General features: G+C 61.0%; 52 protein-coding genes and 1 pseudogene (1 of these 53 cut by a window edge). 38 read left to right on the forward strand and 15 right to left on the reverse strand.

The window, feature by feature from the left end:
* Positions 1-167: 167 nt before the first annotated feature.
* The 3 genes from AAFX91_RS03430 to AAFX91_RS03440 all read left to right on the forward strand — a co-directional run bounded on the left by AAFX91_RS03430 (position 168) and on the right by AAFX91_RS03440 (position 2095).
* Positions 168-623, forward strand: coding sequence for a nitrous oxide reductase accessory protein NosL (locus tag AAFX91_RS03430; RefSeq protein WP_394565543.1), 456 nt, complete (start codon positions 168-170; stop codon positions 621-623).
* Positions 624-633: 10 nt separating this feature from the next.
* Positions 634-1629 carry an FAD:protein FMN transferase gene (locus tag AAFX91_RS03435; RefSeq protein WP_394565544.1) on the forward strand — a complete coding sequence of 332 codons (996 nt, stop codon included), beginning with the start codon at positions 634-636 and terminating at the stop codon, positions 1627-1629.
* Positions 1630-1738: 109 nt separating this feature from the next.
* Positions 1739-2095 (forward strand): YbaN family protein, encoded by a 357-nt coding sequence (locus tag AAFX91_RS03440; protein ID WP_394565545.1) that lies wholly within the window; start codon positions 1739-1741, stop codon positions 2093-2095.
* A gap of 46 nt (positions 2096-2141) precedes the next feature.
* Here the strand turns inward: AAFX91_RS03440 and AAFX91_RS03445 are convergent, their stop codons facing one another.
* Together AAFX91_RS03445 and ggt are read right to left on the reverse strand one after the other, a co-directional pair.
* Positions 2142-3317 carry an ABC transporter substrate-binding protein gene (locus tag AAFX91_RS03445; RefSeq protein ID WP_394565575.1) on the reverse strand — a complete coding sequence of 392 codons (1176 nt, stop codon included), beginning with the start codon at positions 3315-3317 and terminating at the stop codon, positions 2142-2144.
* A 76-nt stretch (positions 3318-3393) separates the two neighbouring features.
* On the reverse strand, positions 3394-5007 hold the full coding sequence (ggt, locus tag AAFX91_RS03450; protein WP_394565546.1) for a gamma-glutamyltransferase: 1614 nt from the start codon (positions 5005-5007) through the stop codon (positions 3394-3396).
* Positions 5008-5163: 156 nt separating this feature from the next.
* On the opposite strand from ggt, the gene AAFX91_RS03455 reads away from it, so the two are divergent.
* Complete coding sequence (locus tag AAFX91_RS03455) at positions 5164-6069, forward strand: LysR family transcriptional regulator (RefSeq protein ID WP_394565547.1); 906 nt, start codon at positions 5164-5166, stop codon at positions 6067-6069.
* Positions 6070-6148: 79 nt separating this feature from the next.
* Here the strand turns inward: AAFX91_RS03455 and AAFX91_RS03460 are convergent, their stop codons facing one another.
* Positions 6149-6532 (reverse strand): carboxymuconolactone decarboxylase family protein, encoded by a 384-nt coding sequence (locus tag AAFX91_RS03460; RefSeq protein ID WP_282527870.1) that lies wholly within the window; start codon positions 6530-6532, stop codon positions 6149-6151.
* Entirely contained in the window at positions 6529-7890 is a 1362-nt protein-coding gene (locus tag AAFX91_RS03465) for an MmgE/PrpD family protein (protein ID WP_394565548.1), read from the reverse strand. Before AAFX91_RS03465 ends, AAFX91_RS03460 begins: the two co-directional genes overlap by 4 nt.
* A 198-nt stretch (positions 7891-8088) precedes the next feature.
* Here AAFX91_RS03465 and AAFX91_RS03470 point away from each other — a divergent pair, with 198 nt between their 5' ends.
* The 10 genes from AAFX91_RS03470 (at position 8089) to AAFX91_RS03515 (ending at position 19096) form a co-directional block, all read left to right on the forward strand.
* Positions 8089-8982, forward strand: coding sequence for an NAD(P)-dependent oxidoreductase (locus AAFX91_RS03470; RefSeq protein ID WP_394565549.1), 894 nt, complete (start codon positions 8089-8091; stop codon positions 8980-8982).
* Between the two features lie 30 nt (positions 8983-9012).
* A complete protein-coding gene (locus AAFX91_RS03475; RefSeq protein WP_394565550.1) occupies positions 9013-10410 on the forward strand; it encodes an MmgE/PrpD family protein in 1398 nt (465 codons plus the stop codon).
* 115 nt (positions 10411-10525) lie between these two features.
* Complete coding sequence (locus AAFX91_RS03480) at positions 10526-11461, forward strand: branched-chain amino acid ABC transporter permease (protein ID WP_130576554.1); 936 nt, start codon at positions 10526-10528, stop codon at positions 11459-11461.
* Entirely contained in the window at positions 11458-13236 is a 1779-nt protein-coding gene (locus AAFX91_RS03485) for an ATP-binding cassette domain-containing protein (protein WP_394565551.1), read from the forward strand. Before AAFX91_RS03480 ends, AAFX91_RS03485 begins: the two co-directional genes overlap by 4 nt.
* Positions 13223-13930, forward strand: coding sequence for an ABC transporter ATP-binding protein (locus AAFX91_RS03490; RefSeq protein WP_130576550.1), 708 nt, complete (start codon positions 13223-13225; stop codon positions 13928-13930). Before AAFX91_RS03485 ends, AAFX91_RS03490 begins: the two co-directional genes overlap by 14 nt.
* A gap of 32 nt (positions 13931-13962) precedes the next feature.
* Positions 13963-15198: an ABC transporter substrate-binding protein gene (locus AAFX91_RS03495; RefSeq protein WP_394565552.1), complete on the forward strand. Its 1236-nt coding sequence runs from the start codon at positions 13963-13965 to the stop codon at positions 15196-15198.
* A gap of 36 nt (positions 15199-15234) precedes the next feature.
* Positions 15235-16470 carry an ABC transporter substrate-binding protein gene (locus AAFX91_RS03500; RefSeq protein ID WP_394565553.1) on the forward strand — a complete coding sequence of 412 codons (1236 nt, stop codon included), beginning with the start codon at positions 15235-15237 and terminating at the stop codon, positions 16468-16470.
* A gap of 54 nt (positions 16471-16524) precedes the next feature.
* Positions 16525-17295, forward strand: coding sequence for an SDR family oxidoreductase (locus AAFX91_RS03505; RefSeq protein WP_394565554.1), 771 nt, complete (start codon positions 16525-16527; stop codon positions 17293-17295).
* 85 nt (positions 17296-17380) lie between these two features.
* Entirely contained in the window at positions 17381-18094 is a 714-nt protein-coding gene (locus tag AAFX91_RS03510) for a GntR family transcriptional regulator (protein WP_130576541.1), read from the forward strand.
* 27 nt (positions 18095-18121) lie between these two features.
* Entirely contained in the window at positions 18122-19096 is a 975-nt protein-coding gene (locus tag AAFX91_RS03515) for a tripartite tricarboxylate transporter substrate-binding protein (protein ID WP_394565555.1), read from the forward strand.
* An 11-nt stretch (positions 19097-19107) separates the two neighbouring features.
* Here AAFX91_RS03515 and AAFX91_RS03520 read toward each other — a convergent pair whose 3' ends face one another.
* Entirely contained in the window at positions 19108-19740 is a 633-nt protein-coding gene (locus AAFX91_RS03520) for a GntR family transcriptional regulator (protein WP_130576537.1), read from the reverse strand.
* Between the two features lie 124 nt (positions 19741-19864).
* On the opposite strand from AAFX91_RS03520, the gene bioB reads away from it, so the two are divergent.
* From bioB to AAFX91_RS03540, 4 genes are read left to right on the forward strand one after another with little or no spacing between them, the layout of a single operon-like run.
* Positions 19865-20875 (forward strand): biotin synthase BioB, encoded by a 1011-nt coding sequence (gene bioB / locus AAFX91_RS03525; protein ID WP_394565556.1) that lies wholly within the window; start codon positions 19865-19867, stop codon positions 20873-20875.
* Positions 20876-20922: 47 nt separating this feature from the next.
* Positions 20923-22077 (forward strand): 8-amino-7-oxononanoate synthase, encoded by a 1155-nt coding sequence (locus tag AAFX91_RS03530; RefSeq protein WP_130576533.1) that lies wholly within the window; start codon positions 20923-20925, stop codon positions 22075-22077.
* Positions 22074-22706 carry a dethiobiotin synthase gene (gene bioD / locus AAFX91_RS03535; RefSeq protein WP_130576531.1) on the forward strand — a complete coding sequence of 211 codons (633 nt, stop codon included), beginning with the start codon at positions 22074-22076 and terminating at the stop codon, positions 22704-22706. The genes AAFX91_RS03530 and bioD overlap by 4 nt, the downstream gene beginning before the upstream one ends.
* Positions 22703-23992, forward strand: a complete 1290-nt coding sequence (locus AAFX91_RS03540; protein ID WP_394565557.1) for an adenosylmethionine--8-amino-7-oxononanoate transaminase — start codon at positions 22703-22705, stop codon at positions 23990-23992. Before bioD ends, AAFX91_RS03540 begins: the two co-directional genes overlap by 4 nt.
* A gap of 39 nt (positions 23993-24031) precedes the next feature.
* On the opposite strand, the gene AAFX91_RS03545 is transcribed toward AAFX91_RS03540, so the two are convergent.
* Entirely contained in the window at positions 24032-25534 is a 1503-nt protein-coding gene (locus tag AAFX91_RS03545) for a UbiD family decarboxylase (protein ID WP_394565558.1), read from the reverse strand.
* A gap of 117 nt (positions 25535-25651) precedes the next feature.
* Between AAFX91_RS03545 and AAFX91_RS03550 the strand changes: the two genes are divergently transcribed.
* From AAFX91_RS03550 to AAFX91_RS03565, 4 genes are read left to right on the forward strand one after another with little or no spacing between them, the layout of a single operon-like run.
* A complete protein-coding gene (locus AAFX91_RS03550) occupies positions 25652-26188 on the forward strand; it encodes an SCP2 domain-containing protein (RefSeq protein ID WP_394565559.1) in 537 nt (178 codons plus the stop codon).
* Between the two features lie 2 nt (positions 26189-26190).
* Positions 26191-27168 (forward strand): peptidase U32 family protein, encoded by a 978-nt coding sequence (locus tag AAFX91_RS03555; protein WP_130576527.1) that lies wholly within the window; start codon positions 26191-26193, stop codon positions 27166-27168.
* Positions 27169-27224: 56 nt separating this feature from the next.
* The gene (locus AAFX91_RS03560; RefSeq protein ID WP_130576526.1) at positions 27225-28172 is read left to right on the forward strand and encodes a U32 family peptidase; all 948 of its coding nucleotides are present in this window, start codon (positions 27225-27227) and stop codon (positions 28170-28172) included.
* A 33-nt stretch (positions 28173-28205) separates the two neighbouring features.
* Positions 28206-28559, forward strand: a complete 354-nt coding sequence (locus AAFX91_RS03565) for a hypothetical protein (RefSeq protein WP_130576525.1) — start codon at positions 28206-28208, stop codon at positions 28557-28559.
* Between the two features lie 55 nt (positions 28560-28614).
* On the opposite strand, the gene AAFX91_RS03570 is transcribed toward AAFX91_RS03565, so the two are convergent.
* The gene (locus AAFX91_RS03570; RefSeq protein ID WP_245475593.1) at positions 28615-29334 is read right to left on the reverse strand and encodes a Crp/Fnr family transcriptional regulator; all 720 of its coding nucleotides are present in this window, start codon (positions 29332-29334) and stop codon (positions 28615-28617) included.
* A 187-nt stretch (positions 29335-29521) separates the two neighbouring features.
* On the opposite strand from AAFX91_RS03570, the gene AAFX91_RS03575 reads away from it, so the two are divergent.
* The 7 genes from AAFX91_RS03575 (at position 29522) to AAFX91_RS03605 (ending at position 35065) form a co-directional block, all read left to right on the forward strand.
* The gene (locus AAFX91_RS03575; protein WP_394565560.1) at positions 29522-30172 is read left to right on the forward strand and encodes an alternative oxidase; all 651 of its coding nucleotides are present in this window, start codon (positions 29522-29524) and stop codon (positions 30170-30172) included.
* 46 nt (positions 30173-30218) lie between these two features.
* A complete protein-coding gene (locus AAFX91_RS03580) occupies positions 30219-30629 on the forward strand; it encodes a putative zinc-binding protein (protein WP_130576659.1) in 411 nt (136 codons plus the stop codon).
* A gap of 48 nt (positions 30630-30677) precedes the next feature.
* Positions 30678-30818, forward strand: coding sequence for a hypothetical protein (locus AAFX91_RS03585; RefSeq protein WP_165420928.1), 141 nt, complete (start codon positions 30678-30680; stop codon positions 30816-30818).
* Between the two features lie 173 nt (positions 30819-30991).
* Positions 30992-31918, forward strand: a complete 927-nt coding sequence (locus AAFX91_RS03590) for a lactate dehydrogenase (RefSeq protein ID WP_130576523.1) — start codon at positions 30992-30994, stop codon at positions 31916-31918.
* A gap of 220 nt (positions 31919-32138) precedes the next feature.
* Positions 32139-33443 (forward strand): cytochrome-c peroxidase, encoded by a 1305-nt coding sequence (locus AAFX91_RS03595; protein ID WP_394565561.1) that lies wholly within the window; start codon positions 32139-32141, stop codon positions 33441-33443.
* A 127-nt stretch (positions 33444-33570) separates the two neighbouring features.
* Positions 33571-34239, forward strand: coding sequence for an ATP-binding cassette domain-containing protein (locus tag AAFX91_RS03600; protein WP_130576657.1), 669 nt, complete (start codon positions 33571-33573; stop codon positions 34237-34239).
* Positions 34229-35065, forward strand: a complete 837-nt coding sequence (locus AAFX91_RS03605; RefSeq protein ID WP_130576521.1) for an ABC transporter permease — start codon at positions 34229-34231, stop codon at positions 35063-35065. The genes AAFX91_RS03600 and AAFX91_RS03605 overlap by 11 nt, the downstream gene beginning before the upstream one ends.
* Positions 35066-35147: 82 nt before the next feature.
* On the opposite strand, the gene AAFX91_RS03610 is transcribed toward AAFX91_RS03605, so the two are convergent.
* Entirely contained in the window at positions 35148-35531 is a 384-nt protein-coding gene (locus AAFX91_RS03610) for a hypothetical protein (protein ID WP_245475590.1), read from the reverse strand.
* 573 nt (positions 35532-36104) lie between these two features.
* Positions 36105-37460 (reverse strand): glycosyltransferase family 4 protein, encoded by a 1356-nt coding sequence (locus AAFX91_RS03615; protein WP_394565562.1) that lies wholly within the window; start codon positions 37458-37460, stop codon positions 36105-36107.
* A 905-nt stretch (positions 37461-38365) separates the two neighbouring features.
* Here AAFX91_RS03615 and AAFX91_RS03620 point away from each other — a divergent pair.
* The 4 genes and pseudogenes from AAFX91_RS03620 (at position 38366) to AAFX91_RS03635 (ending at position 44105) form a co-directional block, all read left to right on the forward strand.
* Complete coding sequence (locus AAFX91_RS03620) at positions 38366-39238, forward strand: hypothetical protein (RefSeq protein WP_130576518.1); 873 nt, start codon at positions 38366-38368, stop codon at positions 39236-39238.
* Positions 39239-39579: 341 nt separating this feature from the next.
* Positions 39580-40647: pseudogene (locus AAFX91_RS03625) on the forward strand (glycosyltransferase family 2 protein); the annotation flags it as partial.
* 81 nt (positions 40648-40728) lie between these two features.
* The gene (locus tag AAFX91_RS03630; protein WP_394565578.1) at positions 40729-41760 is read left to right on the forward strand and encodes a hypothetical protein; all 1032 of its coding nucleotides are present in this window, start codon (positions 40729-40731) and stop codon (positions 41758-41760) included.
* Positions 41757-44105, forward strand: coding sequence for a glycosyltransferase family 2 protein (locus tag AAFX91_RS03635; RefSeq protein WP_394565563.1), 2349 nt, complete (start codon positions 41757-41759; stop codon positions 44103-44105). The genes AAFX91_RS03630 and AAFX91_RS03635 overlap by 4 nt, the downstream gene beginning before the upstream one ends.
* Positions 44106-44240: 135 nt before the next feature.
* Here the strand turns inward: AAFX91_RS03635 and AAFX91_RS03640 are convergent, their stop codons facing one another.
* Entirely contained in the window at positions 44241-45215 is a 975-nt protein-coding gene (locus AAFX91_RS03640; protein ID WP_130576515.1) for a Hint domain-containing protein, read from the reverse strand.
* Between the two features lie 180 nt (positions 45216-45395).
* On the opposite strand from AAFX91_RS03640, the gene AAFX91_RS03645 reads away from it, so the two are divergent.
* Together AAFX91_RS03645 and AAFX91_RS03650 are read left to right on the forward strand one after the other, a co-directional pair.
* Complete coding sequence (locus AAFX91_RS03645) at positions 45396-46424, forward strand: helix-turn-helix domain-containing protein (protein WP_394565576.1); 1029 nt, start codon at positions 45396-45398, stop codon at positions 46422-46424.
* 316 nt (positions 46425-46740) lie between these two features.
* Positions 46741-50124 carry a tetratricopeptide repeat protein gene (locus AAFX91_RS03650; protein ID WP_130576513.1) on the forward strand — a complete coding sequence of 1128 codons (3384 nt, stop codon included), beginning with the start codon at positions 46741-46743 and terminating at the stop codon, positions 50122-50124.
* Between the two features lie 8 nt (positions 50125-50132).
* Here the strand turns inward: AAFX91_RS03650 and rfbD are convergent, their stop codons facing one another.
* Together rfbD and rfbC are read right to left on the reverse strand one after the other, a co-directional pair.
* On the reverse strand, positions 50133-51047 hold the full coding sequence (gene rfbD, locus AAFX91_RS03655; RefSeq protein ID WP_130576512.1) for a dTDP-4-dehydrorhamnose reductase: 915 nt from the start codon (positions 51045-51047) through the stop codon (positions 50133-50135).
* Positions 51047-51601: a dTDP-4-dehydrorhamnose 3,5-epimerase gene (rfbC, locus tag AAFX91_RS03660; protein ID WP_028164743.1), complete on the reverse strand. Its 555-nt coding sequence runs from the start codon at positions 51599-51601 to the stop codon at positions 51047-51049. The genes rfbD and rfbC overlap by 1 nt, the downstream gene beginning before the upstream one ends.
* Positions 51602-51710: 109 nt before the next feature.
* On the opposite strand from rfbC, the gene rfbA reads away from it, so the two are divergent.
* The 3 genes from rfbA to AAFX91_RS03675 all read left to right on the forward strand — a co-directional run bounded on the left by rfbA (position 51711) and on the right by AAFX91_RS03675 (position 54323).
* Positions 51711-52586 carry a glucose-1-phosphate thymidylyltransferase RfbA gene (gene rfbA, locus AAFX91_RS03665; RefSeq protein WP_130576511.1) on the forward strand — a complete coding sequence of 292 codons (876 nt, stop codon included), beginning with the start codon at positions 51711-51713 and terminating at the stop codon, positions 52584-52586.
* 25 nt (positions 52587-52611) lie between these two features.
* On the forward strand, positions 52612-53694 hold the full coding sequence (gene rfbB, locus AAFX91_RS03670; RefSeq protein WP_394565565.1) for a dTDP-glucose 4,6-dehydratase: 1083 nt from the start codon (positions 52612-52614) through the stop codon (positions 53692-53694).
* A 62-nt stretch (positions 53695-53756) separates the two neighbouring features.
* On the forward strand, positions 53757-54323 hold the full coding sequence (locus AAFX91_RS03675) for a hypothetical protein (protein ID WP_394565567.1): 567 nt from the start codon (positions 53757-53759) through the stop codon (positions 54321-54323).
* Between the two features lie 10 nt (positions 54324-54333).
* On the opposite strand, the gene AAFX91_RS03680 is transcribed toward AAFX91_RS03675, so the two are convergent.
* From AAFX91_RS03680 to AAFX91_RS03690, 3 genes are all read right to left on the reverse strand, one after another.
* Positions 54334-55071, reverse strand: a complete 738-nt coding sequence (locus tag AAFX91_RS03680) for a class I SAM-dependent methyltransferase (protein WP_130576676.1) — start codon at positions 55069-55071, stop codon at positions 54334-54336.
* Positions 55072-55234: 163 nt separating this feature from the next.
* Entirely contained in the window at positions 55235-56215 is a 981-nt protein-coding gene (locus AAFX91_RS03685; RefSeq protein ID WP_130576678.1) for a glycosyltransferase family 2 protein, read from the reverse strand.
* A gap of 88 nt (positions 56216-56303) precedes the next feature.
* Positions 56304-57442: the 3' portion of a hypothetical protein gene (locus AAFX91_RS03690; protein ID WP_130576680.1), read on the reverse strand. The gene runs 151 nt beyond the window's last position; only the last 1139 of its 1290 coding nucleotides appear in the window; its start codon lies off the right edge, out of view — the gene reads right to left on this strand; it ends in the stop codon at positions 56304-56306.

Below are 57442 nucleotides of genomic sequence, written 5' to 3' on the forward strand. Positions count from 1 at the left end.
CAGCAGACCTGAACGAAACGAGAATTGTGTTACCCATGTCGTCGGTTTGAAGTGTTACCCATGTCGCCGGTTGCTCACGTATTGCTGTTGTCCACACGCTGCTCGCGCTGACCCTGCTCGCAGGCTGCAACGAAAAACAGCAGACCGCGCTCCCGCTGCCGCACGCGATGACGGCGGAGGCGATCGGCCGTTATTGCGGCATGAACGTGCTCGAGCACCCAGGGCCGAAGGGACAGATCCTGACCGCTGGCCTGATCGAACCGGTCTGGTTCTCCTCGGCGCGCGATGCCATCGCCTTCACGATGCTGCCGGACGAACCGAAGGACATCCAAGCCATTTACGTCTCCGACATGGCGAAGGCACCGAGCTGGGACAAGCCCGGCGCGGATAATTGGGTGGAGGCGCGAAAGGCGCTGTTCGTAATCGGAAGCCGCATCAAGGGCGGAATGGGCGGCGCCGAAGCTGTGCCGTTCTCGAACCGGGCCGCCGCGGCGAAGTTTGTCGCCGAGAATGGCGGACAGATCGTTGGTTTCACGGAGGTGCCGCGGGATTACGTGCTGGGATCGAACGAGTCCAGCGCGTCGACGGACGACAGACCATCCGCGCCTAGCTCGACGAATTGAGGAGAGGTTCATGGCCGCGATGCTATCGCGCCGCCGCTTTATCTGCATCACCGCCGCGGCGGCAGGCCTTTCCCTCGTTCCTTTCGGACGCGGGGCAAGGGCGGACGCCAACCTGCTCACCTGGCGCGGCACGATGCTCGGAGCCGTCGCCACCATGAAGATCCATCACGAGCACCCGCATGAAGCGGAACGCCTGATCGCGGCAGCCTGCTCGGAAGCGCGACGGCTCGAGCGGCTGTTCAGCCTTTATCGAGAAGACTCCGCCCTGGTCGAGCTGAACCGGACGGGCGTGCTGGTCGACCCTGCTGCAGAACTCGTCGAGCTCCTGGAAATCTCCTTGCGTTATGCCAAGCTGACGAACGGGGCGTTCGATCCAACTGTGCAGCCGCTGTGGCGTCTCTATGCCGATTATTTCTCGCGCGCCCACGCCGATCCCAACGGCCCGGCCCTGGCCGACGTGCAGGCGGCCCTCGCAAATGTGGGCTACCACCGGCTTCACGTCAGCCGCGACCGCATTTCGATGCCGCGCGGTGCTGCGATCACCCTGAACGGCATCGCGCAAGGCCATGTCACCGACAGGATCGTCGACCTCCTGCGCGCGCAAGGTATCGCGCGCAGTCTCGTCGACATGGGCGAGAGCCGCGCCATCGGACCGCGTCCGGATGGACAGCCTTGGGAAATCGGGATTGCCGACCCAGATTCGGTAGGCGTCACCGCGACGGTCATTCCGATCATCGACCGGGCGGTATCGACATCGGGCGGCTACGGCTTCTGTTTCGATGCCGATGGTCGCTTCAACCACCTGTTCGACCCGTCGAGCGGCGGGTGCGCCGGACGCTACCGCAGCGTGACCACGGTCTCCGCCGATGCGACCGCCGCCGATGCAATGTCCACCGCCTTCAGCCTCATGGCGGAGCCGCGCATCCAGTCACTGCTTATGCCCGCGCGGATCGAACGGGTACACCTCATCGATGCGCGCGGGCGTGCCGCTGATCTGGTCGCATAACGACCAGATGATGATCCAGCCCTTTCGCCCAGCCGGCGCCGCCGACCTGGAACTACGATAAGCCCAGCATCTGTCACAAACCCTCGCTCTTGCATGGTGGTTGCGGCCGATGCGTCGCGTTTATCTTGTTCTCGGTTTCATCTTCGTCGCCACCGGTTTTGTCGGTGCATTCTTGCCAGTGCTCCCGACAACGCCATTCCTCATTCTTGCCACGACCTGCTTCGCACGATCCTCGCCGCGGTTTGAAAACTGGCTTCTCTCCCGTCCCCGCTTCGGGCCGGCACTGCGTGCGTGGCATGAGCATGGCGCGATCCCCCCGCGAGCGAGGCTGCTGGCGCTTGCCGGCATGAGCCTCGGATTCCTGCTGTTCTGGATCGGAACCGCGCCTGGCCCGATCCTGATGGCGAGCGTCGGAGTGCTCATGCTTACGGGTCTGGTCTACGTCTTCACCAGACCGTCTCCTTGAACTTGAACAGGCTGGTTGCGGCGTTCCCCTAAGGACTGACGCAGAGCTATTTCTCTACCAGCGGACATTGGCTTTCGGAGAGCGGACGGAACGATTCCTCGCCGGACATCTCAGCCAACACCTGATAGAAATCGCCGCGATATTTGGATTCGGCGGGAGACTTCACCTTCATAAGGTAAGTCTTGTGCATCACACGGCCATCGACCCGGACTTCAACGTTCTTGTTATAGAAATCGTTCACTGGCATTTCCCGCATCTTCGCGGCGACCGCTCTGCCGTCATCGGTGCCGGCCGCCTGCACAGCCTTCAAATAGTGCATCACCGAGGCATAAGTGCCGGCGGTGATCAGATTTGGGATAAAGCCGCCCGAGCGTTCCATGAAGCGCTTGGCCCAGGCCCGGGTCTCGTCGTTAGCATCCCAATAGAATGAGGTGGTCAGCGTCAGACCTTGAGCGACGTCGAGTCCAAGCCCCTCGATGTCGTTGATATAGATCACCAGACTCGCCAGGTTTTGCCCGGATTGGACGATACCGAATTCGCGAGCCTGTTTGATGGCGGTCAGCAGATCGGCGCCCGACATCGCCAGCCCGATTTCCTTGGCTTTCGACGCCTGCGCCTGCAAGAGGAATGAGGAGAAGTCCGGTGAGCCAAAGGGAAAACGTACGCTGCCGACTACCTTGCCGCCATTCGCCTCGACGAAGCGGCTCGCATCATTCTGAAGAGAATGACCGAAGGCATAGTCGCTGGTCAGGAAGAACCAGGAAGTGCCACCCTGCTTAGTCACTTGGCTGGCCGTGCCCTTGGCGAACGAGTATGTGTCATAGCTCCACTGCGTCGTGGTCGCCGAACAGGCCTTTCCTGTGAGCTCTGTGGTCGCTGCGCCCGAGATCAACAGGATCTTGTTGCGCGGACGCGCAATCTCTTGCGTCGCCAGCGCGACCGCCGAGCCGGCGACGTCCGTGATCGCATCGACGCCTTCAGTGTCAAACCACTTGCGACTTAAAGTAGAGGCGATGTCGGCCTTGTTCTGATGATCCGCGGTAACGACGACAATCGGCTTCCCCAGAACCTTCCCTCCGAAGTCATCAACGGCCATCTGTGTGGCCTCGACCGAATGCTTGCCGACGAGATACGCGAATCCGCCCGAATGGTCCGTCAACACCCCAATTTTGACCACGTCGTCAGAAACTTGCGCGTGCGCGGCGGCGCACGACGCCAGCACAGCAGCCACGGCCAATCCCAAGCTTGATGTCTTCACAATCGTCCTCCCCTCTGGAATTTTCGTTGTTGTCTACAGCTCAGACGGCCAGTGCGATCCCGTCGTGCCCGGGATCGGCTCCGCCGTCGAGCTTGTCGCCATCGATGCGGATGCCGTGGACGGCCGCGAATCCGAACGTGTACGGACTGCGGATCACCTCGTATCCCTCAGCCTCGAGCTGTCTGGTAGTACGATGGGTGATCCGATTTGAGACATCGATCGCGTTGCTGGTTGCCGAGAACCGCGGCGCGCTCACCGCTTCGGTCATCGTCATGCCGAAATCGAGGACGTTGAGGATCGCTTGCAGCACGCCCATCGCAATCTGGGTGGCGCCCGGAGCGCCAATCACCAGGTAAGGCTTGCCATCACGAAGAATGATCGAAGGGCACACTGAAGTGAAGCGCGCCTTGCCGGGCGCAATGCTACCCGCCCGGCCCGGCCGCGGGTCGAACACGGCCATGCATCCGTTATAAAAGAAGCCAAGGCCGTCGGTGATCACGCCGGAAGGCATTCCCAGCGAATGAGTCATGGTCACGCAATTGCCGTCGCGGTCGATAACCGATACCTGGGTTGTATCCTTCGACGGAAATCCGGAATTGAGGCGCGGCACATCTGCTTTGATCCTGGCCGCGATGTCCTTCGCCATGGCCGCAGCGTAGTCCTTCGACGCCAGGCGTGAGATGGGAACGTCGACGAAGCCAGGATCGCCCGTGAAGTTATCTTTGTCGATGGTCGCGCGCTTCATGGCTTCGCATACGACGCGAAGATACTCGGCGCTGTTATGTCCTATATCCGCCAGGTCGAACCGCTCGAGCATATTGAGCATCTCGATGAGCATGAGGCCGCCGCCGGGCGGATTGTTGGTGGTGACTTCGTAGCCGCGATATGTACTTCGCAGCGGATCGAGCCATTTGGGCTGATACGATGCAAGATCCTCGGCGGTGATCAGGCCGCCGTGTTCCCGCATATCGCGTGCGATGCGCTGCGCTAGTTCACCCCTATAGAAAACGTCAGAGCCCCCCTCGGCAATCAGGTGGAGCGTTTTGGCATAGTCCGGATTGCGCACGAGATCACCCACGCGCTTGGGCGTGCCATCGTCGCGACAATAGAGGCTTCGCCCAGATGGCGAAAACGCCAACCGCTCCGCGCCGGACGCACGCCCCATCGTGCCGGGATCGGACCAGAAAAACTCGACATGCGGACGCACCATCCAGCCGCGCTCAGCCCATTCGATAGCTGGAGCCACAATGTCGCGCCACGGCAGCACGCCGAATCTGGCGTGTGCCTCGAAATATGCTTTCAGCGACGCCGGAACACAGGTCGATTGATAACCGACGTCATTGACCTTGCCCTTGAGAATGAAACCATAGCCGTCCCGGGCCTCGCCTTCGATCAGGTGCGCCCACATGTCGGGTCGTGCAGCGGCGGGCGACGGGGCATGAAAGTCAAGATATTTGTGAAAGTTCTGCGCCGGGAAGTAGATGCCGGCACTTCCGAACCCGGCAATGCCGGCCATCAGGGGGTCCACCACGCCCTGCACAAGCGCGCAGGCGATCGCTGCATCGATAGCGTTGCCGCCGGCATGCAGCATCATCGCCCCTGCCTCCGCCGCTTCGGCTTGTGCCGCGACGATCATCGCCTTCGCTTGGGGCATGCTTCCTCCGTTTCGCCTCGCTGGTTCGGCGGCAGCAGGGAACTACAGGCCGCGTCCAGCATTCGCATCATTGCCTACGGATTTGGCAAATAGTATTCATGCCTGTCCAATACTAAATGAGCTCAGATTGATAACCACGTGATATCAGTTCCCCACATGATCCATCCCTCGCTTCACGCCAAGACGCAGCACTTCCTTGCTGTTGCGGAAACGCTGAGCTTCCGAAAAGCGGCTCAGATGTTGGGAATCGCTCAGCCGGCTCTCAGCCGCAGCATCCGACACCTCGAGAGGCAGTTCGGCTTTCCCCTGTTTGAGCGCTCGACGCGTCATGTGGCGCTAACCCCTGCCGGCGAAACCCTCTATCGCGAAGCCGCCGAAGCGATGCGACGGTTAACACGTGCCTTTGCGCGCGCCGGCGCTGTGGCGCAGGGTCTCAGCGGTACGGTGATGGTCGGCTACTCTACGTTCGCCGCAACCGGTCCAATGTCAGATGTCATCATCGAGTTCCGCAAGAAGTATCCGGAAGCGCAGGTCGGGCTACGATTGCTTGCGTCATCGGAGCAATCCGAAGCGCTGAATGAAGGCACTATCGACCTCGGCTTCATGATGTCCAATGTGTCGTCGGGTCCACAGAAGAGCATCCCCATCTCGCGCGAACGGCTCATCGCGATTGTGCCCGCCAGTCACGCTTGGGCCAAGCAACGATCGATAACACTGCGACGCATGGCGACGGCACCGATCGTGATCGGTACCGCAGGTCGATGGCGCGGCTTCAGGATGCTTGTCGACGATATGACCGCCGCGAAGGGAGTGGCATTGAACGTTGTCGAGGAGGCCGACGACTTGCCTGTGCTGCTTCAGCTCGTGCGATCGGGCTTCGGCTGCACGATTCTCGATGCCTCGTTCATTTCGACGCTCCCGCCGGGAATCAAGCCGCTCGAAATCAAAGATGCCAAAGCAACCCTGGATATCGCGCTGGCCTGGCGGGATGACAGCCTTTCCCCGCTGACCGCGCGGTTTATCGAGGTCGCGAGAGAACTGATCAAAAGCCCAAAGGGCTAACGGCTGCTACTCGAAAGCATTCACCCCAGGATCGCTCGTCGGCCATCGCCGAGAGGCGCGCCGACGAGCCTCCTGCAGATCACTTCGTCTCAATCTCATTGAAAGCGTCGCGTGCATTGCGGAATGCGTCTATGCCGGCGGGCACGCCGCAATAGACGGCGACCTGTAGCAATATTTCCTTGATCTCGTCCTTGGTCAGTCCATTCTTCAGGGCGCCCTTGACGTGAAGCTTCAGCTCATGCGGCCGATTGAGCGCGCCGAGCATGGCCAGGTTGACGATCGAGCGGGTACGCCGATCGAGTCCGGGCCGTGTCCACAGCGCGCCCCAGCAGAACTCGGTCGACCATTCCGCCATCGTCCGGGTGAATTCGTCGGCGCCCGCGATCGATTTGTTGACGTAGTCCTCGCCGAGTACTTCCTTGCGAACTTTGAGGCCTTTTTCGAACAACTCGCTTTTGCTCATGATCGTCCTTTCAGGTTTGGAGAGCGCTGCATCAATTCGGAGATGTCATCGAGCTCATCGATTTGCCAGACGGCCTCGATAACGCCGTCCGCGTCCCAATCGCTCCCGCCGGTCCGCACGCACGCGCGCAATTTGGCTTCGATGTCGCGATCGGTGAGCGGATCGGCCAGACTGCCCCGCGGCGACGCGACGGTCTCAGTGAAGACTTCGCCGGTCACGAGGCGCACACTCACCCGCGCCGCGCCATCGGGCATCGTGTCGTCAAGATCAGCCCTCACCTTCTGCCGCAACTGCACGACGTCAGGTTGGAACACTGTCTTGTGCCCAAATTCGCCAATGCCGGCCGCGCCGATGAGTAAGCCGCATGCCGCGCAATGATGGATACTCACGCGCGCATCGCGCTCGTTATGCACTGGCCGATCGCCGCGCGCCAGCAACAATGCGGAGCCCTGCACCGTCACAGAATCGATTTGATCGGTTCGCTTGCCGATCCGATCGCGAAGACGGAAGCAAGCGTCGATAACGGCATGGAACACGATGCCGGCTGGATAGGGCTTGTAGGTATTTCTTGCGATCTCCCAGGTGTTGCCGAGGCCGCCGAGCAGACGGTCGAGATCGGCTTCGTCGCCCATGGTGCGCGCCCATCCGAGCGGCCCTTCGATGGCACGGGGCGCGGCCGCATACCCCTGCTCCGCAAACAGTGCGGCAAAAAGCCCGTTCCGCGCGGCATTGCCGACGCTCACATTCTTGGCGGCGGTCGGCAGGTTCTCGACATTGCCCGCCGATTGGCTCGCGGCAATCCCGATCGCGTTTGCAATACCCTCTGCTGGTAGTCCCAGCAGCTTTGCGCAAGCGGTCGCCGCGCCGAATATCCCGCAGGTCGAGGTGATATGCCAACCACGCGCATAGTGGCGCGGCGAGACCGCATTGCCAATGCGGCACTCGACCTCGACACCGAGGATGAATGCAGTCAACACATCGCGTCCCGGCAACCGGCGCGCTTGTCCAAGTGCCAGCACCGGAGCCGCGACTGGCGCAGCCGGATGAATGATCGTTTCGGGATGGGTGTCGTCGAAGTCGAGCAGGTTGGCGGAGATGGCGTTGATGAATGACGCACACAGGGCATCGAGCCACTCGGAACGGCCGATGATCATCGAGGTCTGACGACCGCTGAACGGCGACAATGTGCGCAACGCGATCGTCACCGCCGGATCGTGGGCCGAACCCAGTGCGGTCGCGAAGAAATTGAGAATTGCCCGCTTCGCATCATGACCTTGCTCCGCGACATCCGCCCATGATGTGGCGGCGACAAATTCGGCGAGCGTCCGGCTGACGCTTGAAACCTTCTCTTGTGGCACCTGAGCGCATTCCTCGTCTTTCCGAAACCTTAAGCCGACCCGCGGCCAACTGTCGACCACAAAATGTTCTGCTTGACAGATTGACTGACAATCGAACAGTTGGGACCGCGGGTGCAGAAACCGCTGCCTCGACGACGACAAGCGGCGATAACAACAAGAGCGCGTTCATCCTGGAAACGCGCGACACGGGAGTGAACGATGGCCGGAGAGACGCTCGGCGTCATTGGTGCGGGCCGCATGGGCGGCCCCATGGCAGGACGATTGATGGACGCCGGTTATTCGCTGGTCGTCTATGACACACAGCGCGAGGCGACCGAACCGCTGGTCAAGCGCGGTGCCCACATGGCGAAATCGCCGGCCGATGTCGCCTCTCGCGCGGATATCGTGCTGGCCAGCCTACCCACTCCCGACATTGTGAAGGCGGTCGCGCTCGGTCCGGATGGGATCAGCAGCGGGAGCCGCGCGCGAATCGTGATCGATCTCTCGACCACCGGCCCGGGCGTAGCCAAGCTCGTGGCAGAGGGTCTGAAAGCAAAAGGCATGACACTGGTCGACGCGCCCGTGAGTGGCGGCATCAAGGGTGCCGTCAACGGCACGCTGGCGGTGATGGTGTCGTGCCCGCAGACGACCTATGAGACTGTCCAGCCGATCCTGAAGAATTTCGGCAAGCTGTTCTACACCGGCGACAAGCCCGGCGTGGCGCAGACAGCCAAGCTCGCCAACAATCTGATGGCAGCGGCGGCTCTGGTGATCACATCCGAAGCGGTGGCGATGGGCGTGAAGGGTGGCGTCAATGCCAAGGTCCTGATTGATATCATCAACGCCAGCAGCGGTCGCAACAGCGCGTCCGAAGACAAGTTCCCGCGTTCAGTGCTGCCCGGCACCTTCGATTTCGGCTTCACCACCGGCCTCTCCTACAAGGACGTCCGGCTGTGCGTCGATGAGGCCGAAGCCATGGGTGTGCCCATGGTGTGCGGCGCTGTGGTGCGGCAAATGCTGGCGATTACCAACGCCAAATATGGCGCCGCATCCGATTTCACCTCGATCGCCAAGGTAGTCGAGGAATGGGCCGGAGTGCAGATGCGCGGCTGATCATAACGCTTCAGGGGAGCAGCGATTGCGATGACGATCGGCCCGACCGGATCCGGCAAGGCATCGCTCGCGCGGCAGATGGCGCGATCCGCGCTTGCCGTCGATCTCGGGGATTTCGGCCCTGAGGTGATCGCGAAGGCAAAGCTCTGCCTGCTCGATTTCCTGTCCTGCGCCTTCGAAGCAGGCACTCATCCCTGGAGCCGTCAGGCTGTCACGATCGCGCACGCCACCGGCGACGGCGCAACCATCATCGGTACCTCGCGGCTTGCCTCGCCGACTGAGGCCGCATTCGCCAACGCCGTGATGGGGCACGGTCTGGTGCGCGAAGACATGCATGCCGCCAGCAGATCGCATCATGGCGTCGTGATCTGGCCAACCCTGCTCGCGCTATCGGAGCAGGCGCCGTTGCGTGGCGCCCCCCTGCTCACCGCCGCCATCATCGGTTACGAGACCGGTGCGCGGATCGGTCGCGCGCTCCTTACGTCCGACCTCGCACGCCTGTACCGCCCGACAGGGCTGGTTGCGCCGCTTGGTGCGGCGCTGGCCGGAAGCTTTGCACTCGGACTATCCGAGGACGCCGCGACCAGCGCCATGGCGATCGCCGCCAACACCTCAAGCGGCCTGAACCAGTGGCCGCACACGGGCGCCTCGGACATGTATTTTCATCCCGGCTTCGCGGCGAGCAATGCGATCAAGGCAATAGGCCTCGCCGCAGCCGGCGCATTCGGGTCGGAGACGATCCTCGAAGGCGAAGCCGGCCTGTTCGCGGCCTATCGGCGCGAGACAGCGCCCGTCAGCATTGAACTCTTCGCAGGCGGCGAGTGCGAGATCATGGCCGTCTACAACAAGCCGGCGCCCGCCTGCAACTTCGCCCAAACCGCAGCACAGGCAGCGCTCCGAGCCTCGCACGAGCTCGCCAGCATGGATGACGTTGATCGTATCGTCATTCGCGCTCCCGATGCCGCCGTTCGCTATCCGGGATGCGACTCGAAGGGGCCCTACCGAAACACGCTCCAGGCGAAGATGAGCATTCCGTTCACCGTCGCAGCAGTGCTCGCGCGAGGCGAGATCGAGGAAGAGAACTACGCGGAGCTGGACGATCCCGAAATCCTCCGCCTCATTGCGGCATCCAGCCTGCAGAGTGATCCCGGCTTCACCGCTTCCTTCCCCGGCAAGCAAAGCGCGGAAGTGACTGTGTTACTGCGTGACGGAAGGACGATCAGACACGCCCTGGCCGATGTCGTTCCGGCAACGCCTGCAGACATTCGCGCACGCTATCGGACCGCGGCAACGTGCGTCATCGGCGAGGACCGCGCGCAACGCCTCGAACAACTCATCGATGGCTGCGAGCAGCTTGGCGATGCCAGTGTGATCGCGGCGCAATGCCGGCTGGAATCGCCGGAGCGGATTTTGCGATCGGCATCATAGAAAACGCCAGACATTGCGGAGGTGAAATGGCGGACCGGGAGACCAGCGTTGCAGCGACGACCGCGAAGGATCGCCTGCAAATCGGCCTTGTCTCTGCACCGCGGAGACCTCGCTGATGGAAGGATTTCTGCAAGCCCTCGCCGCAGGCCTGCTGATCGGTGCGGTCTACGGCCTGATGTGCGTCGGACTTGGCCTGATCTTCGGCGTCATGCGGGTCATCAACTTCGCCCATGGCGATTTCATGATGCTTGGCATGTATGTCGCCTTCTACCTGTTCACCGCCGCTGGCGTCCAGGCCGTCTTCGGCAATGCTGTCGGGCCGTTCATCGCGATCCTGCTGGCTGGTCCGGTGCTCGCGCTGTTCGGCTATTTCGTCCACCTTACCCTGATTTCGCATGTGTCGGGCACGCGCACCGCCTCGCTCGAGGGTGAAGGTCACTACGCCCAACTCATCCTGACGCTCGGCATTGCGCTGATTCTCCAGAATGGCGGCCTCATCATCTTCGGATCGGTGCTGGCTTCAATCCGCACGCCACTGTCGAGTTCGGCCTGGGAACTCGGCCCATTCTTCGACATGAGCATCTTCATCAACAAGGCGCGCGGCATCGACGCCGTCGTCTCGCTGTTGATCATGACGCTGCTGTCGCTGTTGATCACGCGGTCTCGGATCGGCAAATCGCTTCGTGCCGCCGCCGACAATCCAACCGCCGCGACCTATATGGGCATTGATGTCGACCGTGCCCACCGCACCGCCTTCGCGCTCGGCTCCGGCATCACGGCCATTGCCGGCGGCCTGCTCGCCACCAACTATCCGTTCCATCCCTTTGTCGGACTCGACTACGTCATCGTCATGTATGCCGGCGTCGTTCTCGGTGGCATGGGCAGCATCATCGGCGCCTTCTGGGGCGGCATGACGATCGGGCTGGTCCAGCAGATGTCGACACTGATCTTGCCGACGCAGTTGCAGAACGCAGCGATTTTTGTCGTGTTCCTCCTCATCATTTTCTTCCGTCCGCAAGGCTTCTTCGGGCGCATGGTCGAGAGGACATGACCGTGCCCCAATTGCGCTCGCTGGTCCCTGCCCTCGTCTTCACGATCGCTTATGCGGCGATCTCGCTCGGCGTCACCAACTCGTACTATCAACTGGTTCTGACGCTGGTTCCGGTGTGGGCGGTCTTCGGGCTGTCCTGGAATCTGCTGAGCGGATACACCGGACTGATCTCGTTCGGGCACGCAGCCTTTTTCGGGATCGGCGCCTATACGACAGCGCTCGGACAAATCTACTTCGACCTGTCGCCTTGGCTCCTGATTCCGGTCGCCGCAATGCTTGGCGGCATTGCCGGGCTGCTGATCGGATTTCCGACTTTTCGCCTGCAGGGCCACTATTTCGCGTTGGCGATGTTGGCCTATCCACTCGCCATTCTCTACGTGTTCGAGTGGCTCGGCTTCCAGGAAGTCACGCTCCCGATCAAGCGCGACGCCCCGATCGCCTATATGCAGTTTGCCGATCCCCGGCTCTACACCTTACTGGCGCTGGCGATCATGCTTGCCACGATCCTGCTGACGCGCCTCATCGAACGTTCCCGCTTTGGCATGGCGCTGCTGGCAATCAAGCAGAACGAGGCCGCAGCCGAAGCCGCCGGCATCGATACGCTGGCCTGGAAGCTGCGCGCGATCACGCTCAGCGGCGCGATAGCCGCCGCCATCGGCGCATTCTATGCGCAGGTGCTGCTGGTGGTCACCCCGCAATCGGTGTTCGGCATGCTGGTGTCGGCGCAGGCGCTGACGGTCGCCATGTTCGGCGGCGTCGGCACGGTCTGGGGGCCAGTCATCGGATCCGTGATCCTGATCCCGCTTGCCGAGATCCTGCATGCCGAGGCTGGCGCACGCTTCCCTGGCATTCAGGGCGTGATCTTCGGATTTGCCATCGTCTGCGTCATCCTGGTCGCTCCGGAAGGATTATTCTGGAAGTTGCGAGATCTCCTGCGCAAGCGGCTTGCACCAAAGGCAGCCGCGACGCTGGATGATTCGCAGGCCCCGGCAACAACCGTGACGGCGTCGCGGCCGGCTCGACAGCGCGCCGCAAACGGCGAAGTTGTGCTCGAGGTCCGGAACCTCTCGCGCTCTTTTGGCGGCTTGAAAGCCGTCCAGGACGTCAGCTTCAAACTGCACAAGAACGAAATCCTCGGCATCATCGGCCCGAACGGCGCCGGCAAGACGACGCTTTTCAATCTCCTGAACGGCTTCCTGCGACCGAACCAGGGCGAAGTGCTGATCGACGGCCGCAACATGTCCGGCGAGCGGCCGCATACCATCTGCGAGGCCGGCATCGGCCGCACTTTCCAAGTCATGCGTCCATTCCTGCGCATGTCGATCCTCGACAACGTCGTGGTCGGCGCCTATGTGCGCGCGCGAACGGACGAAGAGGCGCGAAAGCTCGCCGCCGACGCGATCGCGCGCGTCGGCCTCTCCGCGGTGGCAGACCGCGTCGCCGGCGAGCTCTCAACCAAGGAACTGCGACTGATGGAGCTCGCTCGCGCGCTCGCGGGGCAGCCGCGCATCCTGTTGCTCGACGAGACGCTCGCGGGCCTGGGCCATGGCGAGGCGGACGAGGTCGTCGCCGTGATCCAGCAGCTTGCCCGCGATGGCATGACGATCGCCATCATCGAGCACACGATGCAGGCGATGGTTCGCCTGGTCGACAGCTTCCTCGTGCTCGACCACGGCGCCGTCATCACCGAGGGCGAGCCGGAGGTGGTCACGCGCGACGGCCGCGTGATCGAGGCCTATCTCGGCAAGAAATGGATGGCCCATGCTCCGCATTGAGGGATTGAGCGCGGGCTATTCGGCAAAGCCCGTCCTGAACGGCGTATCCATCAATATCGATGCAGGTCAGTTCGTCGCCATCGTCGGACCGAACGGCGCCGGTAAGACGACCCTGTTCAAGACCATTTCTGGCATCCTGAAGCCGAGCGGGGGCGGAATCTCCTTTAATGGTGTCGATCTCCTCGCGGTACCGCCTGCGCAGCGGGCCCACCTTGGTATCGCCCACGTCCCCGAAGGCCGGCAGGTTTTCCCTTCGCTGACCGTGATGGAGAACCTGGAAATGGGCGCGATGACCGAGAGCGGCCGGCGCGACTGGGCGGCGAATATCGAGCGCATCTTCGCGTGGCTGCCGGTGCTCGCGGAACGCCGCGGCCAATTCGCGGGCACCCTGTCCGGCGGCCAGCAGCAGATGCTCGCGATCGGGCGCGGGCTCGCTTCCTCGCCAAAACTGCTGATGCTGGATGAGCCCTCGATGGGGCTTGCACCATCGACCGCCGATTTCATCTTCGAGCGGCTGATCGAGATCCGCCGCCAGTCCGGCCTGACCATGTTGCTGGTCGAGCAGCGCGTGGCGGAGGCGCTCGAGTCCGCGGATCACGGCTATGTCCTCGAGGCCGGACGCGTCGTGCTCGAAGGCAACAACGAAACCCTGCGCGCCGACGATCGCGTGCGCAAGGCCTATCTCGGCATGTGACGAGCCAACGAACAATGGGGAGCGAGAACAAGATGAACAAGACGACCAAGGGATTGACCCGCCGTAGCGTGCTGTCGGCTGCCGCCGCCGTCGGTCTCACGCGGGTGGCGCGCGCACAGCAACCGGCTGAGGTCAAGGTCGGCCTGATCGTACCGTTGTCCGGCATCTATACCCGACCGGGCCAGGTGATGAAGATGGGCGCCGAGATGGGCATCGAGCACATCAATGCGCAGGGCGGTGTCAAGGCGCTCGGCGGCGCGAAGCTGAAGCTGGTCGTGATCGACTGCGGCGATACCACCGAGAAAGCCAAGAACGCAGCGCAGCGCATGGTGGCGCAGGAGCCCGACCTTGTCGCCGCCACCGGCGCCTATCTCTCCTCTTTCACTTTGGCGGTCACCGAGGTAACCGAGCGCGCTGAATTGCCGGTGCTGACGTTGTCCTATTCGGATCTGCTGACCGACCGCGGCTTCAAATACATCTTCCAGACCGCGGCAACCGCAAGCCGTCAATCCGAACTCGGATTGCCGACGCTGATGAAACTGGCCGAAGCTGCATCCGGCAAGCGGCCGAAAACCGTGGCGATGTTGATGGACAACACCGCGACCTCGGTCGCAACCGCCAAGGCGCTCAAGGAAAAACTGTTCGCGCAGGAAGCACTGCAGCTCGTCGTCGAGGAAGTCTGGACGCCACCCCTGTCCGATGCGACTCCTCTGATCCAGAAGGTCCGCTCCGCGAAGCCGGACCTGCTGCTGTTCATGCCCAACGCTGTATCCGACGCGAAGCTCGGGCTTGAGAAAATCAGCGAATTCGGCCTCGGCCAGGGCAAGGTCCCGACCGTCTCCTTCAGCATCACCATCGCAGAACCGGACATGCTGCAAAGCGTCAGCCCCGACGTCGTGCAGGGCATCATGACGATCGTCGCAAACTGGGGGTCGAAGGGTCATGAGGATCTGATCGCGGAGCTCAAGGCCAAATACAAGGAGCCCTGGATGACACAGAATGTCATCTCGACCTATGGCGACATGTGGCTGATGAAGGAAGCGCTGGAGAAGGCCGGCAAGGCTGATCGCCAGGCCGTGGCGCAGGCCTTCCGCACCATGGATGCCGGCCCGTCGAAATATTATCCGGGCGGCCAGCTCAAATTCGACGAGAAGGGCCGGAGGGTCGGGGCCGGCGTCGTCATCGTGCAGTGGCAATCGGGCGTGCCGGTCACCGTCTATCCGCCTGAACTCGCGCAATCGCAGCCGTTCTGGCCGAAGAAATCCTGATGGCAGCCTCGTGACCATTCGCGGAGGAGAATCGTCATGACTGGGAAGAACCGAACCGCAGTGACGCGGCGAACGCTGCTTGTGGGCGCGTCCAGCACGCTGATCGCATCCCGCGCGTGGGCACAGCAGCCCTCGGAAGTGAAGGTCGGCTTGCTGGTGCCGATCTCCGGGCTCTATGCGCGCCCGGGGACGGTCATGCGTGAAGGCGCCGAAATGGCTGTCGATCACATCAATGCTCAAGGCGGCATTAAGGCGCTCGGCGGCGCCAAGCTGAAACTGCTGGTGCTGGATTCCGGCGACACCACGGAAAAGGCCAAGAATGCCGCCCAGCGCATGGTCGCGCAGGAGCCCGACCTGGTCGCGGCGAGCGGCGCCTATCTCTCCTCGTTCACGCTCGCCGTCACCGAGGTCACCGAGCGCGCCAACCTGCCCGTCCTCACTCTCTCCTACTCGGACCTGATCACCGATCGCGGCTTCAAATACGTTTTCCAGACCTCGGCAACGGCGGGCTCGCAGGCTCGTCAGGCGTTGCCGCAGATCATCAAGCTGGCGGAGACGGCTTCCGGCAAGCGGCCGAAGACGGTTGCGATCCTCACCGACAATACGGCGGCGTCCATCGCATCCGCGAAATCGATGCGCGAGAGCCTTTTGGCGGAAAACCAGTTGCAGTTGATCGTCGATGAGACGTTCACGCCGCCACTCGCCGATGCGACGTCGCTGGTGCAGAAGATTCGCTCCGCGAAACCCGATCTTCTCTTCTTCCTGCCGACGGTGATTTCGGACGCGAAACTGCTGCTGGAAAAGATGAACGAATTCGGTCTCGGCCAGGGCAAGGTACCGACTATCTCGTTCGGCATCGCGATCGCCGAACCGGACATGCTGCAGACCGTCAGCCCCGAGCTGCTTCAGGGTGTCCTGACCTGCGTCGCAAGCTGGGGCGCCAAGGGACACGAGGCGCTGATCGCCGAGCTGAAGACCCGCTACAAGGAGCCATGGATGACGCAAAACGCGATCTCCACCTATGGCGACATGTGGGTGATCAAGGACGCGCTGGAGAAGGCCGGCAAGGCTGACCGCGTCGCCGTCGCCGAAGCCCTGCGCAGCATGGATGCCGGTCCCTCGAAATACTACCCGCTGGGTGAGATCAAGTTCGACGAGAAGGGCCGTCGCGTCGGCGCCGGCATGACCATCGTGCAGTGGCAGTCTGGTGTGCCAGTGACGGTGTTCCCGCCCGAGCTCGCGCTGGCGCAGCCGTTCTGGCCGAAGAGCTGACAACGCCACCCGCAGTGACGCCGAACTCGACAAGAAATAGGGAACCGCCGCGCTATGAAGGACAAATGGGCACTCGTAACCGGGGCGACCGCCGGCCTGGGATTGGCGGTGGCGGAAAGTCTTGCCGGCGCGGGGGCCAATATAGTCCTGCACGATCTCGTCGCGCCGAACGAATCCGCGGACCGGTTGCGCGCGCTGTTCGGCGTCGAAGTGATCGCTGCGGGAGCCGACCTGTCACAGCGCTCCGCCATCGAGGCCATGCTGGCCGACCTGCTTCGTCGCTGCGGCGCGATCGATATCCTCGTCAACAATGCGGTGGTCCGGCATTTCTCGGCAGTCGAGCACTTTCCGCCGGATCAATGGGAGCGCGCGCTGGCGGTGAACGTGTCCGCTCCCTTCCATTTGATCCGCCTCGCACTGCCCGCCATGAAGCAGCGCGGCTGGGGCCGCATCATCAACATGGCCTCCATCTATTCGACCCGCGCTGTCGAAGACCGCATCGACTACGTGACCACAAAGACGGCGATCCTCGGCATCACCCGCGCCGTCGCGCTGGAGACCGCGCGCACCGGAATCACCTGCAACGCGGTCTCCCCGGGGACGCTGCCGACCCCCGCCATCCAGAGCAAGATCGCTTCCATTGCGGCCAAGGATGGCGAGACCGTGGACCGCGCGACAGAAAAATATCTCTCGGAGCGCCAGCCCTCCGGCCGATTCATCGGGATGGAAGCCGTTGGCGCCCTGGTGGTGTTCCTCTGCAGCGCTGCCGCGCAGGACATCACCGGGGCCAGCCTGCCGATCGACGGAGGCTGGTCGATCGCATGAACAAACCGATCTCGAGAGAGCGACAAATGCTGATTCTGCCGGTAAATCGCTGGTGAACCCGCGATAGAACGAAGGCATCCCGCAAATGGACCGACGCGCCGAACTGCAGTCCACGCTTCGCATCGAAGACGTCCCGACCGTCAGGAAGATGGTCGCACAAAAGCTGCGCGAGGCGATCATGTCCGGCACGCTCAAACCCGGCCAGCGGCTGGTCGAGCGCGAGCTATGCGAGATGATGGGCGTCAGCCGCCCCTCGATCCGGGAAGCGCTGCGGCTGCTGGAGGCTGACGGGCTGGTCAACACCATCCCCCACCGCGGCCCGGTGGTCAGCCGGATCAGCCTCGAGGAGGCCCGGCAGCTCTATGCCGCCCGTGCGGTGCTGGAGGGATTTGCAGGCCGCGAATGCGCCCGTCTGCACGATCCCGAAGTGGTGCGCCGGATCGGCGATGCTTTGACCCGGCTGAAGACGGCGGCCGCGAAACAGGACCTCACCGGGTGTCTCGAGGCCAAGACCGACTTCTACGGCGCGCTGATCGGCGGCTGCCGCAACGCCTTTATCGAGCGCATGCTCAAGCCGTTGCATGACCGGATCACGCTGCTGCGGATCACCTCGATGTCGCAGCCGAAGCGGATCAACAAGAGCTTGCGCGAGGTCACGGCGATCTGGCGCGCGATCCAGAGCGGAGACGAGGAACTCGCCGAACGCTGCTGCGTCGATCATGTCAAGGCGGCGGCTGTCGCCGCGCTCGACATGATCGAGCGGACATCGGCCAAGGAAATGACGCTTCCCGACCCATAGGCGAAGCGCAAAGGGAGGGAGTGCGTGATGATGTCTTTGGTACGATCGCTGATCCTGCTTCTGCTGCTGTCACCATGCGCGACGGCATTCGCGCAGGACTATCCCTCCCGCCCGATCACCATGATCGTGCCCTTCTCGGCCGGCGGTCCTGGTGACGTGATTGCGCGAATTCTCGGCAGCGCAATGAGCGCGACACTGAAGCAGTCGATCGTGATCGAGAATGTGGTCGGCGCCGGTGGCACGCTGGGCACTAACCGTGTCGCCAAGGCGCCGCCTGACGGCTATACGCTGCTGCTGATGCATGTCGGTCAGGCGACCGCTCCGTCGCTCTACGCCAAGCTTCCGTTCGATCCGGTCGGCGACTTCGCCATGATCGGCCTCGTCACCGACGTGCCGATGATCCTGGTCGCGCGGCCGAACTTTCCCGCCAAGGATCTGAAGGAATTGGTCGGGCGGATTCGCAGCGACGGCGACAAGATGACGTTCGGCAATGTTGGCCTCGGCTCCGCCTCGCAACTCTGCGGCCTGATGTTCATGAGCACGACCGACACCAAGCTCACGTCCGTCTATTACAAGGGCGGTGGGCCAGCGCTCAACGACGTCATCGCCGGCCATATCGATGTCTATTGCGATCCGGCGACAGGGCCGACGCCCTATATCCAGTCTGGCACCATCAAGGGCTATGCGATCACCAGCAAGAAACGCGTCGCGACGCTGCCGGACGTTCCGACTTCGGCGGAAGCCGGCATTCCCGCGTTCGATGTGACCACCTGGTATGCCCTCTATGCGCCCCGCAACACGCCGAAGCCGGTGGTCGACGTGCTGGTCAGCGCCCTGCAGACGGCCCTCAAGGACCGGCCACTCGTCAGCCGCTTTGCTGAGCTCAGCATGACCCCGGTCGAGACCGAACGCGCAACTCCCGAAGCGCTGGAAGCTTTCCTGAAGGCCGAGATCGACAAATGGGCGCGGATCATCAAGGCTGCGGGAATCGAGCCGCAGTAGGACACTTCCGCTCACGAGGCGGGAATTGCGAGGCGCTCGATGGTTTGGATGTGACGGGCGAGCAGACCACAGGCCTGATCGAGATTGCGCGCTCGCAGCGCTTGCAGGATCAAGCGATGATCCTGATTGGACCGCGGTCGCCAGCCGGCATTACGCGCCATTGCGAACACCAAGCGCGAATTTGCAAGCTGCAAACCGTCGAGGCTGGCGAGCAGTCGCGGCATCGCACAGGGCGCCACCAGCGCGTGGTGAAAGGCGCGGTTGGCAGCCTCAAAGTCCTGGATCGTCTCAGCGTTGTCTCCCTCAATCAGCGCCAATTCGATTCGCGCCAAATGAGCTGACGTCAATTTCGGCGCGGCGTTCCGCAACGCGACGACTTCGAGCGCTGCACGCATCTCGGCAATTTCCTTCACGGAGTTGGTATCAAGCGGCGCAACGCGCACACCGCGACGGGGCACAGCGACAACAAGATGTTGAGCTTCCAGTTGCCGGAACGCCTCGCGTACCGGGACGTGGCTTGAACTGAATTCCCGCGCAATGTGGTCCTGCCGGAGCGGCGCATCCGGCTGCAATGCGCCGCTGATGATGCGCGCCCCGATTGACTCGGCAATGCGCCCCGCTGTCGTCGTGTTATCGGCCATCATAGATTATCTATCATAAAAACGAGTGCATTTGCGTACGGCCTCGGCTAGCGTTGGTGTCCCAAGACCAGTATCATAGATAATACTCAAGATTATCTATGATAATATCCAAGCGAGGGCAAGTCCTATGGTGCATGCCGTAGAAGTGAAAGAGGGCGACAGCCGCAACACCGAAGCGGTCCGCACCGACTGGGACCGCGCAGAGGCCGAAGCGCTCTACGCCCTTCCCTTTCCCGACCTGATCTTTCGTGCCCAGAGCATTCATCGCAAGCATTTCGATCCGAACCATGTCGAAACGGCGAGCCTGCTCAGCATCAAGACTGGCGGCTGTCCGGAAGACTGCGGCTACTGCTCACAGAGCGCACATTACGACACCGGCCTGAAGGCCACGCGCCTGATGGACCACGCGGATGTGATCGCAACCGCTGAGCGCGCCAAGGACGCCGGCGCCACCCGCTTCTGCATGGCCGCCGCCTGGCGCAATCCGAAAGACCGTGACCTCGAGAAGGTCTGCGATATGGTCAGCGCGGTGAAAGGCCTCGGCATGGAGACCTGCGTCACGCTCGGCATGCTGACGCCGGGCCAGGCCGCGCGGCTCGCCGAAGCCGGGCTCGACTTCTACAATCACAATGTCGACACGTCGCCCGAGTTCTACGACAAGATCATCACCACCCGCACCCTGCAGGATCGCATCGATACGCTGCCACACGCGCGCGACGCCGGCATCAAGGTCTGTTGTGGCGGCATCATCGGCATGGGTGAACGCGTTGATGACCGGCTGGGTATGCTGGTTCTGCTCGCCAATCTGCCTGTTCATCCGGAGAGCGTGCCGATCAACCTCTGGAACGAGGTCAAGGGCGTCCCGGTCAACGACATCGCCGAGCGACCCGATCCGATCGCGCTGGTGCGGCTGATCGCGGTCGCCCGCATCCTGATGCCGAAGAGCGTGGTGCGGCTCTCCGCTGGACGACAGTACATGACCGACGAGCTGCAGGCACTCTGTTTCCTCGCCGGCGCTAACTCGATCTTCATCGGCGACGTCCTCCTGACCACCAAGAACCCGCAGCGCGATCGCGATGCGAAGTTGCTGCAGCGGCTCGGCATGACATCCCGGCTTGGCCAGAGCCACGTCGCTTAGTCTGCTGTCGACTCGCCCAACTGATTGCTTGTCCGGGACTCGAGGCAATGAACGCAATCCATACGGACAAGACTGTCAGCTATCACACCGCCTTGCAGGCCTTGAAGGACGATGACCGGCTGCGCGGCCTCAAGCCGCGTGCAGGTATCGATTTCGTGTCGAACGACTATCTTGCACTGGCGAGCGCGCCGCGCATGAGGAACGCGGTCGCAGCCGCACTCGAGGCAGGCACACCGATCGGAAGCGGCGGGTCACGGCTTCTGCGCGGAAATTGCGAGGAGCATGAACAGCTCGAGGCAGAGGCTGCCAGGTTCTTCGGAGCCGAGACGACGCTATTTTTCGGCGGCGGATATCTGGCAAACTTTGCGCTTCTGACAACGTTGCCGCAACGAGGCGACCTTCTCGTCCTCGATTCTCTCGTTCACGCGAGTATTCATGAAGGAGCACGCGCTGGCCGGGCCGGATTTTGCGAAAGCGCCCACAATGATCCGCAGTCGATTGAAGACAGGATTCGCGACTGGCGGGCAAAAGGCGGAACAGGCCGCGTTTGGATCGTGGTCGAAAGCATCTACAGCATGGACGGCGATTTCGCGCCGCTTGCGAAACTCGTCGCGATAGCAGACCAGTACGATGCTTTCCTGATCGTGGATGAGGCTCATGCCACCGGCGTCTACGGTGCGCAGGGTCGAGGACTGACCGCCCCCTATGAGGGGCGCGAAAACCTGATCGTCATTCATACCTGCGGCAAGGCACTGGGTGCAGCCGGTGCAATCGTCACTTTGACCCGCGTGCTGCGCGACTTCATGGTCAATCGTTGCCGTCCGTTTATCTTCGCTACCGCTCCCTCCCCCCTAATGGCTGTTGCTGTGCAGGAGGCGCTAGCAATCCTGCAGCAGGAACCTGACCGGCAGCAACGTCTCGCCAGCCTGGTCGCGTTCACGCATCGAGAGCTCGCCGTGCGCGGCAGCCGAAGTCCTTCACGCTCGCAGATCGTCCCCTATATCGTTGGCGACAACGCGCGTGCGATGGCTTTGGCGGCTGCGTTGCAGGTTCGGGGCTTCGATATCCGTGGAGTCAGGCCACCAACCGTACCGGCAGGTACGGCACGGTTGCGGATTTCCCTGACCCTGAATGTCAGCGAGGATGATGTGCGGGCAATGCTCGATGCCCTGTTCGAAGAGACAAGGGGCAAGTCCCCATGAGCCTGCGGATCGTGGTGACTGGCACGGACACCGGGATCGGCAAGACAGTGTTTGCAACGGGACTCGCCGGCTTTCTCGGCGCCAAATATTGGAAGCCTGTTCAAGCTGGTCTCGATGGTGAGACTGACTCCCAGCACGTGGCGCGGCTGGGAGCCCTCTCCTGCGATCGCATCGTGCCCGAGCGTTACCGTCTCAGAACACCGGCTTCGCCCCATCTGGCTGCCGAGATTGACGGGGTTGGTCTCGACACGGAATCGCTTCACGTGCCGGACACCGGCACGTGCCCGCTTGTGATAGAAGGTGCGGGCGGGCTGATGGTGCCGCTTAGCCGCAGCAAACTGTACATCGACATTTTTGCGCGCTGGCAACTTCCTGTCGTGCTTTGCGCGCGCACCGCGCTCGGCACCATCAATCATTCGCTGCTGTCGATCGAAGCGCTGCGACATCGTAGGATCGATGTTCTCGGGATTGCATTCATTGGCGACGAAAACACCGATACCGAGACCACGATCTGCAGGATCGGACGGATACGGAAGCTTGGACGATTGCCCTGGCTTTCCCCTCTAAGCCCGGACGCGCTGCGGACCGCCTTCGAAGGCTCATTTAACCGCGACGATTTCAAGCCATGATGCACGAAAAGCAGTCCCGCATCTGGCATCCATTCACGCAACACGCGCTGCAGGGCGCGATGACGAAGGTTGTGCGCGGAGAAGGCGCCTATCTCTATACCGCAGACGACCGTCGTATCATCGACGCAATCGCATCCTGGTGGGTGGTGACGCACGGCCACTGCCATCCGCAAATCGTAAGCGCCATTCAGAAGCAGGCAGAGCAGCTCAACCAGATTATCTTTGCCGGCCATACTCACGAGCCGGCCGAAGAGGTCGCTGCGCTGCTTCTGAAATTGGCCCCCCGTGGCCTCGATTACGTCTTTTTTTCCGACAGCGGCTCGACCAGCGTGGAGGTCGCGCTGAAAATGGCGCTCGGCTACTGGCACAACATCGGCGAGCCGCGCTCGCGCATTGTCGTGATGCAGCACTCCTACCACGGCGACACGGTGGGTACGATGTCGGTCGGCGCACGAGGTGTATTCAACGCGGCATATGAACCGTTACTGTTCGACGTCACCTCAGTGCCGTTTCCGGAACGCGGTCGCGAACAGGCAACGCTTGATGCGCTCGAAGCTGCGTGTCGCAACGACAATCCGGCCGCGTTCATTGTGGAGCCGCTGATCCTGGGCGCGGGCGGGATGCTGATGTATCCAGCCTGGGTGCTGAGAGAGACGAAGCGGATCTGCGAGGCATCTAATGTCCTGTTCATTGCCGATGAAGTCATGTCCGGCTGGGGCCGGACGGGGACATTGTTCGCGTCTGAGCAGGCGGACGTGTCGCCCGACATCGCCTGCTATTCCAAAGGCCTCACTGGCGGATCGCTTCCGCTCGCCGTGACACTCTGCCGCGCCGATATCTTTGACGCCCACTATTCGAAAGATCGCGCGCGCACGTTCTTTCATTCGAGCTCATACACGGCCAATCCGATCGCGTGCGCCGCCGCGAAAGCGAACCTGGATCTTTGGCAAGAACCGGACGTTCGAAAGCGCATCGCATCCGTGGCAGCAATGCAAGAAGAAGGAATTGAATCGTTTCGCGTGGACGCACGCTTCAACAACGTTCGCCGGGTCGGCACCATCACCGCGCTTGATTTGGCAGTCCCCGACGGGGGCTACCTCGCTGACATTGGTCCGAAGCTTCAAGCCTTTTTTCGCGACCGAAATCTCTTGCTGCGGCCGCTCGGCAATACGATCTACGTTATGCCGCCTTATTGCGTCACAGCGGCCGACCTCAATGAGATCTATGTCGGCATCAGCGATGCCGCCGATGCGCTAGTCTCTGGGAAGTCAGCTGGGATTTCTTGAGGACACTATAGCCAGCATCGCGTCGAAGATCGGCAAGGCTTATCCACCGAGACCCAGGACCGGCCACATGGCGTCGACGCGTGCCACCACATCTGGGTCCATGGTCAGCACCTCGCCCCATGCACGCTCGGTTTCCGGCGGCATCTTTATCGTTGCATCGATTCCGAGTTTGCCGCCAAGACCTGGTTTTGGCGAGGCGAAGTCGAGGTAATCGATCGGGGTATCGGCAAGCGTGACGAGATCGCGCGAACTATCGCTTCGCGTTGCAACCGCCCACATCACGGAACGCCAGTCGCGGATATCGATATCGCCATCGACGACGATGAGAAATTTGGTGTAGGTGAGCTGGGGCAGCATCGACCACAGCCCAAGCATGAGGCGCCGCGCCTGCCCTGGATAGCGCCTGGAAATCGCCGCAACCGCGATCCGGTAAGAACACGCTTCCGGCGGGAGCCAGAGGTCGATAACTTCCGGAAACTGCTGTTGTACCAGAGGCAGGAACAGATGATTGAGCGCCTCGCCGATGCGGGACGGCTCGTCCGGCGGACGTCCGGTGAAGGTCGAGAGATAGATCGACTTGCGCCGCCGGGTCACCGCCGTCACGCGCAACACAGGAAACTCCTCGACGGAATTATAATAGCCGGTGTGGTCGCCATAAGGACCCTCGGGCGCCGTTTCCGTCGCGGACACATAACCCTCGATGACGATTTCGGCCGTGGCGGGCACCGAGAGCGGAACGGTGATGCAGCGGACCAGATCCAGCCGCTGCCCGCGCAGCATGCCAGCCAGCCGCAGTTCGGAGATCGCTTCCGGCGCAGGCAAGACCGCAGCCAGGATGGTCGCAGGATCGGCGCCGATGACGATGGCGACCGGCATGTCCCGGCCAAGCCTTTTCCACTGATCGTGGTGACGGGCACCGCCGCGATGCGGCAGCCAGCGCATGATGGCGCTGTCGCGGCCCAGCACCTGTATCCGGTAGACTCCCATGTTGTCCTGGCCCAAAGCGGCGGGCTCGGGCGGCGCAGTCATGACCAGCGGCCAGGTGATCAGGGGCGCCGGCTCTCCGGGCCAGCAGACCTGGGCCGGCAAAATGCCGAGGTCTATGGCGTCGCCGGTTGCGATACATTCCTGCACCGGCGCCGCTGAAATCGTGCGCGGCCGGGTCGCCAGCGCGGCCCGTGCAAGGGGAAGCTTGCGCCATGCGTCGATCAGGCTTTGCGGCGGCCGGGGCGCGCGCAGTTCGGCCATCAGTTCGCCAAGCTCCCTCAGCCGGTCCGGCCGCACGCCAAATCCCCAGGCCACCCGTTCGATCGTACCGAAAAGATTGGTCAGCAGCGGCATATCCGAAGGAGCCCCATCCGCCCTCACCGGCTGTTCGAACAGAAGGGCCGGTCCTTCCGCGCGAAGAACGCGACGATGGATTTCCGTGATGTCGTGCACCACCGACACCTTCTCGCGAATGCGTCGCAATTGCCCCTTGCTCTCGAGAAAAACCAGGAAGTCGTGCAGTTCCTGAAAATTCGGCACGTCGCGACGTAACAAGAGGCTTCTCCTTAAGACACAGAGACTCCTATGCAGCAAAATTCCAGGTCTTCTTTGTTCTTGCACAAACAACGCTCGTGATCATCGCTCTATCCTGACGGAATGAACTTTTCGAAAATGACCTCGCCTGCGCCGTCACCGTTGCCGGTGCCTCCATTGCTGGCGCTTGCTGTGCGCCCGTTGCCGCTGTTGCCGCTTCAGACTGTACTCACGGTCGTGCTGCTTCGCATTTGCAGGGAACATCCGAGGATGTTCGACAGGCTCGGCGAGCATGCCCGAAAACGATTTGGCATCAAGCCGACCGATCTGCCCTTTGGCTTTCTGCTCGAGGCCGCCCCTTCCCGCCCGCGGCTGTCGGTGGTGCGCAACCTGCCGGATGATGTTGACGCTCGGATTTCCAGTCCGTTAGCCGGGCTATTTGGTCTGATCGAAGGCAGCCTTGACGGCGATGCATTGCTGTTTTCGCGCGACCTCGTGGTGGAAGGTGGTGTCGAGGCGGTGCTCGCGCTTCGCAACGCGATTGATGACGCGCAACTCGACCCGGTGGCGGAGATCGCCAGCATATTCGGACCACTGGCCGAACCATTGAAACGCACGCTGCAAATTGCTCGAACGGTGGCCGGCGCCTCAAATCGATCGCACAAAGGGATTTGACGATGGAGCTGATCTGTCCCGCGGGCACACCAGCCGCATTGAAGACCGCGATCGACGCCGGAGCCGATGCGATCTATTGCGGCTTCAACGACGAGACCAATGCACGAAACTTTCCGGGTCTGAATTTCAGCCGCGCCGAACTCTCCGATGCGATCGCGCTTGCACATCGCCGCGGCGTGAAGGTCCTGGTCGCCATCAACACATTCCCGCGCGCGGGCGCCGTCAGTCTCTGGCATCGGGCGATAGACGACGCTGTAGCGGCCAAAGCCGACGCGCTAATCCTGGCCGATGTCGGCCTGCTGGAATATGCAGCGCGCCGCCATCCTGCCCAACGCTTGCACGTCTCGGTGCAGGCGGCCGCCGCCAACGCGGATGCCATCGCTTTTTACGCCGAGACATTCGGCGCCCGTCGCGTCGTCTTGCCCCGCGTCCTGAGCGTCGCGGAAATAGCTGGCATCGTCCGCGAGATCACCTGCGAGACCGAAGTGTTCGTCTTCGGCGGCCTTTGCGTGATGGCTGAAGGCCGCTGCTCGCTGTCGTCCTATGCCACCGGGCAGTCGCCGAACATGCAGGGCGTATGTTCACCCGCAAGCCATGTCGCCTATGAGCAGGAGAACGGCAGGACGAAGTCGCGCCTAGGTGGATTCACGATCAACAGCTTCGAGATCGGTGAAGCCGCCGGCTATCCGACGCTTTGCAAAGGTCGCTTCACGACCAAACACGGCACCGGTTACATCTTCGAAGATCCCGTGAGCCTTGACGCTGCAACCTTGCTTGCCGGGCTGCGCGACGCCGGCGTTACGGCGCTCAAGATCGAAGGGCGCCAGCGCGGCCGAGCCTATGTCGAGGGTGTCGTGCGGCACTTCCGTCAGGCTCTCAACGCGCTGGACTCCGGCCTGCCGATCGATGCCGGGCAACTTATGCCATTCACGGAAGGTCAGGCTACGACCGTAGGTGCCTATCGCAAGACCTGGAGGTGAACGTCCCAGCCGTCTTTGTTGAATGACTAGAGAAAACCGACCGGAGGAATGGTTTCATGCAGCTCAGCCTCGGCCCAGTTCTTTATAATTGGGCGCCGGAACGCTGGCGCGACTTCTACTTTCGCATTGCGGACGAGGCGCCGGTCGACACCGTCGTGATTGGAGAGATCGTCTGCTCGAAGCGATCGCCCTTCATCGCTCCACATCTGCCTGCGGTCGTTGAGCGGCTCCGCGCCGCCGGAAAACAAGTCCTGCTCGGCTCCCTGATCCTGACCTCGCTGCCGCGCGAGCGGCGGCAGATGGCCGAGCTCGTCAATACGGCAGAGCTCCTGGTCGAGGTGAACGATCTGACCTGTCTCAAGCCACTTGTCGGTCGCTCTCATGCGATCGGTCCGTTCATCAACATCTATAACGAGGCCAGCGCCGCGTTCCACGCCCAGCGTGGCGCGACAAGACTCTGCCTCCCGCCGGAGCTGCCGATGTCGTCGATCGCGGCGATTGCTGCCGCGCTTCCCAGCGTCCTGATCGACATATTCGCCTTCGGTCGGGTGCCTCTGGCAATCTCCGCCCGCTGCTATCACGCGCGCCTTCACAAGCTGACAAAAGACAATTGCCAGTTCGTCTGCGAGCGGGACCCGGATGGACTGATGCTGAAGACGCTGGATGGCGCTGACTTCCTGACGGTCAACGGCGTCCAGACCCTGTCGTCCACCTGCGCCAACCTGCTGGGCGACGCCGATGCCTTGCGCGAGGCCGGCGTCGGGTCATTTCGCCTGTCGCCGCAGGATTGCGACATGGTCGGGGTCATCAGCATCTTCCGCGCGGTCCTTGATGGCCGGGAGGATGCGGAGAGCGGAACGCGACGTCTCGCGCAGCTTTATCCGGACGTGCACTTTTCCAACGGGTTTCTCCACGGAGTAGCCGGCTTTCTCTCCGTGGCACCCGACGCCCGCACCAACCAGCGACCCGGATTCCGTGAACCGATCAAACCGCACATGCTCTAGCAACACATGCTCTAGCAACCTTTGGGGCCCCATATGGCGATTGCAGCACGGCGCCTACCGCAGGACGGAACCATCGATGTCGTCAACCGGCTGCGGCATGTTCTCACGCAGGTTAACCTGGACTGCACGTGTCAGGATTCTCTGGCTGGGGCCCTCGATCGATTTGCGACGCTTGAAAAGCGCCGCTTCTCCCGGCGGCAGCTTGTCCAGGCACGCGACTGCAGAAATCAAATCGCTGCCTTTCTATCGCTTCTATCGGAGCTTGACGCGCTTACCGAGAGCGAACCTGACCGGACCGTGTTCAGAGAAATGGAGCTCGTATTTTCCGAGATCGTCGATTGTGCCTTCGCCGGAGTGTTGGCATTGAGGCAAATCGCAACGGAGTAGGCAGCCACCCGCACCAGCGGAACGTGAATGCTAGATTTGGACCGCAAGGCCCGAACTATTCCTCCTCGTCCGCGATGGCCACGAGAGCATGCGGCTTGCACAGGACCACGCGGCACCGCCCGCAACTGACGATGCCCCGCTCTTCCCAGGCGCTAAGCGTCCTGCTGACGGTATGCAGGGTGGTCCCGACCATTTCGGCGAGGTCACGGCGGGACAGCGGAAACGCGATCTCGATGCCGCGCGCTGTGCGGCGCCCCGACTGGTGCGCCAGACGAAGAAGGGTATGACCAATCCGACGCTCGACCCGTTCGGTCGACAGTTCACGCACACGGATCTGCATCTCGTGATACCGCTGGCCCAACAGCGTGAGGGCGTTGATGGCAACGACGGGATAACGCTCCATGATCTGTCTGACAATGGCGCTCGTCCAGCCGATCAGATGACTATCGTCCACTGCGGTCACCGTGCCGGGATGGGTATCACTGCCCACAAGTGCCGCGTAGCCCGCAACCTCTCCCGGACCAAGATAACGGATGATAATCTGCTGACCGTCCTGGGCCATCTGCGACGCCCGCAACCGGCCCGCAATCACGACAAAAAGGGACGTCGTGCGGTCGCCCTGTTGAAACAGGATATCGCCGGCGGCAAGACGCCTTCGTCCCGCTGAAGCCTGAAGGAATCGGAGCGCCTCCGGAGGAGTCCCCTGAAACAGTTCGGTCCGGGCGAAGAGATCCAGGTCCGGAGAGTAATCCATGCCGCCGACTTCATGCTGCACATCTGGCGGTGTACCTCCGCTGTCACATAGTAGTGTGCGGCAACGCCCTCCAATTTGAGCCAGCGCAAATAGTTGGATCGATTATTCCCAATAATACCAAGGCTTGTCATACAAGAGGAAAGCCCCTGCCCGCCGACCCAAAGACGGGGCGACTGATGCCGAGGCGTGCCCTAACACGGGATCGAAAATGCTGCTCGTCAACAAGACGGATCTGTTTCGACATCGCGTGCCAGACACCCTGGCTGACCGAATTGCGCTGGGCATCGTGCGCGCGGGCACATCGATGGCCGGCGCCCTCTTTGGCGGTCGATACGGCCATCGTGTCGTTGTGCTCGAGACCGTGGCCGCGGTCCCGCCGATGGTCGCCGCAACGTTGCTGCATTTCAAATGCCTGCGCCTTATGCTCGACGATCGCGGCTGGATCCGGACCTTCATGGACGAGGCGGAGAACCAGCGCGTTCATCTGATGTCGTTTATTGCGCTGGCTCAGCCTCGCGCCTGGGAACGTATCCTGATCGCCATCGCGCAAGCGGCATTCTATAATGCTTTTTTCATTCTCTACTTGATATCCGCCCGGACAGCGCATCGCCTGGCCGGATATTTCGCCGAGCAAGCGGTCCGGGGTTACTCGGAATATCTCATTCGGCTCGGATCTGATGATCGCAGCAGCGATGCGGCACCCGCATCGGCCATCGCGTACTGGGATTTGCCATCCGATGCGGATGTCACTGACATGATCCTCGCCATGCGCGAGGATGAGGCCATCCACCGCGACCTGCACCATGCCTTCGCCGACGCGCTGGCGGCAGGTCAGGCATTTCCACGCGGCAACGCCTGAGGCGATTTTTCTGGCTCAATTGGTGACCTGCGAAAAGGAACGAGAAATGGCGCGACGAACCGATCTGCCCCTTGTGTATTCCTGCTCTGGCTGTTCAAGCGCCGCTCAACTGGCGAACCATCTCGCGATTCGACTGGATCGAATCGGGAAAGCGGAAATGTCCTGCATCGCAGGGGTCGGAGGCGACGTTCCTTCGCTTGTACGAGTTGCGACCTCGGGGCGGCCAATAGTCGCGATCGACGGCTGCGCGCTCAAATGTGTTCAGAGTTGCCTGACGCGACACGGTGTCCAAGCAGCAAGCCATTACGATCTCACGCAGTTCGGCGCAAAGAAGCGATTCAGGATGGATTTTAATCCTGCTCAAGCTGACCAGCTATTCGAACGCATCGTCGACGATCTGTCACAGCGATTCACTGCCGCAGAGGCCTCCGAGAGGTCCGCCGAGAATCGTACGTAGTTCGCGCTTTTCGCCTCGGCCGGTCAAATGCGGATGCGGCTATTCGCCGTGGGTCCACTCACCCGCGCCGCGTTCTGCGAGATCATTGCGATTCCCGATATCCGCACTCAATGCGCCACGCTCGCCGCCCTGCTCGCCACCCGAGACGAGGAACGGCAGTTCGAGCGTATCGGCGCGCAATCACCTTAGCTGGTGAATTCATCCGCACGACGGACTGTCGTCTGCCTCATGCGTTGGCCTTTCAAATAAGCACGACACTTGCGATGAAGCACCGGTGCACTCGCTTTATAGCTCGGCACGCTGCCACTATACTCATGTGGCGGAAGGGCCTTTGTCCGATACCTGCGCAGGAGCAATAGAGCATGCGGAAAGTCGGAATTGTCGGGGCCGGCGCGGTCGGCGCCGCCTGCGCGATGGCGCTAAGTCTTCGGCGCAGCGCGGACGAAGTCGTCCTCGTGAACAGAACACCGGCAAAGAGCGTCGGGATCGCCACGGATATCACCTATGGAGCGGCGATCGGCGACGTGACCGCCGTTCGCAGTGGCGACATCGCCGATCTGACCGGTTGCTCGGTCGTTCTCCTCACTGCCGGCGTCAACGAAAAGACCGGAGGCGCAACCGACCGGAGCGACAAGGAAGGCCGTCTGAAGCTCCTCACCGCCAATGCCAAGATCTACAGGGAACTGGTTCCTGCCATCGTCGCTGCCGCGCCGGATGCCGTGATCATTGTCGTCACCGATCCGCCGGACCCGCTCACCGATGTCGCCCGCGACGCTGCCGGGCATGAACGCGTGTTCGGCACCGGTACGTTCCTTGACAGCCTGCGCTTCCGGACTCATCTTGCCCGTCACTTCGGCGTTGCTCCAACCGCCGTAGATGCTCTCGTGCTCGGCGAACACGGCACTTCGAGCGTCTTTCTCTGGTCCTCCGCCCGAATTGCAGGCAGTCCGGTCGAGACACTTTTCGATCGACCGGCGGAAACGAAAGTGCAGATTGAACGGGATGTCCGGCAGGCCAACATCACGATCATCGAGGGGATCGGCGCCAGCCAGTACGGGATCGGAATCGTATCCGCCCGGATCGCCGAGGCGGTCCTCGGGGATGAGAAGGTTGTTCTTCCGGTGTCGAGCCCCCAAAAAGCATTTGAGGTCAGCCTCTCCCTGCCCTCCGTGATCGGAGCAGCCGGTGTCGAGCGCGTTCTCACGCCGCAGATGAGCCGGCAGGAACAGGCAGCGCTACGCGCGAGCGCGCAGCACATCGCGGACGCGTCTGCCCGTCTGAAGCAGTAGAACGATCGCTTCCGGGCCGTGCGTTCGTTCGGACAAACCTGCGTGCGGATCGGAAATACAGGCCACCGCCACACGTTTACCGCAATAGCGGTGCCTTGCGAATGCCGAAGGGACGGCCGACCGCCCACAAGGTCGTGCCTCGCCTCCTCGCGAGGACGAAGTTGTCCTGAATCCACCTTCTTTGGAATATCTGCTCAGCGCAACGGCAAAGGCATATCGGATGCGCGCCACGTCATTCGCGGCCTTGTTACTCCTGTTGCCTACTCTGTCGGCGACTGCGGCTTCGACCGTCAGCGAAGATACCGGACCACCGCCGGCGCTGGAGCCGGGCAAGGCACCCCCACTGCCCCAGCAGGGGCCGCTCGCTGAGCCCCGCTCGTCAAATCAGGTCGGCTTTCCCGCGGCGCTGACGGCATCGGCTATCCCACCAGCCAGCCCGCTTACGCCTGCCGCGGTTGCGTTGGGTGAGAAGCTGTTCTTCGACGGCCGGCTGTCGGATGACGGCACCGTCGCGTGCGCCACATGTCACGATCCGGCGCGCGCCTTCACCGATGGACGGCCCGTGTCGATCGGAATCCATGGCCGTGCCGGACAACGCAATGCTCCAACCGTGCTGAACGCACTTTATAACAAGACGCAGTTTTGGGATGGCCGGGTCGACACGCTGGAGCAGCAAGCGGCCCTGCCGATCACCAACCCGTTCGAGATGGGTTCGTCCAGTATCGCTGCTGCCGTGTCCAGGATCGCTGGCGACAAGGACTATCAGGTGCAATTCATGCAGGCCTTCGGCCGCGACGTGAACGAACAGGACCTGCTGCGCGCGATCGCGACCTATGAACGGACACTGGCGTCTTTCGATTCTCCGTTTGACCATTTCATCGCCGGAGACGCCGGCGCTATCAGCGACTCGGCTAAACGCGGCTGGGAATTGTTCAACACCAAGGCACGCTGCAACCTTTGCCACGCCTTGGCGGACAACAAACGCGACGTGACTGTCTTTACCGACAACGACTTCCACAACATCGGCATCGGAATCCTCCGGCACCACATAGGTCCCTTGGCGCAGCAGGCGGAACGCGAGCTTGCGCAAGGACGCCTGCCGGATGTCGACGCCGCGGCGATCGCGAGCGAGATGTCGGTCCTGGGACGTTTTCTGATCACGAAACGGCAGAGCGACATCGCCGCATTCAAGACGCCTGACTTGCGCAATATACTGGTGACGGGGCCCTACTTCCACGACGGATCGATGCAAACCTTGTGGGACGCCGTCGATCACTACAACAAGGGCGACGGCCGCGCCGACCCCTGGCTCGACGAAGACATCCAGCCGTTGGCCATGACGGAGGCCGAGATTGATGATCTGGTCGCGTTTCTTGCCTCGCTGACAAGTTCTCCATACAAGGAGGCTGGCGACCACGAATATGCGCGGCAACTCGCGTTATCCAGGGTTGATCGCCCACAGCGGGACACCGCACGGGCTTTCGGCCCGAAGCCGTCGCAGCCGAAGCCGCCGCCGCCATTTTGATGGATCAGCGCATTGTGTCGAAAGAGGCCCCGCGACGAACCCAGCCCTATCGAACGATCCCGGCGATGCGACCGCGTTCACGCACGCATCCCGCCAAGGCGAGAACCGTCCTCAGCCAGCGATTGCGATGCTGGAAACCAGGCATCTGTCGCGGAGCGTCGGACAACGGCTGCTCGTCAATGACATCAGTGTACAAGTCTCGGCGGGTGAGATTCTCGCCGTCGTCGGCGCGAGCGGGGCCGGGAAGTCATCGTTCCTGCGGCTGCTCAACCGGCTGGACGAGCCTACGGCCGGCACGGTTCTGCTGACGTCTGCGGACTACCGGTCAATTGCGCCGCAGGAGTTGCGGCGGCGCGTCGGCATGGTCATGCAAACGGCCTTTCTGTTTCCCGGCACAATCTCTGCGAACATCGCTTTCGGACCGCGCCAGCGCGGGGAAGTCATGCCGCCGCCGCAGATCGCAACGCTGCTCGAGCGAGTCGGCTTATCCGGATTCGCCGACCGTGATGTCGGCAACCTTTCCGGCGGCGAGGCCCAGCGCGTGGCGCTGGCTCGAACGCTGGCGAATGCTCCTGAGGTTCTGCTGCTCGACGAGCCGACCTCCGCGCTCGATGAGGCGTCCGTGCGCGGGGTCGAGGAGCTCATTCTCGGCATCATCCGAGAACGGCGAATGGCCTGCGTGATCGTCACGCACAACCGTGAGCAAGCCATCCGTCTCGCGGACAGAACCATGATCATGGAAGCGGGCCGACTTGTCGCGATCGGCGCAACCAGAGAGGTGCTGCATGCTGACTGAGTTGGAGAGCAGCATAGGCAGCGAAGTGTTGATGGGCCTTGCCCAAGCCGCCGGCGCCATCGCGCTGTGCGCCGCCGTGGTGGCGCTTTGCCGGTGGCACGCCGTCCGCGTCGAGCGCGAGGCCGCCGTATCGATGGCACGAGGACTCATACAGATGGTTCTCGTTGGGATGGTGCTGGCGGTGTTGCTCCAAGGCAGCTTGCTGATCGGCACTCTTATCCTGCTGATGATGACGGTCGCCGCGGCATTCACGGCAGCTCGCCGCCTCCAGAAAATGGAAGGCGCGCTGCTGCTGTGCTTCTGGGCGATCGTCGCCGGCGCCGGAACCGTGATCGCGGCGATGCTGGTGACCCGGAGCCTTCGGGCCGACATCGCGATCCTCGTGCCTGTCGGCAGCATGATCATCGCCAATGCGATGAATGCATGCGCGCAGGCGGCCGAGCGCTTCCGGGCCGAGATCGTCGCCCATGTCGGACAGATCGAGGCAAGCCTCTCGCTGGGCGCAGAGCCCGCCGTTACGGTTACGCCTTATCTTCAGAGCGCGGTCTATGCGAGCCTTCTGCCTCGGCTCGATATGCTGAAGTCTCTCGGTTTGGTGTGGATCCCCGGGGTCATGGCCGGCATGATGGTCTCCGGCGCGAGTCCGGTCTACGCCGCCATCTACCAATTCGTGGTCGTTGCCATGATCCTGGCTGCGTCGGGGATTACCGGCCTCGTCGCCACCCTTCTCATGCGGTCCCGCGTGTTTACTTCAGCGGCACAGTTGGCGCTTCGGCCTGCGGAAGCGTCAACGTCGAGCCCTACGGTGACGCGGGCTCATCCGTAAGCCGGGCAGGCTCGGTCATCGCGCACCCTGCGCGAACTCGTTCGGTCATGTCAGCACAAGTTGGTCGAACTGCGCGGTCGATTCAACTCATGCTGCCCGGCATGAAGCATCGCGGTTTCGGATGACCATCTTGATAGTAGGGCCACACCATCGTCCGCCCCGAGAGGTTCGGCCCATCTACGACAGCTTCCCTGGGAACGTCGACCCATTCGCCATCGATGCGCACCCGATAGTGACCATCCTTGCTTTCCCAATCGGCGTCATCGACGCGCTTCGCATCTGTGCCGTCACAGCATGGGCCCTTGCCGCTGTGTAAGCTCTCATACCAATGGTTCAATTCGGGGTGCCCAGAATCGTGAGCGCGGGCGGACCCGAATGCAAAAATTGACAGCACGACAGCAAGAATAAGAAGCGCTGGCTGCTTGCAATCCGTACTCATTCCACGACCAATCTGTGCTGCGATCATATCCGATACCCAACTCCAGTATGCTGGTCGCGAAGCTCGCAAATCACGTGCCACCAGATCACCGGTGCAGCATTAATTTTGATCTCCGCGATGATTATTTTGCGGGCAGGCCGATCGCACCTAGAGTCCTCTCGTTGCGATCAAAAACGTCGCGGCGCAACGATCGGTGACGAACGCTGCGAGCGCCTCCCTATGCCGGCCACATCATTGTTCTGCTGTTCGTGGAGATATGACCGACGATGTCCACGTCAATTATATGATTTTTCTCATACCATCACGTTGCCGAGAGTAGTCACACTCATCGCGCCTGACTTCGCTGGGGTTGTCTGCGCATACGGCGATGTTCGTGGTCGCTCGCGATCGATTGATCGTTCGGGTCCGACATCATCACGCCTGTGTCACCGCGAGGATGAGCTTCTCGAAATAGGTATGCCGTCGATGAGCCAAACGTAGCAACATGCCTGCGACCGCTCTCAACCGTTTCGGACGGCCTGCACAGATAAAGGTCGACGTCGCCATTTTCGACGCATCGGAAAATAGATGTCTTGGATAGAGTGCCGCGTGCCGCGCGGCCTACGAAAGGCCAGCGCCCTCTTCGCCTGACATTCCCAATCCCGCCGCGGCGGACGATTTCCGGGAAGCACGCTTGGTGCCTTTCGACAAGTCTGACGGCGAGCGCCCCGGCCAAAAGTTCCGCGCTGACGGCACCGAGGGCGCCCTCAAATCGAGAAGGCGACGCATTCGCGGTATGCAGACCTGCTCTGCGTCATAGTGATCGATGACGAAGCGGCGGGCGGCCTGCCTCATTGACGAGAACTTCGCGGGTTCCTGCAGCGCTTCAATCACGCGTTCGGCGAGCTCATCGACCGCAAAAAATGGAACCAGCAAACCATTCTCGCCGGAACTGATGACTTCGCGCACCGGCTCCGTATCAGACCCAATCACCAAACAACCGGCGCTCATAGCTTCCAGCGCCGACCAGGACAGCACGAAGGGATAAGTCAAATAGACATGTGCCGATGATACCTGGAGCGCTGAAATGAATGTCTGATATGGGACGCCTCCCATGAAATGAACGCGCGACAGATCCAACTGATCGCGGACCTCGTCGAGAAAGATCGACTTCCAGGTCTTGCCGGCCGGCGGAGGAAGTCCATACGATAATCCATCCCTGCCAATGATGACGATCTGCGCGTTGGGCCGCCGCCTGAGGATTTCGGGGAGAGCACGCATGAAGACGTGGTAGCCCCTGAGCGGTTCGAGATTGCGTACGACAAACGTCACAATCTCATCCGACGAACGTACTTCCCGGCCATTCGGCAGCGTCAGGCGCGCCCGCGGATCTGGCCGCACGCGCGATGTATCAATTCCTTCATGAATCACTTCGATCTTGCTTTGATAATGCGAGGGAAAGGTCGATTGCTGCCAAGTGGTAGGCGAGATTCCGAGGTCGCAATCTGCCAGCGCCAGCAATGTCGTCGCATTCTTCAACTGCAGTCCGATATGACCATCCAGTCCGGACATCGGAAATTCCGGATCGAATCCGATGTCCCGCCCCTCGGCGCCGTAAAAGAACTCGCAATAGACGAACAATCTTGCCTTGGGGAACATCGTGCGCAGTGGCAGGGTCTCTCCCCATCCCGGGTGGGCCAGAATCAAGTCCGGGGCGAAGCCCGACGCCGCCAAGGTCGAAAGACTGTAAAGCACTTGCTCAGCGCGGCGGCACTCAAGGTCGAATCGCCTGGCGAAAGGATGGGTTCCGGAAACATCTGCTTCGGGGAGCATATATTTAATCAACTTAACCGAAGGCATCGGCTGCGCGCTCGATGCACCGACAGCAACGAGCTCGAAGCCGGGTTCGTTAGCCAACGCAGCCGCCAGATTGCGGTACTGTGCCGGGAAGTTATTGTGAACGAATAAAATCTTCATCGACGATGCTGTCGCCTGTCTGCTTCAAGCAGTACGATCAATCGAGAACGGACTGAAGCTTGCGCGTCGTGTTTATAGCAAGAATTTCCTGCAGCGAACCATCAATCGCTAATCGCCGAACGATAGTTCGGCATTCGCACTATGTGGTGACAAAGTTCCCTATGATTAGAATGCTGCAATTCTGCATCAGCAAAAAGCTTTCGTTCGATCTGACATCTTCCTGCCCCAAAATTCGTCGATTAGTCGCAACTCCATGCAACTTTTGGTTTTGCTTTGGGCATCCAAATGTTGAAACTCAGTGTAGTCTCAGGAATGCAAGGGCAAGCGTGTGGGCAACGCTATGAAATTCAAACGACCTCCTTCCGACTGCCAACCGCAAATCCGGCATCTCGATCTGTGCAGCGCTGAGAACATCGCCGACTCCATCGCACTGCTGAGAGATGAAAACGACAGGCTCCGCCGGATGGTGGCATTATTGAGTGCAGAGACTAAGTACATCCGTCGCTCTCTCTCGTCGTCAGTATCCACTCATTGGCGCTCGTCCTCACGCTTGAGGGCGCTTCCTTGACTTGCCTTTGCTGACGGAGCAGGTGTCTTGCTGTGGATAACCAGCTTGGCGCTTCGGCAAGGCCGAGTTGGCAGTCACATCATTCTCGCCTCAAGCGTCTTGGATGGCTCTCTCCGCTGCCTTTCGGCGCGCCGGAGCACGTCGGGTTGCAACACCCAAGACTGAAAGGCGAAAAAACGTGAACTGCGATCTTTGGTTGCATGGCCTGCTTAGCCACATTTGCCCCGAAGTTTGTTGAGTTCACGATAACAAACATGTCTAACTTTTGGGCGACCACATATGATATGCTCGCTAACCGAAGTAGATTACAATTGTTACGATTTGTTCGGGGGTGTTGATGAGCGACGCTGAGCAGCAGAAAGTGGTGAACCTCGACCGCGGACTGTTCTTCGTGAATTACAGGAGTGCCGAAGACTCCCTCTCTCCACCTCATGTTACGGTCGCACCGGCGGTAGGCCACGAAAGGCGGATGGAGATCATCCTGCACCCTGATGCGACCGAGCCAACCCTTTGGGAGCCGAATTCCGGCTTGGTGGTCCGAGTCAACACGCCCGGCACTTTGCAGGTCCAAGTCCAGCCCATGCGACTTGGAGGATCGCAAGCCGCCGTGGTTCGCATTGAACCGATCCAATCCGGCCGAGCCCACGTCGTCACGGCGCAAAGCGAAAGCCTGGGCTTGCATGCCAATGCCACGACGGAAGGCCTGAAGGTGCTTGGCCACGTGGCGGGTCGCGGCGACGTCACTGTCGGACCCAACGCATGGATTGCAGGTCCAACGGCACCGTCCCGCGTGGAAGGGGTGGCCCTGGAATGGCCGGAGAAGCCGGTCGGTCTTGATATCCGCTATGCGGTACAGTTCGCCAACGGTCAGGCCGGGAGCGGCAGAATGGTCCCGCTCGGCGCCTACGCCGGTACACGCGGGCGGGCCCTGCCCATTACGGGCGTGGTCCTGGAAATGAGCGGCACCGACGAATTAGAGTTCGTCGCGGAGGCAGGGTTCTTGAACGCACCGACCTTGCGCGCGGTCGGCAAACGCGTGGTGCTGTCGGGTCCGACCAATCGCGAACCTCTGGTTGGCATTCGCATTGGCATCGAACGGATTGCAGCCGCGGAACAGGTCGCAGCGCCTGCGAAGCCGCGAAAGCCTGCCGGTTCGGGGCGGGTCCGTGTGTTCCGCAGCCGGCCGCGCCAAGAGAGTCCGGTTACCTGAAGCGATCCGGACACTGAGACTTCGGAGCGCCGGCAAGCGACCGCAATCGGTCAGGGCACGGTTAAATGGTTCTCGGCACCGTCATTGACGCCCCAGCGCTCGTCGGACCTCGCTCACATATCGCGCTCGAGCGCCTGGCGGCGCAGGCGCTGACTGCTCAAGACTTTATCACAGCGTTCAAATATGCGGATCGACGCTGCCGTATTGAACCGCCGCCGGCCGCCCATTGCTTCATTCTCCGCGCGGAGGCGAACTGGAAGCTTGGACGCGGCGAAGCGGCGCTCGCCGACCTCACCGAAGCGCTTCTTGTCGACCCTTCCGACGTCGGCGCCAACCGTCGAATGCTTGCCTGGGCCACGGACGATCGGCGGCGGGGCGCGGCTGCCAATCTGATAAGCCGTGACGGCAATCCGGCCATCCTGCGAGCTGCCATCGCTGAGCTCCGGCGTGCTGGGGATCGGCACTGGGCCGCCTGCTCGGTGTTTGACAATCACGTGACAGGCTGGGTCGCCTGGACCAAGGCCGCCACAGTCGAAGCGAGCCTTGCGACCGAAGACGGCACGTTAACGAGCCTGCTCGAGCCCAACTCATTTCATCCCTTGGCCAGCAGGGACGTTCAGGCGACCGCCTTTCTCGTTAGGCGGCCACCATCCAGGACCCCTCAGACGCTGACGTTGAAATGCGATGGCGAGATCTTCCAGATCCGGCGGCTCGCACCCAACCTGTCTCCGCCGGCGCGGGTCCGAGCACACGCGCATCCCTCCGCTCGGCCAAGGCCTCGCACCTCCGCCCCCACCGTCATCGTTCCCGTCTATCGGGACGTACAGGCAACGATCGACTGCTTTGAAAGCCTCGTTAAGGCAAGAGCTTCGGGTGCGTCGAGAAGCGAGCCGTTCCGCATTCTGGCCGTCGATGATGCCAGCCCCGAGGTGGAGTTGCGGCGCTATCTCCAAGAGCTTGCCGCGGCCGACACGATCGACCTTGTTGTGAACGCGGTAAACCTTGGCTTCGTCGGAGCGATCAATCGTGCGCTGGAGGAGGTGCCGACGGGCGACGTCGTGTTGCTGAACTCCGACACCGTCGCAGCACCCGGCTTTGTTGATCGATTGGCGGCCGTGGCGCGTTCGGCACCCAACATCGGGACGATCACGCCGCTTTCCAACAACGGTGACATCTTTTCGTTCCCGATGCCGAATGACGTCAATCCGATGCCGAGCTATGAGCAAATACTCGAGATCGATCGTATCGCGGGTGTTGCCGACGCCGGCGATGCAATCGACGTGCCAAGCGGCATCGGGTTTTGTCTCTATATCACGCGCGCCTGTCTCGATGCCGTAGGCGGGCTGTCGGAAACGTTTGAGCGCGGCTATCTCGAAGATGTCGACCTCTGCCTTCGCGCGCGCGCCAAGGGCTTTCGCAATGTTTGCGCGCCGTCGGTCTATGTCGGGCATCACGGCTCGAAATCCTTCCAGCACGAGAAGCGAAGCCTGGTGCTTCGCAATCTGGGTGTTCTGGACCAGCGATTTCCGAACCATCGGAACGAATGCCGCGCGTTTGAGAGCGCCGATCCGCTACGACCGGCGCGCGCAGCGCTTGAGCGCGCGCTGCCCTGGTCGTCAGAACCATCCGTGCTGATCGTCGGGAATCAACGCTCCTGCGCAGCCATAGCCGAGGAGCGAGCGCGCCACCTCCGCCAGCATGGCGAGCGCGTGGTTCTGCTCTTGCGAGAGCGCGATGTCTTCCATCTCAAGGCCGCGGACGGCACGAGCCCGCAATCGGTTCATTTGAGGCTCGGCAGGGAAGCGGACATCGCCGACGCCGCCGAGCTCCTTACACGGCTGCATGCAAAACGCGTGGACATCGTCGAGCCGAATCCGTTGCTGGAACTGATCGATCTGATGCGGGCACTCAACCTTCCGCTCAATTTCTGGCTGGTGGGAGGAAACCTTGGCGAAGCGGCTGTCTCGCTTCCCGACGGGACGCCCCTCCTTGTTCCCAGCGAAGCGGCCAAGGCTTTTGCCAAGGCTCGTTGGCCCAAACGCAACATCGTCCCCCAGCATTGGCCAACCCGGTCGCTCGACCTGCCGCTGCTTTCCGGCTCGCGAAAATCGCTTGTCATCGTTCCATCTGCGCCCTCGCCCGCATCCTTGCGCGTGATGCGGAGCCTGGCGGATTGCCTGCAACGGCGGGAACCATCCCGATCGATCGTTATCGCTGGCACGACGTATGACGACGATCGCCTGATGTCGTACCCAAATGTCTTCATAACCGGCGCGATTGCAGCCGGCGAGCTTGGCGATGTTCTGGCACCGCATGATCCGGGCTGGCTGCTCACCGATTTCGAAGAACCAATATTCGGCCATCCGCTGATTGAGACTGTAAAGCAAGCTTTAAGACCTGTCGCATATCGCGACTGGTCGGGCGGATCGCCCAAACCGCGCAAAGGTGACCTTGCCCTTCCTGCCAATGTAGACGAGGCAGGACTTGTCGATGCGGTGGTCGATTGGGTCGAACAATCATGAGCATCGCGCGCGTCACCCGCACCGCACCGGCGGCCAAACCGAAACTGATCAGCCGGCTCGCGCTCGCTCACGACAGTACGGTATCGGGCTTCGTGTTCGATCCTGAGGCTCCGGAGCGCCGCTTCACCGTCGATATCCTGCTCGATGGTCTGGTCCTGAGAACGACGTACGCCGATTCCCTCGTCCCGGAGCTCTTTGAGCAAGGACTGGATGGCGCTTACGGATTCGCGGTGACACTCGAACCGGACCTGCTCCAAGCCGCGAGCGTCCTTGAGGCACGCCTCGCCAATCTCGGAACCCCCATCGGCCACCCCATCGACCTGGAGAATGAAAGCACACTTGTCGATCTTCGACCGAGCAGCGAATTGCGCTGGCTCGGTGGTTTGCATTTCGAAGGCTGGATCGACAGCGAAATCGCCGCCACGCTTGAAGCGATCGTCGATGGAGAAACTGTCGCACAGGTCCGTGCGACGGCCTGGACACACATCGGCGACAACGCCAACGGGCAAGGATCTCGCAACGCCCGCGCTTTCGATTTCCACGTCCCGCAGCGCTTCGCCGACGGACGTGTCCACAGGATTGGATTGCGCAAAGACGACGGCGAGCAGGTTCCGGCAACGGCCGTCTTTGTCGCGTTTCCCGATGGCCTTGCCGGAATGATTGACGCGATCGGGGGGCACGGCGCCGAGCGCCTGCGCGGCAAACTGTACGATCAGCTCATTCCGGCCTCGCTTCCCCTCGCCGACTACGCGAATTGGCGTGATCGCTTCCCGTTGCCAGAACCGCAGACGAGCCGGCTTCAACTGGCTGTGGTTATCGCCGGCACCGCCGGAACTCAGCAAACGCTCTCCACCCTGGAAACGCAGAGCCACGAAAACTGGACCGCAGGCGTGATCGACGGTCAGCCGCTTTCCGTCGAAAGCGAGGCCCTCCTGGAGTTTCTCGAAGACGCCGCATCCGATACGCAACACGTCGTCGTCACCATGGCAGGCATGTCGCTCGAACCGAACGCGCTGGCTCGCATCGCAGCCGCATTCGACGCCTATCCGGATGCTACGGCCGTGTACGGCGATCTTGACTTCCTCGCCGACGATGGCCGGCTCTGGCCGCTTGCCTTTCCGGCGTTCGACTACGAGAGAATGCTCGAGCAAGGGTATTGTGCGCACCTGTTCGCGGTCCGACGAGAAGCGCTGCTTGCCGGGCTTGAGGCTCGTCCCGACAATCTCTATCGGCTTTTCAACTGCCTGCTCGATCATACCGATCCACGACAGGCGAACATCCTACACTTGCCGGGAGCCTTGGCGACGCTGCCGAAACTCAATCGGGTGAATGCCGCCTCTCGGCTTTCCGCCGCGAGCCACATGCATTTGCGGGCGCGCGGCATTGGGGCGGAGGTGAGCCAGCAGCAAGGCAATCTCTTCCCCGCGGTCCGAATCAAGCGACCGATCCCGCACGAGCGGGTGACCCTGATCATCCCGACCCGCGACCGCCTCTCGCTGTTGCGCACCTGCCTGGACAGCATTGCGCCCGCGGTCGAGCGCTGCCGTGCCGATATCCTCGTCGTCGACAACGATAGTGCCGACCACGAGACGATCGATTATTTCGCAGATCTGCGCCGACACGGCATCCGGACTTTGCGGATCGAGGGGTCGTTCAACTTCGCAAGGCTCAACAATCAAGCCGCTGCGATGCTCGACAGTGACGTCTTATGTCTTCTCAACAACGATATCGAGGCAAGCTCGGACGACTGGCTTGAAGAGATGCTGACGCGGCTGGCCGAGCCGGACGTCGGCGCCGTCGGCGCGCTCTTAACCTGGCCCGGCGGCGTCGTGCAGCATGGCGGCGTCGTATTGGGAATGAACTTCGCGGCAACCCACGCATACACCGATAGATTTGGCGATGATCCCGGTTTTGTTGATCAGCTACTCGTCGCGCACGAATGCAGTGCACTAACCGCGGCCTGCCTCGTGACCCGACGAAACGACTATCTTGCCGTCGGCGGAATGGACGAAGCTCGCTTCGCGGTCGCATTCAACGATGTCGACTATTGTCTCCGCCTGCGCCAAACCGGCAAGCGCATTGTCTTCACGCCTTACGCGAAGCTGGTCCATGCCGAATCCGCCAGCCGTGGCAAGGACGATCGGGCGGACCGCCGAGACCGGTTCGAGCGTGAGCTCAGTCTGCTTCGTGCGCGGTGGGGCGAGTTGCTCAATGACGACCCGACCTACAACCCGCAGCTCTCACGCGATGGAGTCCCCTACAGCGGCCTGGCTTGGCCCCCGGGATCGCGCGACCCCAGGTTCAACGATCTTCCGCCTGCACGCGACATACCGCCAGGATTTTAGCGGCACCGCCGGCCACAGCACCAAGCTCGCCCGAACCGCCGCCCCGATGACGTCGGCGAAGGATATTGCCCTTTCGCACGGACGGGCGGGACAGCGGCCGGCTTGTCTCGGTCAACCGTGAGGCTTCAACAGATCTTACGCCACCTCGGCAGCAGTTTGGCTGGCGCCGATCGCTTGCACCCGGGCGGCAAGCATGATGCGTATCTGAACAGGCACCTGACGGTGCGACTTCGCGCGCGGGTACGGCAACTCCCTGATCGATTTACCGTTTGGATAAAGGGCCTCGTGCTCGGCCCAATTGTCGAAATGCAACCGCTCGATGTTGTCGACGAACGTCTCGGCCGGCGTGCTCTCGGCGAGAATCAATGAGTGATCCTCGACCTCCACATGATAATAGGTAAAGGTCGTCGGCACATTGTGCTCACGGACGATAGACGTGCCGTTGACTAGCGCGCCCGCCTGAATCAGAGCACCATCGACGAGGACCGCATGGTCCGGCGAAATCAGGAGATCCCGGGAGGGCACGCCCTCAGCTAGTGCGCCGGCCTTGATGCGGATCGGCAGGACGCGGATCTTGTCGGCGAACCTCGTCGAAACCGTCTGAATGCCGAGCCAGTCGACCGTCGCGACTCCACGATCCTGAGTTAAGACCTGGTCACCGCGTGTCAAAGTCTCGACGGGTACTGCGCCAGCCGGTGTGCCAATCAGAGTACCGGCCATGAAGCAGATGGTCGTATTGCCACTGGTAATGGTCACATCACCGTTATGCCCGTTCAGCTTGCCCGAATACTGGGTGTCGGTCAAAAAAAACGAACGTCCATTGCTGTCCAGGATGATAATCCCGCTGATCGTGTTGCCGTGATCCTGAACGGTCGCTGTGCCAACGAAAGTGTATTTTCCCGTCTCAAGGTCACCCAAATCGGCGCCAATCTTCGCGACCTTGATCTTGTCGCCGGCAAAGATATCACCGCCGTTCGGATCTTTGACCTTCACGCCGCCCGCCACGTAATCCACAAAATCGGTCTTCGGATTAGCGTCGTCAATTCGGTAGGCCGCCTTACCGCCGTTGGCCAATGCGTAGGCGTAGTGAAACGTCTCGCTAGTCGCCATCGAACCCCTCACTCCGAATGTTATGGATAAGTTAACATTATAAAAACACGTTAGCGTTCCGATAACCTTTGCGCAATCCGGAAAAGGGGCTGTTGAGACGGTTCGGCAAAATATTGCGATAATCTGCAAATTCGCTTATCGATCACCACTGATAATATTAGCTTTGAAAGATTATTGGGGATGATGATTAGATCGTACCGGTGGAAGCAAGCCGGTGATCAGGAAGAAGCGCAGAGATGGCTCGCCACCTATCATCCCATTTATGTAAGTAATAAAATCCCTCTCCTCGGCCCCGGAGGATCGCAAGAGATTTGGGCCGGTCGAATCTTTGTGCTTAGCCAGACTAGCTGCGCGCATGCCGAGCTTGTCCGAGGGGCAACGGCGGTCTCAGGCCGCGCACTCGATCACTTCGCCCTCCAAGTCGTGATGGGCGGCTTTGTCGAAATGCATCATCATGGAGGCACAGTGACTGCCCGCGCCGGGGATTTGCTTTTGCTGGACCTTCAGGCGCCGGTTCGGCTGATCCGCGGCACCGATAACGGTCCCAGTGCTGACCTGACGCTCTGGATACCGCGAGCAAGCCTGCCAGCGAAGTTCGCCGATCTGACCGGCAGACATGGCACGCTGGCCAAGGCAGCCGCCCCGGGCGCTTCCGTGGTCTCCGCAGCCTTGCAGGCCATGCTTGCACAGGTCGACCTTGTCACTGCCGCAGAGATGGATGAAATCGCGTCGGGCATTGCGTTGCTGGCGGTGCAAATACTGACCTTGGCGGCGAGACGCACTTCAGCCGTTGAGCCTTCGAATTCGCTGCCTCTCGACAGCTTTGTTATCATCAGCCGCTACATTGAGAATCATCTTGCGGCAAAGGACCTGAGCGCCGACAGCCTGGTCAAGACGTTTGGCCTATCCCGCACCTCTTTGTATCGTCTCTTTGAACCAACTGGCGGTGTTGCATCCTACATCCGCGCACGCCGCCTGGCTCGCGTCCAACAGGAGATCACGGCTGGGGGATTCGGCAACAGACGAATAGCCCCGATCGCCTACCGCTACGGATTTCGCAATATTCCCGCATTCAATCGGGCATTTAAGAGCACGTACGGCCAAACGCCCCGCGAGGCGCTCATGGCGACACGATCAAGCTTACCCTCCTCCGCCGGCTCGTCTCACGCGCCGGGAAAACTTGTGCAATGGCTCTTGGACATTTCGTGACAATCTTGCCGCAATAAATCCGGCCGTTGACAATTTCTCTTTGCAGGACGACGGCTGCAGCAATAGCCGGCGCAACCGATGTCGGTTCATCTACGCCAGCGGATAATGAATGAATTGCATCGCCCTCCACGATTAAGCCGTCTTTTCGATCTGCTTTTAACAAACGATCGTTGTTGTTTTAGCCGCCCGATCCTAGGCATACCCCCGTCGTTTAGCTGATTATCTGTCACTTTTCTGTCATGCTCGATCTTGAAGACCCGTTTCGATTGGTTGATGCGCCCGATCTGTCAATTCGAATGCTGGAGTCACACCCAGCATGAATGACGGACAGCCGGCAAAAATGCTTATCGAGCAAGGCCGGCGAATTCGAGCGACGGGCGATCGCAGAGCTTCGCTCGCCGCATTCCTCAGCGCGACGAAGAGCGACCCTTCCAACGTCATTGCAACCGTTGAAAGCGGCTATGATCACCTGCACCTGGCACAGATCCCTCAGGCACGCTCCATGTTCGAGCGCTCGCTCGCGCTGGATCCAGATAACAAGCCGGCCTTGATCGGCCTCGGTCATACCCTGCGACATCTGGGGGAGTTCGAAGGTGCCGCACAATCGTTCCAGCGAGTCCTGCAACTTGAGCCCGGTCATGCCGGTGCCAACGAAGGACTGGGCTATGCACTGAAATCCTTGAGCAGGAACGAGGATGCGCTCGCAGCATTCCAGGCTGCAGCACGCACCAATCCGAGAGACACCAGACCACATATTGAAGTTGCGCGCATGCTGCGCGATCTCGGCCGGAACGAGGAGGCCGTCACCGCGCTGCGTGACATAGTCGCGCAAGATCCCAATAACACTGCCCATCTGTTGACGCTTGCGCGTTTGTTGCGGCAAACCGGCTCGGCAGTCGAAGCACTCGACACTTTCCGAAAACTTGCGGAACTCGATTCTGCCAATCTCGGCTTCAGAATCGAGCTTGGGCATCTTCTTCGCGAAACCGACCTCATCGACGAGGCGAGCAAGGTCCTTGAAAAGGTTCTGCAGGAGGCGCCTCTCAATATCAGCGCGCTGAATGCCCTTGGGTGGACTCATCGCAAGGCAAATTCTCTTGAAGCTGCGCAGGTCTGCTTCGAGAGAATTCTTGAGATCGAACCAACCAATATCGGAGCCTTGCACGCGCTCGGTCTCGTCGAACGGCAGCGTGGCAGCCATGAAAATGCGCTCGTGCTGTTTACCCGCGCGAAGGAAGTGAGCCCAAAGGCCTTCCATATTCGCCTCGAGGTTTGTCACTGCCTTCGGAACTTGAAACGCTTCGGCGATGCCATCGCCGAATTCAGGGAGGTTCTGCGCGAGTGGCCCCGAAGCCGCGAAGCTCATCTTGGCCTCGGTTATGCCATGCGCGATTCGGGCAAGGTCGAGCAGGCACTGGACGCGTTCGACGAAGCCGCCTGCGATGATCCCTCTCACCCAAACGGCCTGATCGAAGCGGGACATACTCTGCTCCGTCTTGGACGCCCCGCCGAGGCCGAGCAGCGGTTTCGCGGCGCGCTCGATCGATCACCAGGCAACGCGGCCGCGTTGGTCGGTCTGAGCTATGCCCTCCGCCGCCTTGGGTGCGCCGGCGAGGCGGAAGAAGCTTTACGTAAAGTTCTTCGCGGGCAGCCTGGCAATCACGGTGCGCGTATCGCGCTGGCGCACCTTTTGGAGGCTGGATGCCGCCTGGAAGAAGCCGCCGAACTTTTGCTGGAACTCATCTCCAGACAGCCGGAGCATGCCGACGGTCTCGCCGCGCTGGGCAATATCCGTCGGCGTCAGGGCGATCGCAAGCAGGCTTTGGCGTTTTTCCGCCGAGCTTCGAAGGCGGATCCGACGAATATATCTCGCCTGACCGACATCGCGATCGAGCTTCGCGACGTCGGGCGGTTTGAAGACGCCGAAATGCTGCTCGATAAAGTTCTCGCCGTCAGTCGGGCCGATGCACGGGCGTTGCTGCAGCGCGGGCAATTGCTGCGTCGCCAGGAACGCCGATCTGAGGCTCTTGCCGCCTTTTCGGAGTTGCTGAGGCTTGACCCAAACAGTACGCAGGCCATGGTCGAAGCTGCCGCCGAAGAGCGTGCCCTTGGCCGCCCGAATGTCGCCAGACAATGGCTAGATAAGGCGCTGGATATCGAAGTCGATCACCTCGACGCGCTGCTTGCTCTGGCCGACATCGCCTTGCAGAGTGACGATGCCGATACGGCGCTTGCGCTGTATCGGCGGGCTGGCAAGACGCATCCGACAAGCGTCTGGGCTCGGCTGGGGGAAGCGCGCGCCTGCTTTGAGCTTGGCGAGCGCGATCGGGCGTTCCAAGTCGTGACGGAGGCGCGCGAGTGCCTTGGTCTTCACCCTGAAATTGCGGGCGTCGAGGTTGAGCTTCTCAGGCATATGCGCGACTGGACGAGGGCCCAGGAAGTGCTCGATGACGCGCTCGCCGAAGCATCGCGGCCGAATTTCTGGTTGTGGTCCCACAAAGTGCAGATTGCAACGATGACGGGCCAGTACGACGCTGCCGCGCGTCTCCTGCAACAGGCGCCGGCATCGGACACGGTCGCTGAGGCCCGCGTGGCCCTGCTCGGCGGACAGCTTGCCGAGGCGCAGTTCCGCTACGAAGAGGCGATTTCGCTTTATCAGCAGTCGATCCGTTTGAATTCCGGAGATGCCTGGTCGCACTTCGAGCTCGCCCGCGCCGCCCTCATGAATCTCGACGTCGATGCCGCCCGTGCCGCGCTCGGCGCCTTCATCCAAGTGAGCCAATCGTCATTGTTGCTGCGGGGGCAGTCGCTCAGCCCATCGCAGAACCATGTCGGCCAGCTGCTCGATGAATTTCTGCTCGATAGTGAGGCTCTGGCGACGCTGCGCCACATCCGCCTTCGTCCGCTCGATTCACAATTCGAGCCGTTGAGGGAATTGATCAAGCAATACCCGGACTATACGCCCGCAGCGATCATCGCCGCGATCGCGCTGCGCCAGACCGGCCAGTTTCAGCAGGAAGCAACTGTCGAGAGCTCCCTGAAGCGTGCCATTCCCTCTACGATCGCGCAGTTCTGGGATGTTACGCCCCCAGAGGACGTCCGCAACCTAATGAAGTCATGGCAAGAGCTTCATCCGACGTATCAGTGGAAATGTTTTGACGATCAGAAGGCGTTTGCGTTCCTGAACGAACATTACGGACGCGAGATCGTGGACGCCTATTTCCGCGCGCCATTCCCTGCACAAAAGGCGGACATCTTCCGTCTGGCATTCCTGGTTGCTCGTGGCGGAATCTATGCCGACGCGGACGATCGTTGCCTGGTGCCGGTCGACAGCTTCATTCGGCCCGATGCGACGCTGGTTGTTCATCAGGAAAATTACGGCTCCATCGGCAACAATTTCATCGCGGCAACGCCGGAGCATCCGGTGCTGGCTCGGGCGCTGGAGCTTGCTGCGGCGGCGATGCGCCGCGGTGATCGCGACCTCATTTGGCTATCGACCGGTCCCGGACTGTTGACTCGTGCGTTTGCTCAAGAGTGGGCGGCGCAGCGACCGGTAGGCCTACTCCGAAGAACGCAGGTGATGAACCTCGGAGAGCTGCAGCGCTCCGTCGGAATCCACTGCCCGGTCCGCTACAAGTCGACCGAACTGCACTGGAGCCGATCGGCCTTCGCAAAGAAAGCCCTCCGCCGACGAGGCTAAATCCGTCGTCAGCGGCTCGCCGGTGCTTGCTGCATGGCGGCGAACTCCTCGAGCTCCGCTGTCAAGGCATCCTGCCAGGCCGGCGTGGTCATTCCAAACTGATTTTTCAGCCGCGACAAATCGAGCCGAGAATTACCAGGCCGCTTGGCCTTGGTCGGAAAATCGGCGGCCGCGATCGGAACGATAGACTCTACGGCGAGCTCCACACCGCGCGACTTCAGGCCGGCGACGATGGCGCTCGCGAAGCCATGCCAACTGGTCTCGCCGGCGCAGACAAGGTTAACCACGCCGCTGTTGCGCACAAGCAGCGCGTTCAAGTCCGAAAGGTTTGGCGGCACGATGCCGGCGATCGCGTCGGCAATCGCGCTCGCCGACGTCGGGGCGCCGATCTGGTCGGCGACGATGCGCAGCTCTTTGCGCTCGCCGGCCAGCCGCGCGATCGTACGCAGGAAATTGGCTCCCTTGGCGGCATAGACCCAGGACGTGCGCGCGATCAGATGCGGCCCGCCGGCCGACTGGATCGCCGCGTCGCCGGCCAGCTTGCTGGCGCCATAGACTGAGAGCGGGTTCGTGGGACTGTCCTCGCGCCACGGCTTGTCGCCAGAGCCGTCGAAGACATAGTCGGTGGAGAAATGGACCAGCGGCACGCCATGCTGTGCCGCCCATTTCGCGATCATCTCCGGCGCCTTGGCGTTGACGAGGAAGGCGAGTTCGCGTTCGTCTTCGGCGCGATCCACCGCGGTATAGGCGGCAGGGTTGATGATGAGATCTGGTCGGAAATTGTCGAGCCTCTCAGCGAGCGTCTCAGGCTTAGATAGGTCAAACTCCGCGCGGGGCGGCGCGATGATCGTGCCATGCTTCGCCAGCAGCGGCTGCAATGCGCCGCCCACCTGGCCATTGGTACCCGTCAACAAGATCCGCATCAGATTTGTCCATAGACTGGAAGGTTTTTCACGTCGGCTAACAGCGGCGCCACGGCGTCCTTGGCGGACAAAGACGGCTTTTCGACGCCCCAGTTGATGCCGATCGCGGGATCGTCCCAGCGGATCGAGACCTCATCCTTGGGACTGTAAAGATCGTCGCATTTGTAGAAAAAGTCGGCGGTTTCGGAGAGAACGACAAAGCCGTGCGCGAAGCCACGGGGGACCCAGAGTTGTCGCCTGTTCTCTTCGCTCAATTCGACGGCAACATGGCGTCCAAAATTCGGGCTGCCGACCCGCACGTCGACGGCGACATCCAGCACCTTGCCGCGCAGCGCGGTGACCAGTTTTCCCTGCGTAACCGGATTCTGCAGATGCAGCCCGCGCAGCACGCCAAAGCTCGAGCGTGACATGTTGTCCTGCACGAACGGCCGCGCGATCCCGTGCTCGGCGTAACGGAAGGACTGATAAGTTTCGAGGAAAAAGCCGCGCTGATCGCCGAACAGCTTGGGTTCGATGATGAGGACTTCGGGAAGCTCGGTCTGGATGACATTCATTTTACAACACTTCGAAATTGCTGGCTCACGATGCTATCACTGCATTGATAACAACCTTGTGCACTTCACATTATATGTTATGTTTTGTGATAGCAAAACGTGAGGGGCTATGAAGGGCATTATCCTCGCCGGCGGGACGGGCTCACGCCTTTACCCAGTGACGACGGTCGTATCAAAGCAGCTTCTGCCCGTTTTCGACAAGCCGATGATCTATTATCCGCTGTCGACGCTGATGTTGGGCGGAATTCGGGACATTTTGATCATTTCGACGCCGCAAGACAAGCCGCTGTTTCAGCGGCTGCTCGGGGACGGGAGCGAGATCGGCTTGCGCTTTTCCTATGCCACGCAGGAGACGCCGCGCGGGCTTGCCGACGCCTTCATCGTGGGCCGCGACTTCATCGGCTCGGACTCGGTCGCGCTTGTGTTAGGCGATAACATTTTCTACGGGCATGGGTTGCCGGAGATGCTCTCCGCCGCTTCCTCCCGCAAGGAGGGCGGGACCGTGTTCGGCTACGTCGTCAATACGCCTGAGCAATATGGGGTCGTCGAACTCGATCACACCGGCCGCGCGCTCTCGATCGAAGAGAAGCCGAAACTGCCAAAGTCCAACGTAGCCGTCACCGGGCTATACTTTTATGACAACGACGTCGTCGAGATCGCGGCTCGGATCAAGCCGTCGGCCCGCGGCGAGATCGAGATCACCGACGTCAATAACGCCTATCTCGAGCGCGGCGATCTCTATGTCGAGGTGCTCGGCCGCGGCTTTGCCTGGCTCGATACCGGCACGCATTCCTCGCTGGTCGAGGCCAGCCATTTCGTCCAGATCCTTGAGCAGCGCCAGGGCTTGCGCATCGCCTGCCCCGAAGAGATCGCGCTGCGGCAGGGCTACATCTCGCTTCAAGCGTTCGAGAAGGTGGCCGAGAAGACCGCGAAAAGCAGCTACGGCGAGTATCTGAAGTCCGTTGCCCGCTCGTATCAGGGCTGATTCCACTGCATGGAGGCGATAGATCATGCGCTTTAAGGGCTCGACTATTTTTGTCACCGGCGGCGCCGGCTTCATTGGTTCAGCCGTGGTGCGTCATCTCCTGCGCGACAGTCACGCCCGCGTGGTCAACATCGACAAGCTCACCTATGCCGCCAATCTCGACTCGCTGCCGGCAGCGAAAGAGAACCTGAACTACGCCTTCGAGAAGCAATGCATTTGCGATGGCGCCGGGCTGCGCCGCCTGTTCGAGAAATACCAGCCCGACGCGGTCCTGAACCTCGCCGCCGAGAGCCATGTCGACCGCTCGATCGATGGTCCCGGCGAATTCATCCAGACCAACATCGTCGGCACCTTCACCATCCTGCAGGAAACACTACGCCACTGGCGCACGCTCTCGCCCGAAAAGCGCGAGCAATTCCGCTTCCTGCATATCTCGACCGACGAGGTGTTCGGCTCGCTCGGCGATGACGGCTTCTTCACGGAAACCACGGCATACGCGCCGAACTCGCCCTACTCCGCGAGCAAAGCCTCCTCCGACCACCTGGTGCGCGCCTGGCGCGAGACCTACGAACTGCCGACGCTGATCACCAACTGCTCGAACAATTATGGCCCCTATCACTTCCCGGAAAAGCTGATCCCGCACATGATCATCAAGGGTTTGGCCGGCGAGCCCCTGCCCGTCTACGGCGACGGAAAGAACATCCGCGACTGGCTCTATGTCGAGGACCATGCGAAGGCACTCACGCTGGTGCTCGAGCGCGGCGCGGTCGGCGAGACCTACAATGTCGGCGGCCGCAACGAGCGCACTAACCTGCATGTGGTCGAAACCATCTGCGATCTCCTCGACGAGATCGCACCGCGCACACAAGGTGCCCGCCGCGACCTGATCACCTTCGTCGCCGACCGTCCCGGCCACGACCACCGCTATGCCATAGATGCCTCAAAGCTGGAACGCGATCTCGGCTGGCGCGCGGAAGAGAATTTCGAGACCGGCATCGCCAAAACCGTGCACTGGTACATCGACCAGCAACCTTGGTGGCGCGGGATTTTGGAGCGGGGATATCAAGCCAAGCGGGTCGGGTTGAGCCTGTCGGCAACAGCACACTGAATCGCAGAACTCCATTCCAGCGGCCCTATTGATCGGGCTCGCGTGGAGCAACGGGACGTACAATGCAACTCGCGATGGATAGTCACGAACAGAGCCTGTTCAAAAGCTTTCTGAATCTGTCCGACCGGTATCTGGAGTTTGGATCAGGTGGCAGCACGTGGCTGGCTTCCCAGATGAGAAAAGAGTGGATCATTTCGATTGACTCATCTCAGGAGTGGCTTGCCAACGTCGCCAATGCAACGAAGGATTGCCCTACAACACCTGAGTTGGTTTACATCGACATCGGCAAGCTTCGAGAGTGGGGGTTTCCGGCAGACCGGGAACGAGAGAGCTCATGGCCCCAGTATCACGAGAGCATCTGGCAAAGGCCCGAAAGTCGCAACGCTGACCTGTACTTCGTCGATGGCCGGTTCCGGGTCGCTTGCTTTACGCAATGCCTACTTCACTCGCCGCCGGGGACGTTCATCGCGATACACGATTTTGCCAGTCGACCCCAATACCATGTAGTCAGGCAGATCGCCCGGGAAGTAGCCCGAGCGAACAACATGTCGGTCTTTCAAAGGCCGCTTCAACTCGACAGCGAACAAGCCCAGCAGCTACTCCAGAGGCATCGCCTCGACCCGCAGTGACTGGCTCAGCCTACAGCATGTTCGGCTCTGATTGAATCAGAGCCGAAGCTCTGGACTGTTGTTCTGACGCTTCACGCGAACCGGTATCAACTTCGCTCGAAAGCGCTCTAAGCCTTAGCAGGGTCACCCGGTCCAAATCGTCGACCCGAGCCCATTTGATGGGGTGGCTCTCTTCGATCAAAAGGCCGGCGTTGCGCGCATACTCCGAAAAGAGATCAAACGTCATATGGTTACGCGCGTGGGGATTTGCCCCATAGCTGGTGGTGTTCGGTGCGTCGTAGTTGGAGTGATGATAGAGAGCCATCCCCCCTGGCGCAAGAACACGTGCAGTTTCCTTGAGATAGTTCTCGACGAGATCAGGGCTGAAGTGCACCATTGCGTCATAGCAATAGATCGAAGTCATAGAATTATTCGGAATGCCGCTAAACTCGTAGCCATTGTTCTTGAGGTAAGAGACATTCCGATGATGCGCCAATCGGCTCTTGCAAAAATCGATATTCTCTTCATGTATGTCGACAACGAGCAGGGAACCGCATTGAGACGCGATTTGCTCCGCATGCCGACCGCGACCGCAAGCCAGTTCAATCACCGTAGTAAGATCGAGACGAGAAAACAGCTTCGAAAAAATCGTCTCAGGATTCCAAAAAATCGTCTTCGTCCACCGCTCTGCATCGTCGTAGTAGGCACTCTCCTTCCAGGCGTGACCTATTTTCTCAGCGGAAACGTCCAGGCTCGATCTATCGGACATTGTTTTTCTCTACTGGTTTACTGAATGACACGGTGCCGAGCAGCTCATGGACGCCGGACGTCGAATTCAGCCAGTCCGTGGCGCTGCTGCGACCTTAAGTTCCTCCCGTCCGGTCAGACGTATAACATATATAACATACAGAAGTTCCGAAACCAACCAACGATCAGGAGGATGAGTTCTGTGCCAGGCCAAGCGCGATGATGTCCGCCGGTGAGTTAACAAACGAGAGAAGCATCTCCTTTTCACTGCTGCCGGGAAATTCCAGCCGGCCGTCCGGACCGAACTTGACAAACCCGCGCACGTAGCTCTTGCCGGCCCCGTCCGCATTTCTCAATTCGAGTATTTCCCTCAAATAGAGAACGATGTTCGGATCAGTTGCTTGCGAAATCCGGTCGTGTATGCGCTCGACACTTTCATCGAGTTCGACGATCACGCGGCGCTGCCGGAGCTTGTTGATATTCGACATCAATCTCTGCTCGCGGTGAACGCGGTTGCGATGTTGCACCACGAGCGAGCCGCACCGCGCTGGCGAGAGACCGCATTCGCGCGCCTGAATGTTATGGTTGATGAATGCGTTTCTCAGCGACGATACCTTGAGTAGCGGCTTCCCCCACTTCACGCCATCAAGCAAGATCTTGTTGTCCTCGCCGATCCAATATCTGGTTGCATCCCAGGCGACGTTCGGGAGCCAGGTGCCACAGAGGAAATCTCCTTCCGCCTCTCCGAGCTGCCTGGAGAGACGATCGGCTATATTGGTATCGTAGTGGCCACTGCCATCTATCCAGTACAGGAACTCATCGGTATCGAGAAAGATGAAGAAGCGACAGGACTCCGCCAGTGACCGATACAACTCCGGATTCTTGTCAACAAAATGCAGATTGTTGTGGTGACCCGAGAAGTTGTAGATGAGCAGCTCGGGATGACTTCTTTCATAGATTTCAAGCACGTGCTCATCGCTGGAATCGTTATCGAAAATGATCAGCGAATCCATGCCGCATATGGGTGCATGGTGCTCGATCCATTCCTTCAAGAGCCAGCGGTCATTTTTTGTCTTTAAAAGAATCTTGAAATCCGACTTGCGCTCCGCGATCGAAGCCGCGTTGGATTGTATCTGTTCGTGCCATTTTCTGAGAGGCGAGCTCACCTATAACTCCCAAGAGGACCGTCAACCAGCTCGTGACGTAATGAACAAAGATGCAATTTCAGACTAGCACTGATCGTCACAGTGCACATTAGCCGCCGATACACGTCCGCTCGATCCAAAGCCCGGACCAGTAAAGCGCCTCAAGACCGGTCGGCGCCCGAACGCGGTCTTCCGACGAACGCATCCCTGGCGGACAAGGCCATCGGGGTACCTCACTCACCTCGACGTTGCGAGAGCATTGTTGCAGGACTTCCTTTCGATCTCGCTCCCCGGTTCTCACAGGACATCGATCGCTCTTGGCTACGTCGGGCCAAGTGATTGTTACGCGATCGATCGTCCGATTCCGGCCTGTCGCCTTGCGGAACTCGTCGAGCTTCGCCGTTCCGCCATTCCAGGTTGGAGCAAGCCACCCGCCCTCCGTAAATTCATTCCAGGCATAGACGAGAACACTCCGGAAAGGCAGAGGGCCGGGTTGACTTGCGACAGCATGGAAAGCCGACTGAAGCAGTTGTTTCAGATTGTTGTCTCGGGGTGGATCGCACCAGGATTTGACCTGCGGCTCCTTGCCATCACGAACTCTAACCGAGTCTCGCGGCCGCGGGTCCCATCCAAGCGTGACATTGGGCACGAACGGAAATCCCGCACTGGTCGCACGCCCCCAATAGTTCGAGTTGTTGGCAACGCAATCCGAAAACACATGTTCCCCCGGCCGAGGTGGCGCGAAAGTGGAATAGGCGCTGGCCATATCCATGCCGGTATTGCGCGCCTGCTCGGCTGCAACCGCGGGATCCGGGTATTCGAGAATGAAGAGCAGATTTACTCCCGATTTCTCGTATACACGCTTTTTTATCTGCTGAACGACCCGCCTCGCGGCTTCATCGCTCCCATAGACCGCTCCCCATCCCTTCGGATTCTGCGTAAAGACGAACAAGGGAGCGCTACCATTCGCAGTACGAACGTAGCCTTTGTCGGTGACGAACGCTGCGATGCTCTCGGATATGTCGGCAACGTCCTGTTCCGGAAAGCTCTGATTGAGCGAGACGGCGAAACGTATGCCCTTCCGATCCTTTAGGCGAAGGTAAGTTGCAAGTGCGCGGTTGAGCGACAACGACTCGGTTACGTTCCGCCCCCACGATCCCGTCTCCGGATAAAAGCCAAAGACAAAATAGTCGATCCCTGCCGAGTAGGCATAAGCCACCTCAGCCGTCAGAACATTGTCCATGTCTC

Source organism: Bradyrhizobium sp. 31Argb (assembly GCF_043638955.1).
Taxonomy (GTDB): Bacteria; Pseudomonadota; Alphaproteobacteria; order Rhizobiales; family Xanthobacteraceae; genus Bradyrhizobium.

Excerpts from the sequence above, each read along its gene's own strand:
- rfbB (WP_394565565.1), top strand. The coding sequence starts at position 52,612 with ATGCGCTTTAAGGGCTCGACTATTTTTGTCACCGGCGGCGCCGGCTTC.
- ggt (WP_394565546.1), bottom strand. The coding sequence starts at position 5,007 with ATGCCCCAAGCGAAGGCGATGATCGTCGCGGCACAAGCCGAAGCGGCG.
- AAFX91_RS03480 (WP_130576554.1), top strand. The coding sequence starts at position 10,526 with ATGGAAGGATTTCTGCAAGCCCTCGCCGCAGGCCTGCTGATCGGTGCG.
- AAFX91_RS03540 (WP_394565557.1), top strand. The coding sequence starts at position 22,703 with ATGATGCACGAAAAGCAGTCCCGCATCTGGCATCCATTCACGCAACAC.
- AAFX91_RS03580 (WP_130576659.1), top strand. The coding sequence starts at position 30,219 with ATGGCGCGACGAACCGATCTGCCCCTTGTGTATTCCTGCTCTGGCTGT.
- AAFX91_RS03555 (WP_130576527.1), top strand. The coding sequence starts at position 26,191 with ATGGAGCTGATCTGTCCCGCGGGCACACCAGCCGCATTGAAGACCGCG.
- AAFX91_RS03515 (WP_394565555.1), top strand. The coding sequence starts at position 18,122 with ATGATGTCTTTGGTACGATCGCTGATCCTGCTTCTGCTGCTGTCACCA.
- AAFX91_RS03575 (WP_394565560.1), top strand. The coding sequence starts at position 29,522 with ATGCTGCTCGTCAACAAGACGGATCTGTTTCGACATCGCGTGCCAGAC.
- AAFX91_RS03505 (WP_394565554.1), top strand. The coding sequence starts at position 16,525 with ATGAAGGACAAATGGGCACTCGTAACCGGGGCGACCGCCGGCCTGGGA.
- AAFX91_RS03500 (WP_394565553.1), top strand. The coding sequence starts at position 15,235 with ATGACTGGGAAGAACCGAACCGCAGTGACGCGGCGAACGCTGCTTGTG.
- bioB (WP_394565556.1), top strand. The coding sequence starts at position 19,865 with ATGGTGCATGCCGTAGAAGTGAAAGAGGGCGACAGCCGCAACACCGAA.
- AAFX91_RS03510 (WP_130576541.1), top strand. The coding sequence starts at position 17,381 with ATGGACCGACGCGCCGAACTGCAGTCCACGCTTCGCATCGAAGACGTC.
- AAFX91_RS03440 (WP_394565545.1), top strand. The coding sequence starts at position 1,739 with ATGCGTCGCGTTTATCTTGTTCTCGGTTTCATCTTCGTCGCCACCGGT.
- AAFX91_RS03495 (WP_394565552.1), top strand. The coding sequence starts at position 13,963 with ATGAACAAGACGACCAAGGGATTGACCCGCCGTAGCGTGCTGTCGGCT.
- AAFX91_RS03650 (WP_130576513.1), top strand. The coding sequence starts at position 46,741 with ATGAATGACGGACAGCCGGCAAAAATGCTTATCGAGCAAGGCCGGCGA.
- AAFX91_RS03565 (WP_130576525.1), top strand. The coding sequence starts at position 28,206 with ATGGCGATTGCAGCACGGCGCCTACCGCAGGACGGAACCATCGATGTC.
- AAFX91_RS03620 (WP_130576518.1), top strand. The coding sequence starts at position 38,366 with ATGAGCGACGCTGAGCAGCAGAAAGTGGTGAACCTCGACCGCGGACTG.
- AAFX91_RS03430 (WP_394565543.1), top strand. The coding sequence starts at position 168 with ATGACGGCGGAGGCGATCGGCCGTTATTGCGGCATGAACGTGCTCGAG.
- AAFX91_RS03455 (WP_394565547.1), top strand. The coding sequence starts at position 5,164 with ATGATCCATCCCTCGCTTCACGCCAAGACGCAGCACTTCCTTGCTGTT.
- AAFX91_RS03470 (WP_394565549.1), top strand. The coding sequence starts at position 8,089 with ATGGCCGGAGAGACGCTCGGCGTCATTGGTGCGGGCCGCATGGGCGGC.
- rfbD (WP_130576512.1), bottom strand. The coding sequence starts at position 51,047 with ATGCGGATCTTGTTGACGGGTACCAATGGCCAGGTGGGCGGCGCATTG.
- AAFX91_RS03600 (WP_130576657.1), top strand. The coding sequence starts at position 33,571 with ATGCTGGAAACCAGGCATCTGTCGCGGAGCGTCGGACAACGGCTGCTC.
- AAFX91_RS03460 (WP_282527870.1), bottom strand. The coding sequence starts at position 6,532 with ATGAGCAAAAGCGAGTTGTTCGAAAAAGGCCTCAAAGTTCGCAAGGAA.
- AAFX91_RS03610 (WP_245475590.1), bottom strand. The coding sequence starts at position 35,531 with ATGATCGCAGCACAGATTGGTCGTGGAATGAGTACGGATTGCAAGCAG.
- AAFX91_RS03680 (WP_130576676.1), bottom strand. The coding sequence starts at position 55,071 with ATGTCCGATAGATCGAGCCTGGACGTTTCCGCTGAGAAAATAGGTCAC.
- AAFX91_RS03530 (WP_130576533.1), top strand. The coding sequence starts at position 20,923 with ATGAACGCAATCCATACGGACAAGACTGTCAGCTATCACACCGCCTTG.
- AAFX91_RS03615 (WP_394565562.1), bottom strand. The coding sequence starts at position 37,460 with ATGAAGATTTTATTCGTTCACAATAACTTCCCGGCACAGTACCGCAAT.
- AAFX91_RS03595 (WP_394565561.1), top strand. The coding sequence starts at position 32,139 with ATGCGCGCCACGTCATTCGCGGCCTTGTTACTCCTGTTGCCTACTCTG.
- AAFX91_RS03475 (WP_394565550.1), top strand. The coding sequence starts at position 9,013 with ATGACGATCGGCCCGACCGGATCCGGCAAGGCATCGCTCGCGCGGCAG.
- AAFX91_RS03520 (WP_130576537.1), bottom strand. The coding sequence starts at position 19,740 with ATGATGGCCGATAACACGACGACAGCGGGGCGCATTGCCGAGTCAATC.
- AAFX91_RS03435 (WP_394565544.1), top strand. The coding sequence starts at position 634 with ATGGCCGCGATGCTATCGCGCCGCCGCTTTATCTGCATCACCGCCGCG.
- AAFX91_RS03590 (WP_130576523.1), top strand. The coding sequence starts at position 30,992 with ATGCGGAAAGTCGGAATTGTCGGGGCCGGCGCGGTCGGCGCCGCCTGC.
- bioD (WP_130576531.1), top strand. The coding sequence starts at position 22,074 with ATGAGCCTGCGGATCGTGGTGACTGGCACGGACACCGGGATCGGCAAG.
- AAFX91_RS03675 (WP_394565567.1), top strand. The coding sequence starts at position 53,757 with ATGCAACTCGCGATGGATAGTCACGAACAGAGCCTGTTCAAAAGCTTT.
- AAFX91_RS03645 (WP_394565576.1), top strand. The coding sequence starts at position 45,396 with ATGATGATTAGATCGTACCGGTGGAAGCAAGCCGGTGATCAGGAAGAA.
- AAFX91_RS03560 (WP_130576526.1), top strand. The coding sequence starts at position 27,225 with ATGCAGCTCAGCCTCGGCCCAGTTCTTTATAATTGGGCGCCGGAACGC.
- AAFX91_RS03550 (WP_394565559.1), top strand. The coding sequence starts at position 25,652 with ATGACCTCGCCTGCGCCGTCACCGTTGCCGGTGCCTCCATTGCTGGCG.
- AAFX91_RS03635 (WP_394565563.1), top strand. The coding sequence starts at position 41,757 with ATGAGCATCGCGCGCGTCACCCGCACCGCACCGGCGGCCAAACCGAAA.
- AAFX91_RS03485 (WP_394565551.1), top strand. The coding sequence starts at position 11,458 with ATGACCGTGCCCCAATTGCGCTCGCTGGTCCCTGCCCTCGTCTTCACG.
- AAFX91_RS03605 (WP_130576521.1), top strand. The coding sequence starts at position 34,229 with ATGCTGACTGAGTTGGAGAGCAGCATAGGCAGCGAAGTGTTGATGGGC.
- AAFX91_RS03490 (WP_130576550.1), top strand. The coding sequence starts at position 13,223 with ATGCTCCGCATTGAGGGATTGAGCGCGGGCTATTCGGCAAAGCCCGTC.
- rfbA (WP_130576511.1), top strand. The coding sequence starts at position 51,711 with ATGAAGGGCATTATCCTCGCCGGCGGGACGGGCTCACGCCTTTACCCA.
- AAFX91_RS03640 (WP_130576515.1), bottom strand. The coding sequence starts at position 45,215 with ATGGCGACTAGCGAGACGTTTCACTACGCCTACGCATTGGCCAACGGC.
- rfbC (WP_028164743.1), bottom strand. The coding sequence starts at position 51,601 with ATGAATGTCATCCAGACCGAGCTTCCCGAAGTCCTCATCATCGAACCC.